We start from the raw sequence: 57,671 nt of genomic DNA on the forward strand, positions 1-57,671 counted from the left end.
GTTTGTCCTGACTGTAGTTATGAATGGAATGGCACTGAACCTGTTGAAGCGGATGATGATCAACTTATCGTGAAAGACAGCAATGGCAATCTACTTGCAGATGGTGATGATGTGCTTTTAATTAAAGATCTAAAATTAAAAGGATCATCAGAGGTCTTGAAAAAAGGCACCAAATTTAAAAATATCCGTTTAACCAAAGGTGATCACAATGTCGATTGTGGCAAAATTATGCTGAAATCTGAATTTTTGAAAAAGGCATAGCAACAAAAAGTGCGATCAAAAAACAATAATTTTGTGACCGCACTTTTAGCACTCATTTTATCTTGTCAAATCAATCACTTCTTTGATGAAACCTCCAGCCTCACCCCAGTTTTTTGACCGGACCCACTGTTTCTCCACAAACTAAGAACCACCGCAAGCCATTGTGTAAAATTACTAAATATCATTTGGAGAGCTAATTCGAGAATTTAATGTATCACCGCCATAACTTTGCCACATTTCACTAAATGACTTACCATTCAGTCCAATCATACATTTGCCGATAAATGCAATTTTTTCATTATTAAATTAGAAATAATATTTCTACTCCATTAAGATAACCAATTCATTGGAACAATTACAACATCAGGAAAAAATACCATTAATAGCATAATAATTGCGTATATTAGCAAGAATGGAGAAATACCTTTAGATAACTTTCCGATTCCTAATTTAGATATTCCAGAACCAACATACAATACAGTTCCAACTGGTGGAGTTATTAGTCCAATAGATAAATTAATTACCATCATGATACCGAAATAAGCAATATCAATATTATATGCTCTTAATAGAGGTAATAATACTGGTACAAAGATTAATACAGCTGGAATTAAATCCATAACACATCCTACTAATAATAAAAATAGCATAATAATTAGCATTAAAATTGTTGGACTATCAGTTAATCCCTTAATTGTTTGAACTAATTCAGTTGGGATTTGAGCAACTGTTATTGCAAAGGCTGAGATCATTGCTGCCGCTGCAACAAACATTACCATTGAGGTTGTTTTAATAGTTACGATAAAAACTTCTCTTAATTTAGCTAATGTTAATTCTTTGTAAGCTACACTGACTAATCCGGCATAAATAGCAGCCACTACTCCCGCTTCCGTTGGTGTAAAAATTCCCCCTCTTAATCCAACAATAATGATTACAGGTAGAAGTAAAGGCCAGAATGCTTTTTTGAATGCATTCCATCTCTCTTTTCTACTTTGTTTTCTCTCTAAACTTGAATCATTATTCCGATAAAGAATTTTCCAGACGAACCATAATCCTGCAACCATTAACAGACCGGGAATTGTTCCTCCCATAAATAGTTTAGTTATAGAAGCACCAGCAGTAATGCCATAAATAATCATAGGAATACTAGGAGGGATAACGACAGAGATAATACCTGCTGCACAAATAAGTCCTGTGGAACGGGCGGCATCATATTTTTTTGAAACCATCATAGGAATAAGTATTGCCCCCAATGCAACGGTATCTGCAACAGCAGATCCGGATAAACCAGCAAAGATTAACCCCGAAATGATTGCAACATAACCTAATCCACCTTTAATATGCCCTACCATACTTGTGGCAAAATTAATGATTCTTTCTGATATTCCACCATGTTTCATAATTTCCCCCGTAAGCATAAAAAACGGAATAGCCATTAGGGGAAAATTATTGGTTCCCATTACAAAATTTTCTGTAATTAATTGTGTATCAAACATATCAAGATGATATAGCATAATACTTGCGCTTAGTAGCATTGATAAAGCAACGGGAACACCAAGGAATAATAAGAAAAATAGACTACCTAAAAATAATAGTAACATTTTTATCTCCTATTTATCCAAAGGCTTTTTATTATCTTTCATTAAACTAAATATGATAATAAAGAAATATGAGACTGATGAAATAACAGCTGCAAGATATAGAAAAGATGAAGATATTCCTGTTGCAGGCATTTTTTGTGTATATGTTAAAGCCATTAATTGTAATGCACCAAAAGCAATAAATATCATTGAAACTAGAACACATAAATTAGAAATGAGTGATACTATTTTTTTATATTTTTCAGGTAAGGATGAAGTAATAATATCAACTGTCAAATGAGCTTTATCTTTAGCAACTAAAATTATTCCTAAGAAGATCATATACACAAAGCAAATTCTGGAAAATTCCTCTGAAAAAGCAATGCCAGAATCAAAAAAGTATCTTAGTAATGAATTGAAAAAAACGAGTGAAATCATAATAATTAAGGCCAACATAGAAATGTATTCTAATATTTTATCCAGATATTTTACTGTTTTCATAAGATCATATCCTTATTCCCCCACTGTAATAGCTTGGATGGGATTACAGTGGAGGATATACTCATATTTTATTATTTAGCATCATTAATTTTCTGGACAATATCTTTAGCCCAATCATACTTTTTATAAAAATCATCATATAGAGATTTTGAAGCACTTATCATGTCAGTCTTGAATGATTCATTAGGGACAATGACTTCATTTCCATGCTTAGTAAGATACTCTTTAACTTCAGATTCTTTTTCTATTGCTAATTCCCATTGTTTCTCTTGGTATAATTTAGCTGCTTTTTGGAAAATGACTTGATCTTCTTTAGGAATTTTATTCCACGTTTTTAAGCTAATTTGTAATAAGCCAGGCGAGAAAATATGGTTACTCTGAATAATATATTTTTGAACTTCGTATAAACCTGAATCTTTAATTAACATATAAGGATTTTCTTGACCATCAATCACTTTTTGTTCTAATGCTGTAAACACCTCACTAAGTGGCATACTTTGTGGATTAATATTCATTGCTTTTGCCCAATCTACAAATAATGAGTTTAATGGAACTCTTAAACGTAGCCCCTTGAAGTCATCAAATTTTTCTAATCTTTTATTTGATGAAATGACTCGAAATCCATTCATACCATAAGCGAGTAATTTAATACCATATGTTTCCATTTTCTGACCAATTTCATTAGCAACAGGAGACTCTAACACTTTTTTTGCTTCTTGATTGTCTTTAAATAGATAGGGCCACTCCCATACACCAAAAATAGGATCAACATTTTGTAATAACAAACCTGTAATACCAGCTTCAATAGTGCCATTACGTAAACCATTTACAATTTGATCCTCTCCACCTAATTGGTTATTAGGATAAATTCTAATTTCATAGCGATGCTTTGTCTCATCCTCAACTGTCTTCTTAAAATATTCTTGTAATGCTATATGTGATGGATGCATATCAGAATTATAGTGACCTAACTTAATAATTGTTTTTGCAAATGCACTGCCAGTAAACAGTATGCTAGATACGAGTAATAATTTACTTAAAAAATTAATTTTTCTCATGATTTTTTCCTCATTATTGATAGTGCATTTAAAAGACAGCATTAATTTTTAAATAATTTTCTGGGTTATTTGATAATTCAGAAAGAAAATTAGGAATTTCCTCAAAATTTATACTTTTGCTAATGATATTGGAGGCATCAATTTTATTTGTAGAAAGCATATTTAATGCTTCTTCAAATTCGCCTTTACTTGTTCTAGAACCATAGATATTTAGTTCTTTGAATGTTATTAAATTGGTTGGTAATGGTGTTTCTGTTTTTGGCCATCCTGTCAGTGCAATTCGCCCAGCAAAAGATGCATAATGCAAAGTGTTTTTTATTGAACTATTTGCACCAGAAGCCTCCATTACAACTTCAGCCATGCGACCATTTGTGATTTCTTTAATTTTGTTCCTGTCATCTTCCTTTTGAGGGTTGATAATATGTTTTATTCCTAAAGATTTAGCATACTCAAGTCGTTTATCTAAAATATCGACTAAAATAGGAATTGCTCCATATTGAATAGAAACTAATGCAGCCATTAATCCGATAGCTCCTGCACCGATAATAACAATATGCTCATTCTCTTTTAAGTTTGCTCTATGTAAAGCATGTAAAGCGATAGTTAAAGGCTCAGCTAGAGGCAGTTGGTTGATTGGTAAATTGTCTGGTACTTTCGTTATAAGATGGGTAGGATGTCTAATTACCTCTTGCATCCCCCCATCAATATGTACACCAATAACTTTCAATGATTCACAACAATTTGTTCTACCTATTGAGCAAGGGTAGCACTTACCACAGTAAACATAGGGATCGACTATAATACGATCGCCAACTTTAACATCTTTAGGCATACCAATTCCACTTTCTATAATTTTACCTACAATCTCATGACCTAATATCCTTGGATAGGTTACTAATGGATTTGTGCCTCTATATGCCCCAATATCCGATCCACAGATTCCCATTGATTCGACTTGGATAAGTACGTCATTGTTACCTTTTTGGGGATACATAACTTCTTTTACTGATACCTTATTAGGCTCTTCCAAGCATATAGCTCTAATTAACTTTGTCATATTTAGACTCTCCATGTTTTCTTGATGGAATAAAAATTACTTGTTGTATTTAACTATGATATGATTATGAGACATTAAAAACCATTTTGGAATACCAAAATATCATTTTTGTGACACAAATCACAGAAATAAAGAAAACTGGAATACCAATTTTAGAAAAAATATGGAAAATATAACTAATAGAACATATACCCGAATTGGGAAATATCTTAAGCAAGATATATCTCAAGGCATTTATACTGTTGGAGACAAGCTACCGACTGAACGAGAAATTTCTGAAAAATTTGGAGTAAGCCGAACTATTGTTCGCGAAGCAATGGTAATGCTAGAAGTTGAAAAGTTAGTAGAAGTTAAAAAGGGATCTGGAGTTTACGTTGTCAGGATACCCAAAGCTCATTCCGATATAGAAAATACTAGTTTACCAGATGTTGGTCCTTTTGAATTATTGCAAGCCCGCCAGTTATTAGAAAGTAGTATTGCTGAATTTGCAGCACTACAGGCAACAAAGAAAGATATTTTACATTTAAAGCAAATTTTACATCGAGAAAAAGAATTACTTGCTCTAAACCAAGACGACTACAGCGCAGATAAAGATTTCCATATTGCATTAGCAGAGATAACACAAAATGATGTACTGGTAAAATTGCAAGAACAATTATGGCAATATCGTTTTAACAGTGCAATGTGGGCTCAGTTACACACTAGAATTTTACAAAAAGATTATCACCATTTATGGATAGAAGATCATCACGCAATTTTACTGGCAATTCAAAAGAAAAACGCTAATGCAGCTAGAAAAGCAATGTGGCAGCACTTAGAAAATGTAAAAGTGAAATTGTTTGAGTTATCCGATGTAGAAGATCCACATTTTGACGGATATCTATTCAATACAAATCCGATTGTTGTAGGTATCTAACTGCTTACAATAACATAGGAGTTTAAACATGGCGTTGGTATTGTCCTAAAGATCCTGTTTCTTTAACCGATATTTGTCAGGCCGGTGCGACCGGTATTGTGGCCGCACTTTTCCTTTAGCCTCTCATTTTATCTCGTTAAATCAACAACTTCTTTAACCAAACGCCCTATCTCTGCCCAGTTTTTTGACCGGATCAATTGTTTATCGACAAACCAAGAACCACCACAAGCCACAACATTGGGAATAGCAAGATAATCGCTAATATTATGCAATCCGATACCGCCGGTTGGCATGATTTGTAACTGCCCATAAGGTCCAAGTAAGGCTTTGATCATTTTTACGCCCCCAGAAGCTTCAGCTGGGAAAAATTTCACCGCCGTAATTCCCATTTCCAATGCGGCCTCAATGGACATCGGATTATTCACCCCCGGTGTAATGGGAAAATTCAAATCTTGGCATAATTTCACAATTTTTGGATTAAATCCCGGTGTTACTACAAAATCAGCGCCACTATTTTTAGCTAAAATCACCTGCTCGGCGGTTAAAACCGTGCCTGCTGCAATTAAAAAATCCGGTTTATTCGTGCGTAGGAGACGAATTGCCTCTTCAGCTGCACCAGAACGGAAGGTAATTTCCGCCAATGGTAAACCATTTTCAGCCAAGGTATCGGCTAACGGTAAAATATCTTCCGCATTGTCTAAAGCAATCACAGGAACAACTTTAAACTGACGGAGTTTTTCGATGATTTGCTCGGTTGTGTATGGCATAATTTCTCCCTATTTAAAATAATATTTAGCATTGTAAAAGCAGATATTTTCAATCATTTTGCTTAACAGAGGCATATCATTTGGTGCTTCGCCGTTCTCGACCCATTTTCCAACCATTTCACATAAAATACGCCGGAAATACTCGTGACGGGTATAGGATAAGAAACTACGAGAATCGGTTAGCATACCAACAAATTGGCTTAATAAACCTAATTGTGAGAGCTGTTGTAGTTGGCGTTCCATACCATCTTTTTGATCATTGAACCACCAACCGGAACCGAATTGGATCTTGCCGGCAACACCACCGGTTTGAAAATTCCCGATCATACTGGCAATCATCTCGTTATCACGCGGATTTAAGCAGTATAAAATAGTTTTAGGTAGTTGATTCTGGCTATCCATTGTATCCAATAAATGGGAAAGTGATTCTGCATACATACGATCACCAATAGAATCAAATCCACTATCTGCACCAAGTAAAGCAAACATTCTGCTGTTATTATTACGGATTGCGCCAATATGCATTTGCATCACCCACTGACGTTTACAATATTCAGCGGCTAACCATACCAAAATAGCAGTACTAAATTGGGCAATTTCTTCTTCAAAGAGCGGTTGATTTTGCAAGCGTTTTTGAAGAATCTCGTTAAGTACCAATTCATCAGGAATGGGCGCAAAACGTACTATTTCCATACCATGATCAGCTGATTTGCAACCATGTGTATCAAAATGATCTAATCGTTTTAGCAGTGCTTTTTGTAGATCCGCAAAGGTTTGAATATCCACATCGGCAACTTCGCTTAATTGAACCAAATACTCATTAAATTGTGGCAATTCAATTTTAAAAATTTTATCCGGTCGCCAGCTTGGTACAACATCAATATCAAAACTGTCATCATCTTTTATGGCTTGATGATATTCTAATGAATCAATGGGATCATCTGTTGTACCTGCCAATTTCACATTCATTTGCTGCATAATGCCACGGGCTGAAAATTCCGGTTGTTGCAATATTTCATTACATTGATGCCAAATTTTATCTGCATTTTGCGGATTAAACAGTATATTTGTGATACCGAAAGGACGACGTAACTCTAAATGTGTCCAGTGGTAAATCGGATTACCAATACAAAACGGAACAGTTTTTGCCCAAGCTAAATATTTTTGGTAATTGTCCGCTTTGCCTGTAATCAATTCTTCTGAAATGCCAGCAGTTCGCAATGTACGCCATTTATAGTGATCCCCTTCTAACCAAATTTCAGCTAAATCTTTAAACTGACGATTCTCAGCAACTTCTTTTGGATTTAAATGGCAGTGATAATCAAAAATAGGCTGATGTTTGGCATAATCATGATAGAGCATTTTTGCCGTATTCGTTGAAAGTAGGAAATCTTCGTCCATAAATTGCTTCATTTTATTCTCCTATACCCCGCTATAAGCCGAGAACCCACCATCAACGGGTACAACGACACCATTCACAAAGCTGGAGTAGTTATCATCAATCAAGAATAATAAGGTTCCGAGCAACTCTTCCGGTTCACCAAAACGTTCCATTGGGGTATTCGTTAGAATTTTATTTGCACGTACGGTCGGTTTTCCTTCCTCATCAAACAATAAAGCTCGATTTTGATTACTGATTAAAAAACCCGGTGCGATAGCATTACAACGGATACCGACTTTTGAGAAATACACGGCAAGCCATTGTGTAAAATTACTAATTGCGGCTTTTGCGCCAGAGTAAGCGGGAATTTTGGTGAGCGGTGTAAAGGCATTCATACTGGAAATATTAATAATGTTTGCGCCTTTTTTACCAAGCATATCTTTTGCAAAAACTTGGGTGGGTAATAATGTTCCCAAGTAATTGAGATTAAAGACAAATTCAATCCCTGTTTTGTCCAGTTCAAAAAAAGTTTTAGTGGTTTCACTTAAATTAAACCGGTGAAATTCATTGTCTGTGGTCGCCTTAGGGTTATTACCACCCGCACCATTAATTAAAATGTCACAAGTGCCGAAATCAGTCGCAATTTGATCTCGTACTTCTTGAATATTTTCAAGCTCCAATACATTCGTTTTATAGGCTTTGGCATTGCCTCCCGTTTGGTTAATTTCTTGTGCTACCTTGTCAGTAGCCTCAAAATTAAGATCAAGTAGAGCAATGTTCGCTTTAGTATGAGCCAGTTGCTTTGCTAGAAAGGCACACAATATGCCACCGGCTCCGGTAATGACAATGACTTTATTTTCTAAATGATGGTTAGCTGCAATATTCATATTAATACTCCGTTAATTAAATTCAGATGGAAGATGGGATGTGGCGTGCTTATCAATAATTGCGCCTTTGTGTTGAATCACAATACCGGCAACACGATTACCTTGACGACAACAAATATTGAGCGGTTTATTGCGTAAGTAGCCGTTTAAAAATCCGGCGTTGAAGGAATCTCCTGCTGATGTAGTATCAACAACATTTTGTATCGGTTCTGGTATAACTTGCCCATATTGGCGTGATTGAGAATCTGAAAAATAAGCGCCATTTTGACCGCTCTTTACAACCACTTTTGGTATGTCAATTTGATGTAGGCGTGACTGTGTGACTTGCTCATTTTCATCACCCCATAGTAATCGCTCATCATCAAAGGTGACTAATGCTAAACCAACATGGGGTAATAACTGCGAATAACAATCCCGGGCCTCTTTGAATGAATCCCATAATTTAGGGCGAAAATTACTATCAAATGCAATTTCTACGCCTAATTCAGTTAGTTGTATTAGCTGCTCAACTAAAAAAGTGCGGTCATTTTTCGGTAAGATTGCCAGCGAAATACCGCTTAAATAAATCATATCCACTTGTCTAAGTTCAGTTAAAATCTGATAGAAATCAGGGTGTTGTAGCATATAGTGCGCAGCTGATTGGTTACGCCAATAAAGAAAGGTACGCTCCCCCTGTTCATCAAGTTGGATAAGATATAGCCCTGGTTGATGTTTTTCATCTTTTAGTACCCAATTCGTGTGGATTTTATCTGCTTGCCAATGGCTACACATTTGTGAACTTAAGTTATCCGTACCTACAGCAGAAACATAATGAACTTGAATATCATTTGGAGAGCTAATTCGGCTCAGGTAAGTGGCAGAATTTAATGTATCACCACCATAACTTTGCCACATTTCACCAAATGGCTTACCATTCAGCTCAATCATACATTCGCCGATAAATGCAATTTTTTTCATAGTTATCCCAAAAGGAAAGGATACGATAGGGCATATCCTTCATCTTAATTATTTGTTGATTAAATTATCAATACGTTCTATGTAATCTTTAAGCAAAGGATTTGCTTTCGCGGCATCGTGCATACTTTTCGTTGCATCAATAAATGGTTGCTTATCCACTTTTACAAATTCTACACCCAATTTATCTTTCGCTTCTTGGGTAGTTTCAGCAATCATTTTTTGCCATAAACCTTTGTGATACATCATAGAATCATCCGCTGCTTTCTTAAGTGCCTTTTGCTGTTCTGGTGTTAATTTATCCCAAGATTTTTGACCGATAACAAGAACATCCGGGATCATTGTGTGTTCATCTTCACTAAAGTATTTTGCCACTTCACCATGACGAGCTAATGTTAAAGCTGTTTGATTGTTTTCAGCCCCATCTACAACTTTTTGTTGCAAGGCAGTATAAAGCTCGCCATAGGCTAAAGGCGTTGGTGATGCACCCATTAATTTCATCATTTCAACTGCGGTAGGGCTTGGTTGAACACGAATTTTCATGCCCTTAAGATCGATAGGAGATTTAATAGGTTTATCGGCATAAAAACTACGTGCACCACCATCATAATAGGTTAAGCCAATAAACCCTTTGCCCTTTGATGAATCAAGGATTTTTTGTCCTACTACAGGATCAAGTAGTGCTCTATAGTAATGCTCCACATCATGGAAAAGATAAGGGATGTTGTATGCCCCGTAAGATGCCTCAAAGGCCTCTAATTCGCTTGAATTCGATTTTGCCATATCCAGTGAACCGGATTGTAATAGCTCCATTGACTCACGCTGTGTACCAAGCTGACTATTCGGATAAATACGGACTACGACCTCACCATTAGTCAATTTCTTCACCTCATCCGCCATATATTGCATTGATATATGTACAGGGTGAGTTTTGTCATTGTTATGACTTAATTTCAATACCGTTTTTGCTGAGGCTGAAAACGATATTCCGGCAGACAATACCAATATTAATGCACAAGAAAGAATATTTTTTTTGATTTGCATAATGCATCTCCCATAGTAGATAAATTGAAAGCACTCCCTAACAACTCGGATGTTGCAAAGATGATAGACCAAAAAAAACAAAGTGGTCAATCCAATCATTTCAAATTGGTGATCCAGATCACAATTTCAAATAAAAAAACTTGCAGAAAAATGATTTTCACCCATAATTGGTTTACCAATTAAACTTAAAGATGAATAGAGGAACTATTAATGAATAAATTCATATCAGCGATAAACCGAGCTTTATCAACGCTTTGTATTGCTTTGAGCTCATTTTTAGTATGTTGTGTTGTCTGGCAAGTTTTATCTCGCTATATCCTTAACACTCCGAGTACTTATACTGATGAAATCGCTCGTTTTCTCTTCATTTGGGTCGGTTTGATGGGAGCAGCTTATGCATTAGGGCAAAAGAAACACCTTGCGATAGATCTTTTAGTAAGTAAATTAGAAAACTCCCCTACTAATCAAAATCGTTTACAACTTCTCATTAATTTTATCAGCATTGTATTTGCTGCAATTATTATGTGTTATGGAGGATCCAAACTTGTTCTGGATACCATAAGCCACGGGCAAATATCACCAGTACTTGGAATTCAAATGGGGTTTGTTTATCTTGCTATCCCTTTAAGCGGATGCTTTATGTTGGTTTATTTAATCAGAGATATTATCGACAATATCCGTAATATGAACGCAATTTCATTATCGACTTTAGATCGCCAAGGAGAATAAAATGGAATGGTCAAATATTATTGTACTTTGCTCAAGTTTCTTTATTTTACTCTTTATTGGTGTACCAATTTCATTTTCCATTGGTATAGCCTCACTCCTTACTATTATGCTCTCGATGCCATTTGATGCTGCGATTGCTGTAATTTCACAAAAAATGGCATCAGGATTAGACAGCTTTTCTTTACTTGCTATCCCTTTCTTTATTTTAGCCGGAAATATTATGAATCGCGGTGGTATTGCAATGCGCTTAATTGAATTTGCAAAAGTCATTGGAGGGCGTTTACCAGGCTCGCTTGCACACGTAAATGTATTGGCAAATATGATGTTTGGTTCAATCTCAGGTTCTGCCGTAGCATCCGGTGCAGCAATGGGAGGTATTATGTCTCCATTACAAAAGAAAGAGGGTTATGATCCATCTTTCTCAGCGGCAGTCAATATCGCCTCGTGCCCAACCGGCTTATTGATTCCACCAAGTAACACATTTATTGTCTATTCCTTAATTTCAGGCGGCACATCTATTGGCGCATTGTTCCTTGCGGGTTATATTCCCGGTATTCTAATGGGGCTATCCATTATGGCTGTTATCGCTGTCATTGCGAAAAAAAGAAAATACCCGGTATCCCCAAAACCAACCCGATCTGAAGCCGTGAAAAAAACGCTTGATGCGTTACCAAGTCTTGGTCTAATCATTGTAATTATGGGAGGAATTATTGGAGGGATTTTCACTGCAACGGAAGCATCTGCATTTGCAGTCGTCTATACTCTTATACTTGCTGTCGTTTTCTACCGTGAAGTAAAAATCAAAGAGCTACCAAGCATTATTTTAGACTCAGTAGTTACCACTGCCATTGTTTTACTTTTAATCGGCACATCTATGGGGATGTCTTGGGCAATGGCCAATGCCGATATTCCTTATACGATCAGCGATGCCTTATTAAATATCTCAGATAACCCGATTATTATTCTTTTAATCATTAATATGATTTTACTAGTCGTAGGAGTCTTCATGGATATGACTCCCGCCTTACTCATTTTTACCCCAATATTTTTCCCTATCGTAACAGAATTAGGTATGGATCCCGTGCATTTTGGTATATTAATGGCATTCAACCTTTCTATCGGTATTTGTACTCCTCCAGTCGGTAGTGCGCTATTTATTGGTTGCTCGGTTGGCGGCGTTAAAATTAATCAAGTCATTAAACCATTACTTCCATTCTATTTTATGCTTATTTTAACGCTGTTATTGGTTACTTATGTACCTTCATTAAGCTTAGCCTTACCACAAATTTTATTAGGTTATTAAATAGTGCGTTAGTAAAATAATATGAAAACGGTTAAAAATTGGCGATTTATAAAAGATCATAATCATCGTATTGATATTGCTTGTGAACATGGTTTCCAACTTCATATTTTTGTATTAGAGAATGATAATGGTGGTGAAATTATCACTGTAGAGGATCCATTAGAAAGAATACCATTATTTTTAAGGGCGGGAAGTATTATTCCTATGGTAAGAAAAGGTCATAAAAATACATTATCAGATGACTCTCGTGAATTATTAACTATGCCTTTTGTAAATCAAGGGGAAAGAAAAATTACTATTTTTGATGATGATGGCGAAAGTTTAGATTATCTAATAAGGTAACTATTTGAAACTCAATATTCATTTAAAATGAACTAACCAAAGGGGTAGAACTCATTTTGGAAAAATCAGGTGATTATTTACCTCAATATACTGAAATTAATTTCTGTTTCCCAAAAAATGAAAAAAGAGAATGCATCATTAATGGTAAATTAACCAGCCGAAATTATAAAATGAATTTATTAAATTGGAACTAGGAAAAACTTATGAACTTCAATGACTTAAGATCCTACAAAAAAATAGGAAATAAATTAAAAGAGCAACTTATTAATCGTCAATATCAAGTAGGTGATAAATTACCTGCTGAGCGTGATTTGGCTGAGCACTTTAATGTGAGCCGTACAGTCATTAGAGAAGCCTTAATTATGCTTGAAATTGAAAACCTCATTGAAGTCCGTAAAGGTTCTGGTATATATGTGATTGCATTACCACAACATACAGCAAGCAATGATGATTTTTTAGATAAAGTGGATGTAGGCCCTTTTGAGTTGTTACAAGCACGTCAATTATTGGAAAGCAGTATTGCTGAATTTGCTGCATTGCAGGTAACACGAGCTGATATCACAAAGCTAAAGGATATTTTAGCGACCGAACGTAAAACCCTTGAACAGGGAGATGAGGATTATGTTGCTGATGAGGATTTTCATCTCACTATTGCTGAAATAACGCAAAATGAAGTGATAATACAAATGCAAAAAGCATTATGGGATCTCCGTGTGAATAGCCAAATGTGGAAAGGCTTACACACTCATATTCCAAACCAGAGTTATCGCTATCTCTGGCTACAAGATCACGAGAATATTATTACCGCTTTGCAGAGAAAGGATCCTGCAATGGCAAAAAAAGCAATGTGGCAACATTTAGAAAACGTTAAGCAAAAACTTTTTGAGTTATCTGATGTAGATGATCCGAATTTTGACGGTTATTTGTTTAATATAAGTCCAATTGTTGTTGATCTTTAAAAATATGAAAGGAGTTTAAAAATGGAACAAACATGGCGCTGGTATGGACCAAAAGATCCGGTTTCTTTATCCGATATTCGACAAGCTGGGGCAACCGGTATTGTAACCGCACTTCATCACATTCCTAATGGTGAGGTTTGGAGTATTGAAGATATTGAAAAACGGAAGTCTGAAATAGAAAATGCAGGATTAACCTGGTCTGTAGTAGAGAGTGTGCCAGTTCATGAAGAAATTAAAACCCAAACCGGAAATTATCAAAAATGGATTGATCACTATAAACAAACCTTACGTAATTTATCACAGTGTGGCATTGATACTGTTTGCTACAATTTTATGCCGGTTTTGGATTGGACAAGAACAGATTTGGCTTATGAATTGCCGGATGGCTCAAAAGCATTACGTTTCGATCATATCACCTTTGCCGCATTTGAACTCTATATTTTAAAACGTCCGAGTGCTGAAAATAGTTACAATCAGGAAGAGATCACCGCGGCAAAAGCCTACTACGATAAAATGACGGAAGCAGAAATTCATCAGCTTACCCGAAATATTATCGCTGGGCTTCCTGGTGCGGAAGAAGGTTACACATTAGATGAGTTTCAAAGTCAATTAGATCGCTATCAGGATATTTCTCCTGAAAAATTCCGTACTCACTTAGCTTATTTTTTAAATGAGATCGTACCGGTTGCACAAGAAGTTGGCATTAAAATGGCGATTCACCCAGATGATCCGCCCCGCCCGATTTTAGGTTTACCGCGAATCGTTTCAACTATTGAGGATATGCAATGGTTTGTGAAAACCCAACCTTTACCTGCCAATGGTTTCACGATGTGTACCGGGTCTTATGGTGTACGTTCTGATAATGATTTAGTGAAAATGACGGAGCAATTTGCCGACAGAATTTATTTTGCTCATTTGCGCTCAACCCAACGCGAGGATAATCCTCTCAGTTTCCACGAAGCCGCTCACCTAGAAGGGGATGTGGATATGTTTAATGTTGTGAAAGTTTTATTAACCGAAGAGCAGTGTCGATTAGATAAGGGAGAAACTCGCTTAATTCCTATGCGTCCGGATCATGGTCATCAGATGTTAGATGATTTACATAAAAAAACCAATCCAGGCTATTCCGCAATTGGTCGATTAAAAGGTTTGGCAGAATTTCGTGGGTTAGAAATGGCGTTAAAGAAAGTTTATTTTAATAAATAAATTCATCAAGGATAGGGACAATTTTTCTCCTTATCGTTACATTTACTATCCCTTTAAAAGGAAAATATATAAAAAGAGCGGTCATAAAAACACGGATTTTTACGACCGCTCTTTTTCTTAAATATTCACAGGTTTTACTATTTCGCTTGGATAACAACCTAGAATTTTTAAGTAATTACTATGATTTTTCAGCTCTTCCAACGCATCTTGAGTATTGGGATGATGGATATTCGCTTCAATTTCCAAATAAAACATTTCTTCCCAAGGTTTACCATAAATAGGACGGGATTCAAGCTTCGTCATATTAATTTGATATTTTTTAAATATAAAAAGTGCATCAGCCAAAGAACCTGCTTGCTGCGGTGTAGTTATCAACAATAAAGTTTTAGTGTGAATTTGTGGGGAAACTTCGCGTGCTTCCCTTGATACGACAATAAAACGGGTAATGTTATTTTCTTGGTTCGCAATATTCGTTTTCAATACACTTAAGCCATATAACTTTCCACCGTCTTCATTACCCAATGCCGCGATATTCGGTTTATTCAGACTTGATACTAACTGCATAGCATGAGAGCTGCTTTCACAATATTCAATATGAACACGATCTAAACTGTGAATAAATTGACTACATTGTTGAATCACTTGCGGGTGGCTATACAACGTATCAATTTGTCTCAAATCTATCGTATCGTTCACTAAAACACAATGTTTAATCGGGTAAGCAAGCTCGCCAACAAGGGACAAATCCGTATGCTGAAGCAAATCATAGACCTCATTAATTGCTCCTGATGTCGTATTTTCTAAAGGAAGAATACCAAAATCCGCTTCACCATTTTTCACCTTTTCAAATACTTGCTCAAAAGATTGACACCCGAGTTCTACAAACTGCTTTTGATAACGTGCAGCATAATTACGCGCAGCTAAATTAGAATAAGATCCCCGTTTCCCTAAAAAAGCAATGTGCAAATTTTGGCTGCGTTGTTCATTTAGCCTATTTTGTAAATATACTTGCTGAGTTAATACGGAATCCTCAATAATCTTTTGGAAAATTGAGATGATATATTGTGCTTCAAGTTGATAATTTTCATTCTCTGAAAATTGTATAAGCTCTTGCAGAAGTTGTTGTTCCCTCTCTTCATCACGCAAAGCTTTCTGCGTTACTTCCTTACTTCTCGCAACATCAAAAGCCAAACGATGGCGTTCGGAAAGCAACTTCAAAAGATTGCGATCTATTTGTGTAATTTGCTGTCGGATTTCAGATAATTGTAAAGCCATAATCATCCTTATTTAAAAGTTACTGCATCTTTAGGCTCGTATTTTAATGCATCAAGCGGCGCTTTCTGTGAATGTTTCCAAATATATTTTGCCAGCACTTCGGCATCAATAAAGCCCGTATTTAAGAAGGTTGGATTTTTAGTGACAACAGGGTAACCATCACCGCCTGCAGCATTATAACTTGGTAAAGAAACACGATAAGTTTTCGTTAAATCCAATGGTTTCCCCTGAATTTCCACGTTTTCCACTTTTTGAGCTACTTTATTTACCACCATAGAAATACCGGAATATTGCGCATAAGCCCCTGAATCAACCTCTTTTAATGCAACAACATTCAAATAATCAAGTAATTCTTTACCTGTTAAATCCACATAACTCACAATGTTACCAAATGGATGCACTTTTAAAATATCGCGATAAGTTACTTTACCCGGTTGAATAGAATCACGAATACCGCCTGAATTCATAATACCAATATCTGCCCCGGCACGTTCACGCTGAGCTTCTGCTATTAAATGGCCAAGGTTGGTTTGTTTAAAACGAATAACATTACGATCACCTTCCAATTTGCCTTTTAACTCTCCGAGTTCACGTCCTAATAATTCATCACCTTTATTTTGATAGGTTTTTAGCAGTTTTTCCATTTCCGGATCTTGAGGAATGATTTCACCATAATTAACATATTCGGCTTTGCCGTCTCCTTTTGTTATTTTCTTCTTCAAATTCACCGGAATTAATTCATAGCTTACAAGCTTCAATTCGCCATTTTTAAACTCAAAATCTGCTCGTCCAACATATTTCCCCCACTCATAAGCCTGCATAATCCAAGTTCCGTTTTGATAATCCGGCTTGCAAGCTTGTGTTGGTTTATAATCCTTAATCCATACACCTTTTTCGTCCACACAAACCGGATCGTGGCTATGCCCGCCAACAATCATATCCAATACGCCCTTATCTAAATTGCGAGCAAGCGATACATCACCCGGTGCATTGGAGCCATACTGTACATCGTAATAATATCCCATGTGGGTTAATGCAATTTTTACATCCGGTTTTTCTTTTTCATTTAACGCTTTTAACGTTTCTTTTGCGGATTCCATCGGATCCCTAAATACCACATTCCCTGTATATTCAGGATTACCAAGTTTTGCCGTATCTTCTGTCGTTAAGCCGACAACAGCTATTTTCAATCCCTGTTTATCTAAAACAATATAAGGTTTTACAAGAGGTTGATCCGTTTTCTTGTTTATCACATTAGCCGATAAAAATGGAAAGTTGGCCCAAGATTCTTGCATAGCAAGCATTTGTAGTGGATTATCAAATTCGTGATTTCCTAATACTGTCGCCTCATAACCCATAGCATTCATCGCTTGAATATCAGGTTCAGCATTTTGCATATCAGATTCAGGCACGCCGGTATTGAAATCACCAGCATTTAATAAAATAACCGAGCCGCCCTTTTTTTCTACTTCTGCTTTCACTCGATTAATAATTGTTTTTTGTGCAGGAAAGCCATATTCACCTTTATTATTAGGCCAGAAATGCCCATGGGTATCATTAGTATGAAGAAGTGTAAAGTGGTAAGTTTTATCCTTCTCATAGGCCATTACAGCAGATGTTGTTAAAATTAAAGGTAAAATTGTGAATAATTTTTTCATGAAAAAACTCATCTTAAATTAACCGCTCTTTACAGAGCAATAGAGCAAATAAAAAGCTATACTTCTAGGGAAGTATAGCTTTTTAACCGAAAACAATTAAATCAGTACTTGAGCCGGTGTTACATATCCAAGCGGTGCTTGTTCTTTATCCTCAAAGGTAACAAATTCCCACGCTTCCTGATTTGCAATTACCGCCCTAAGCAATTTATTATTTAGACCATGACCTGATTTATAGGCCTTAAAATCACCGATAATGTTATAACCCGCCATATAAAGATCCCCAATAGCATCCAACATTTTATGACGAACCAACTCATCTTTAAAACGTAGCCCTTCTTCATTCAAAATACGGTAATCATCCAATACAATTGCATTATCTAAACTACCTCCAAGTGCCAACCCCTGGGATTGAAGATATTCTATATCCTTCATAAAACCAAAGGTTCTTGCTCTACTGATTTGATGAACAAATGCTTGTGCTGAGAAATCCATCACGTAATTACACACGTTTTTACCAATAGCAGGATGCTCAAAATCAATTGTAAAATCTAAACGGAAACCATTGTAAGGCGCAAATTCAGCCCATTTATCGTCATCTTCTACCCGCACTTTTTGTTTGATACGAATAAATTTCTTCGCTGCATTTTGTTCTTCAATACCAGCATCAAGCAATAAATAAATAAATGGGCTTGAGCTACCATCCATAATAGGAATCTCAGGCGCATCAACTTCAATAATAATGTTGTCAATGCCAAGACCTGCCAATGCAGCATTCAAGTGTTCAACTGTCGAAACACGAACTCCCTGCTCATTGACAAGTGCGGTACAAAGCATCGTATCACGCACAGAATCTGCATTTGCAGGAAAAGTTACCGGCGGATTTAAATCAGTACGACAGTAAATCACACCTGTATTTGGCACTGCCGGACGTAATGTTAGAGTCACCTTTTTGCCACTATGCAAACCGATACCAGTTACTTTAACACTTTGTTTTAATGTTCTTTGTTTAATCATCATTTTCTACCTTATTGTTTCACAACAAGATTTTATTTGTTACTTATCATTTTGATCTATTTCGTTTGGATCAAACTTCTTAAAAGAGGATAGACGCTCAGTGATTGGTCTTTCCAATCCACTACGATAATCCGTTTGTTGCAGATTTCTCTCAGGAGAACGTATCGGCTCAGGCTGCCTAAATGTTGTAATAGGTTGTTGTTCTTGTGTTCTCAGTGGAATCGCCTGCGAATTTCCATCTACAGGTTGATGAAGTGGCGATAATTGCTGAGCAGTTTTTTGAACCTGAATGGTTTCATTTGGCGTAATTTCACCTAAACCTGTTGCAACGATAGTTACGCGAATTTCATCACTCATTTCCGGTATTAATGTTGTTCCAACAACAATAGTTGCGTCTTCTGAGGCAAAACTATGAATCGTATCCCCTACTACATTAAATTCATCAAACGCAATGTCAAAACCGCCCGTGATATTGATCAAAATACCCTTAGCATTAGTTAAATCAACTTTTTCCAATAAATCGTTGCGTACCGCAATTCTCGCCGCTTCCTCTGCACGACCTTCACCCGGTGCACCGTGTGCAGAACCAAAGCCAATCATCGCTTGTCCCATCTCTGACATAACGGTTCTCACGTCTGCAAAGTCAACGTTAATCATGCCTGGAGAGGTAATCATATCTGAAATACCCATCACAGAGTTACGTAACACATCATTCGCAGCAGCAAATGCATCAATTAATGTTGCATTTTTAGGGAGAACTTTTTGAATTTGCTGATTAGGAATAATGATCATTGAATCAACATATTGAGCAAGATCCTTAATACCTAACTCTGCAAACTGCATACGCTTTTTGCCTTCAAAAGCAAATGGTTTAGTGACAACCGCAACAGTTAAAATACCTAATTCTTTTGCAACTTTAGCAACAATAGGTGCCGCACCTGTACCGGTACCGCCCCCCATACCAGCAGCAATAAAGACCATATCGGCACCTTCAAGCATTTTACGGATTTCTTCCTGATCATCTTCCGCTGCTTTACGGCCTACATTAGGATTCGCTCCGGCACCAAGACCTTTTGTGGTCGCACCGCCAATTTGCACCGTTTGTTGAACTTGGCTTTTCCGCAATGCTTGTGCATCGGTATTCACAGCATAGAAAATAATTTTTCCATGCTCTTCGCTATCTAGAGTATTTTCACCAAGAAAAGTACCGCCAATGTCTTGTTTAATCATATTGGCAACCATATGGTTTACAGCATTACCACCACCGCCGCCAACACCGACAACCTTAATCAGTGCACCTGACTGCTCTTCAAAATCACCATAATCTGGATATAACATTTGCGTTCTCCGTTCTGCTAATACTCTGCTAGCATATTAATAAAGTTAAATTGTTTCGTATTGTAGATGAAAATTTAAAATAATCAAAATTCTGACCGCACTTTATTGGCGATTTTTTTAATTCCGGACCAAATTGTGCCAAAAATATTTCCTTCTGAATAATTATCACCGCCGATTAGATCATCATCACTATTACTATGACTATACTGTAACAATCCTATTACTGTTGAATATTGTGGACGGTTTACATAATCCGTCAATCCGGTAATATTTAATGGACTGCCTACCCGCACTTGGCAACCAAACACATCCATCGCACACTCTTTTAAATCTTTAATTTGTGCACCACCACCGGTAATGACAACCCCGGCAATTAATTCAAATTTAATATGGTTACTTTCTAAATTCGCTTTTAGCTTATCTAATTCGTCCTTCACAACACCGAGAAGTTCCGTATAACGTGCGGAAGTGATTAAAGATAAATCACTTGTAGTTAAAGAACGGGGAGCGCGACCGCCGATACTGGCAACTTCAATCTTTTTATCACCGTGTAAACGTGCAGGATATACGGCACTTGCATAGTTCACCTTAACACGCTCAGCTTCTGCTCGCGAAATAGTGCAGGCGTGGGCAATATCATTAGTCACAATGTTACCAGCGTAGGGGATCACTTTACTAAAACGTAAAGCACCCTTCGTGAAAACCATCACATTCATTGTACCCGCACCAAAATCAATCAAGCAGACACCAAGATCTTTTTCATCTTCAGTTAAAACCGAATGGGTTGCAGCAAAACCTGAAAATACAACTTTATCTACTTGTAAACCACAGCGTTCTACTGCTTTTTTTAAATTATTTTGCCAATCTTGGTGACAAGCAATTAAATGTACATGGGCATTCAAACGAACGCCTTGTAAACCAAGTGGATTTTTAATATTTAATTGGCGATCTACCGCATATTCTTGTGGGATAACGTGTAATAAAGAAACACCTTCCGGCAATTTAATCGTACTTGCATTATGTAAAGCAGAATCAATTTCATCTTGCGTCACTTCACTCTCGCCAATGGGAACAAACCCACTTTCGTTTAAACTTTGAATATGTTCGCCGGTAATTGCTAAAGTGACACTCATAATCTGGCAATCCGCCATTGACTCTGCCGATTCAATAGCACGTTGAATAGAATTCACAACAGCATCTAAATCCGTAATACTTCCACTGTCAATTCCCTTTGATGGGCAGCTACCCACTCCCAACACATTGACTACACCGTCCGGTAATACCTCTCCAACAACAGCGACTACTTTTGATGTACCAACTTCAAGTCCGACAATTGCCTTTGTTTCAACTACTTTTGCCATATTTTATTACACCCACTGAATCTTATTCATCCGTCATTCCGACTGCTGCACCCGATGTATATCGTAAATCGACATAGTCAATTCGTTTGCCTTCTTCTACTTCAATTTGTGGATAAATTGTCACAAAACGTTCGAGTTTTGATTTCCATTCCCCACGCCCTAATTTCAACACTATATCATTATCAAGTGTAACTTGCCACGCACCGCGCGCATCAATCGTAACACCTTTTACATTTAAATTTTTTGCTTTAAAATCAGCATAAATCTGATTCCACGCCTCAAGCACTTTTGGGCTCTGATAATCAGGACCGCCTAAATGAGGCAACACTTTATTTTTTAAGCGCTCCATCGGTAATTGAAAAACAGCCCCATCCTTTGTAACAAATTCAGTTTTATTCCAAATTGCAACAGGGCTATATTCAGTTAACCAAATGCTTAAACGATTTGGCCAAACTTTACGAACAACAGCGCCTTTTATCCAAGGTAAGGTTTCAATTTGTTCTTGAATAACTTTAACATCCTGTCCCCAGAAACCTTTTAAGGCACCCATTTTAAGCAAAACATCCTGAACATCCGCATAATCAGTAAATTCAGTTTTACCGACAATCGCATAAGCACTAATCGGCTTAGAATCAAGACTCTCTAACCAATTTTGCCAATTTGAATAAACAACATACCCAAATCCGATACATAATATGGCGATCAATAGACGAAGTTGTAGAAAATATTTAAACTTTGATTCACCATACCGAGTATTTGGCGTGCCTTTACGTTTCAGCACATTCATTGCGCACTCAACTCCAGAATTTTCACAACAAGTTGCTCAAAAGAAATGCCTGCCGTTGCAGCCGATTTTGGGAACAAACTATGGCTGGTCATTCCCGGATTAGTATTGACTTCCACCAAACGGAAATCCCCTTTCGCATCACACATCACATCAATACGGCTCCAACCACGGCATCCCACAGCATCATAAGCCTGCTTAACCAATGTTGCCAATGCTTGCTCACGTTCTGCAGTTAGCCCTGCCGGACAAAAATATTTCGTATTATCGGAAATATATTTTGCCTCATAATCATAAAATTCGCCTTCCGGTACGATGCGAACCGCAGGTAATACCCGACCATCTAACACAGGCACAGTTAATTCATCACCGGCAAGCCATTCTTCAATTAAAATGGTGTTATCAAATTTAAGCGCAAATTCAACCGCACTTTTTAAATGTTCTACGCATTTAACTTTTGTTAAACCTACACTAGACCCCTCTAAAGAAGGTTTAACCATTAACGGTAGCCCCAATTTTTCTACGACTGCTTGCGGATCTAATTGAGTAAAATTATCACGAGTGACGACTTCCATTTCCGCAACAGGTAGGCCAAACGCCTTCCACAACATCTTGGTACGCATTTTATCCATCGTCAAAGCCGATGCCATTACGCCACAGCCGGTATAAGGCAAACCGATTTGCTCTAATAAGCCTTGCATGGTTCCGTCCTCACCACCACGACCATGTAAAATATTAAATACACGATCAAAACCGTCTTTTTTAAGGTTGATCACATCATATTCTTTCGGATCAATAGCATGGGCGTTATAACCTTGGCTAACAAGCGCATCTAAAACCGCCTTACCGGAATCTAAAGAAACTTCACGTTCCGCGGATGTCCCACCTAACAATACAGCAATTTTTTCTTGTTTTAAATTCATCTTATATCCTATTCACCACAATTAACTTTCATATTTGTGTCAGTTAAATTTCGCACTCTGCTCTAATTCTTCCAAGAATCAGCCAAATTACGAGAGATCTTACTCACGCTCCCCGCACCTTGCGCCAAAATTAAATCACCGTCTTGAATAATTTGATCTAGCACTTCCCCTAATTGCATCGTATCCGATACCAAAATAGGATCGACTTTCCCCAAATTACGGATTGAACGGCAGAGTGCTTTACTGTCAGCCCCTACAATCGGCGTTTCACCGGCAGCATAAACATCCAACATAACAAGTGCATCCACTTGTGAAAGTACCTGTACAAAATCATCAAATAAATCACGGGTACGGGAATAACGATGCGGTTGGAAAATCATCACAATACGTTTATCTCCCCAACCTTCACGAGCCGCTTGAATAGTTACCCCTACTTCAGTTGGATGATGGCCATAATCATCGACTAAACGCACTTTTCCATTCGGGCGAATAAACTCACCAAGTTGATCAAAACGACGTCCGGCACCTTGGAAATCGGCAAGTGCTTCCAAGATCGCTTCGTTATTAATTCCCTCTTCTTTGGCGACAGCCAATGCCGCAGTGGCGTTTAACGCATTGTGTTTGCCAGGCACATTTAGCAGCACATTAATGCATTCCCCATTTGGACAAATTACTCTGTAATGCCCCTGAAAACCGATTTGCTCATAATCTTCAATACGATAATCAGCCTCTTCACTAAAGCCGTAAGTAATAACCTGACGCCCCACTTTCGGCGCTAATTCCATCAACACAGAATCATCGGCACACATTACCACTAAGCCGTAAAACGGCAGATTATGAAGGAATTTCACATAGGTGGCTTTCATTTTTTCGAAATCACCTTCATAAGTGTCCATGTGATCCGGCTCAATATTCGTCACAACAGAAACCATGGGCTGTAAATGCAAGAAAGAGGCATCGCTTTCATCTGCTTCTGCGATCAAATAACGACTCACCCCAAGATGGGCATTTTTTCCCGCTGATTTTACTAACCCTCCATTTACAAACGTAGGATCTAATTTTGCTTGCGTATAAATCATCGACAGCATTGCCGTTGTTGTTGTTTTACCATGGGTTCCGGCTACCGCAATGCCGTGGCGAAAACGCATAATTTCCGCCAACATTTGTGCACGCTGGATCACTGGAATCCGATTTTGTTGTGCCGCAACTAATTCAGGATTATCTTCACGAATAGCACTTGATACCACAACAACACTCGCGCCATCAATATTTTCAGCTGCATGACCAATAAAAACTGTCGCGCCTGCCTGTACAAGACGTTGGGTAACTACGCCATCTGCAATATCCGAACCTGAAATTCGATAGCCTTCATTCAAAAGAATTTCTGCAATACCGCTCATACCGGCACCGCCGATACCAATAAAATGAATTTGCTGAACCCGACGCATTTCAGGGATAATTTTTCTAATTTCTTCGTGAGAATGTTTCATCTTATTTCCTTCTCTCCTTTGGAAAATATCTGACTATTTAAAAAGTGCGGTCAAATTCCAAAGGATTTTTTACAACATTATTTTATTATTTTGCGTTTTCAATAATCACATCTGCGACACGTTGCGCAGCTAATGGAGCCGACATCGATTTTGCTTTAACAGCCATTTGTAAAAGTTCATCACGCGTAAAACTCTGTAAATAATTAATTAAAATATCCGGCGTTAAATCTATTTGTTCTACAATTTTAGCCGCCCCAACATCGGCTAAATATTTTGCATTAAGGTATTGTTGCCGATCCTTATGTTGGAACGGGATAAAAACTGCCGGCGTACCGACGGCAGCGAGTTCACATACTGTTAATGCACCGGAACGACAAATCACGATATCCGCCCACGCATAGGCTTCCGCCATATCATCAATAAATTCGGTAATTTTTACCTTTGAGGCATTCTCGCCATAAAGTGCAGACACATTTTCTACTGCGCCCTTTCCTACTTGATGACGAACCTCCAGTTTATCCGCTAGTTGTGAGACAACTTTTGGTATCGTTTGATTCAATACTCGAGCCCCTTGACTTCCGCCTACGACCAGTACACGCAATTTTTCACCATGATGAGAAAAACGCTCCTCCGGTGATGGCATTTGAAATAATGTTTGGCGAACAGGATTACCGACGACTTCCGCATTTGGAAAGGCATTAGGAAAAGCCTGCAATACACGGGTCGCAATTTTTGCCAGCCATTTATTGGTTAATCCTGCAACAGCATTTTGCTCATGCAAAATTATCGGCACACCACAGAGTTTTGCTGCCACTCCGCCCGGTCCGGAAACATAACCTCCCATACCTAACACAGCGTTTGGCTTTTCCTCTTGGATAATTTTTTTTGCTTGAAATATGGCACGTAAAATAGCAAAAGGTGCGTTTAACAAGGCTTTAATGCCCTTCCCCCGCAAACCGGAAATTTGAATAAAACGGATCGGAATACCGTGTTCCGGAACAAGTTTGGCTTCCATACGATCTTTTGTACCGAGCCAGCAAATTTCCCAACCTTGTTGCTGTAAAGTTTGAGCAACCGCAATAGCCGGAAAAACATGACCGCCCGTACCACCTGCCATGACTAATAATTTTTTGGATTTATTCATGTTTATTCCTAATCATCACGTAAACGCGCTTGCCCACACCGCTGTAAACGGTTTTCATGGTCAATACGCAATAAAATACCAATTGTTGCCGACATAATAATAATACTTGAGCCGCCGTAGCTTACTAATGGGAAAGTCAAACCTTTTGTCGGTAGCATACCAAGCGCCATCCCTAAATTCACAAACCCTTGAAAGAAAATCCAAAAGCTTATACCGAAAGCAAAAAAACCACGGAAACGTTGTTCTAATTGTAGGGATTCACGCCCTATTTTTAATGCGCGGAAGACCAGCAACCCCAATAAAGTGACGACCACAAAAATACCGATAAATCCGAATTCTTCACCAAGAATCGCCATAATGAAGTCAGTATGAGCTTCCGGCAAATAATCTAATTTTTGAATAGAATTGCCTAATCCTTCCCCTGTAATTTCACCCCGTCCAAATGCCATGAGTGAATTAGTCAGCTGAAATCCTGTACCATAGGGATCTTTAAAAGGCTCTAAGAAACCAGTAAAACGTTTTAAACGATAAGAGGCGGAAAGCACTAACCATACAAACAATAATATGCCGGTCACAACTAAACCGACAAATTGCCAGAAGTTTGCCCCAACAATAAAAAGCATCCCAAAGGTAATGACAAATAATACGACCGTACTACCCAAATCCGGTTGGGCCAATAAAAATCCGCCCATTATTCCCATAACAATGAAGGGTTTAAAAGCACTCAATTTATTTGACCGCACTTCATCGTAACGGCGGGTAAAATAACTCGCTAAGAAACAGGCAAGCGCCAATTTAGCAAATTCTGCCGGTTGGAAATTAAGCACACCAAGGGAAATCCAGCGTTTTGCACCATTTACGGACGAACCGATAACAAGCACAGCAAATAGCAATGCTATCGCCAAGAAAAAGATTTTAACATGCCATTTTTCCCATTGTTGGGTCGAGACTTGCATACTGAAGTAGCAAGTTAAAAGAGAGAGAAAAACATAAAATGCATCACGTTTGGCAAAATAAAAGGCATCATTAAATAATCTTGAGCTGTACGGAATCGATGCAGAAGTGACTGCGATCAAACCGATGATCAATAAAATCACAAAAAGCCAGAATAACGCTCGATCATATAGTAACCCTTGCGGTGTAATTCTGGTCCAATTATCAAAACTCTGTTTAATTTTCTGAAAAAATTCCATTGCTCTATATTTAATTAATTTAATTGTGCTAAACGAGTAAATTCTTCACCGCGCTTTTCAAAAGAAGCAAATTGATCAAGACTTGCGCAAGCCGGTGATAATAATACTATATCGCCTGCTTTTAATGTTGGGCGTAGAAAGTCTATCGCTTGTTCCATGCTTTCAAACAAATAACTTTGTGGGGACAGTTTCGCCAATTCCGCACCATCACGACCAAAACAATAACAAATAATATGAGGTTGATTAATCAGTGTAGCTAATTCAGAAAAATCAGCGCCTTTTCCATCACCACCTAACAACAAATGCAATGTACCTTCAACAAATAAACCAGTCAGTGCCGCCACTGTACTTCCCACATTGGTTGCCTTAGAATCATTAATCCAACGCACACCATTTGCCTGATAGGCTAATTGAAAACGGTGATTCAAGCCTTTAAATTGCCGAAGTGCGGTACGAATTGCGTCTAAATTTATTCCTACCGATTGTGCCAATGCTGTTGCGGCAAGAATATTCATATAATTATGCCGGCCAACAAGCCCCACTTCTTCACAAGGTAAAAGCACGTCATCTTTCACCATTAAATATTGTTTACCTTTTTCGGTTTTAAGCCAATGATTCGCCTGATGCTCTGCAAAGGACAAAATCTGTTTTGCTTGATTTTCACCTTCACCAAAAGTCAATTTATCCTCACTATTTACCACTGCTGTTTCAGCGCGATGATAAATACGCAATTTAGCTTGACGATAATCTGCTAAATCCATGTAACGATCCATATGATCTTCCGTGACATTCAATACCGTTGCAGCAGTGGCTTTTAAACTATACGTCGTCTCCAATTGAAAACTGGATAGCTCCAACACATAAAGATCATAATCCTCATTCAGTAAAGACAGCGCAGGAATACCGATATTCCCGCCCATTCCTACCTTCAGCCCAGCCGCTTTTGCCATTTCATAAACCAGCGTAGTCACGGTGCTTTTTCCATTTGAACCGGTTATCGCGACAATGGGTTTTGTAACCTCACGACAAAATAATTCAATATCGCCAACAACTTCCACACCTGCTGAAAGTGCGGTCTGAATTTCCGGTGTTTTTACCGGAAACCCCGGACTGACAACAATAATATCGCTTTCATTCAACCATTGTTGATTTAAACTGCCGGTATGGAGTGGAATATTTTTAGGAAGTTTCTCTACACCAACAGGATTTGCTCGAGTATCAATCACACGGATATTTGCCTGTTGAGCTTGAAGATAATCAACACACGACAAACCGGTTTTACCCAATCCAATGATAGTAACGGTTTTATTTTGGTAACTGTTCATTTTATTTTACTTCTAACATTTAATTCTACTTTCTATATCGGTTTTCGTTTAGCAAAAAATCTACTTTCTTACTTAGATAAAAATCTGCCAAATTTGACCGCACTTTTTAAATAATATTTAACTAAAATAGTTTTTTAGGCATTATTTTCTTTGGGTACAAAAAATGAACTCGCTCTTTCAAAAGAAAGAGCGAAACCGACTATCTCAATTTAAGTGTTACTAAGCCCATTAACACCAACATTAAAGAAATAATCCAAAACCGAATAATCACTCTCGGCTCCGGCCATCCTTTTAATTCAAAATGGTGATGAATCGGTGCCATTCGGAAAATTCGCTGTTTGCGTAATTTGTAAGAACCGACTTGTAAAATTACCGAGAGCGCTTCGACCACAAATACCCCTCCCATAATGACAAGCAGAAATTCCTGTCTCACCAAAATGGCAACGACACCTAATGCACCGCCTAATGCAAGTGAACCGACATCACCCATAAATACTTGTGCAGGATAAGTATTGAACCATAAAAAACCCAACCCAGCGCCGACAATCGCCGTACAAAATACGACAACCTCAGAACTGTGTTTGATGTAAGGAATATGTAAATATTCAGCAAAATTAATGTTACCCGTTGCCCATGCAATTAAAGCAAAAGCACCGGCAACCAATGCAGTAGGCATAATAGCAAGTCCGTCTAATCCGTCCGTTAAATTAACCGCATTACCTGTTCCCACAATGACAAAATAAGACAACACAATATAAAATAAGCCTAACTGCGGCATAATGTCTTTGAAAAATGGCACAACTAATCGGGTCGCATCCGTATCATGCCCAAGCCAATATAACCAAATAATCGCCACGAGTGCGACTGCCGACATCCAAAAATATTTCCAACGTGCAATTAAACCGTCTGTGTTTTTACGTGTAATTTTGCGGTAATCATCAACAAAACCGATTGCGCCATAGCCAAATAGTACAAATAAACAAATCCATATATAAGGATTAGCTAAATTTGCCCACAACAATGTACTGATCCCAATCGCAAAAAGAATCATCACCCCGCCCATAGTCGGCGTGCCTTTTTTCGCAAAATGGCTTTCCGGTCCGTCATTACGCACTTCTTGACCAAATTTCAATATTTGCAAACGTTTAATCACTTTTGGACCAATCCAAAGGGAAATAAAAAGTGCGGTCAATAACGCAAGAATTGCACGCACAGTAATATATGAAATTGCATTAAATGCGGTTTCATAACGAACAAGGAATTCAGCAAGCCAAACTAACATTTAATTTTATCCTTTAATGAATAAATCACATCTTCCATTTTCATTGAGCGAGAGCCTTTGCCAAGCACAACAATATGTTGATTTTGTTTTAATTTCGCCTTAATAAAAGGAACCAGAAAATCCACCATTTCCGCTTTATCGGTAAAATGTTTTCCTAAAACTGCGTCAGAAATGACCGCACTTTCACAACCAAAAGAGCAAACTAAATCAAGCCGGGCTGTTTTTGCATATTGTCCCACTTGACGATGAATTTCAAGGGAGTCTTCCCCCAACTCTTTCATATCCCCTACGCATAAAATACGGAATGCGTTGTAGGATTTCAAAACATCAATTGCCGCACAAAGAGAATCTTGATTAGCGTTATAGGTATCATCTAATAGTAATAAATTCTCATTGATCTTAATCGGGAATAAACGTCCCTTTACTTGAGAACGTTGCTCCAATCCATTTTTTACATCTGCTAGCGTCGCTCCGACATTCATGGAAAGTGCGGTCGCCGCCAAAGCATTTTTTACATTATGTTCGCCTAAATACGGAAGATGAATTTCAATTTCACCTTGTGGGGAAACTAATGTAAAGATTGAACCCTGTTCATTATGTCGAATATTTTTAGCAATATAATCATTACCATTGAAATACTGAACAGCATGATCGCCAATTTCTTTTTGCCAAAGATCAAAATGATTATGTTCAGCATTGATAATTGCCACACCATTGGAGGTTAAACCGCGATAAATCTCGCCCTTAGCCAGTGCTACGCCCTCTAACGAACCAAACCCCTCTAAATGTGCTGCGGCAACATTATTGACGAGCGCCACATTCGGTTGAGCAAGGTGAGTTGTGTAATCAATTTCACCTTGATGATTTGCGCCCAATTCAATCACCGCAAAACGGTGGTTTTCTTCCAAACGTAACAATGTGAGTGGTACACCAATGTCATTATTGAAATTACCTTGTGTAAAAAGCACAGCGTCCGGATTTCCCGCCGTTTGTTGCAAAATACTTGCTGTCATTTCCTTTACGGTGGTTTTTCCGGAAGATCCCGTCATCGCCACAACTTTAGGATTAATTTTTTCTCTTAGCCACTTAGCTAATCGACCTAAAGCTAAACGCGTATTTTCCACAACAAGTTGCGGAACAGAAATGTGAAGTTCGGCTTGTTGAACGACTAAAGCAACCGCACCTTGTTCGATAGCTTGATGGAGATATTGATGAGCATCAAATGTTTCGCCTTTTAAGGCAAAAAACAAATGGTTGGGAACAGGATGGCGTGTATCCGTGTTGATATTTTCAATTGTAACCTGCTCACTCCCGATTAATTTTGCATTAAGAATTTGGGCAAGTTGTTGCGTCGTTAAATTAATCATGCGTTAATTGAATAAATTTATTGGTTTAGATAAAACTCGGCTGTTTCTTGATCAGAAAAATGTAAGACTTCATTCCCTACAATTTGGTAATCCTCGTGACCTTTTCCTGCAATCAAAATGAGGTCATTTTTCTGCGCACTTTGAATAGCGAACTCAATCGCTTGCGCACGATCGGAAATTAACCCAACTTTATCCATATCACTAAAACCGGCAACAATATCTGCTTCAATTTTATCAGGATCTTCTGTGCGCGGATTATCTGTTGTTACAATGACCATATCGGAAAGTTTCTCGGCAACTTTTGCCATTAATGGACGCTTACCTCTATCACGATCGCCACCGCAACCAAAAACGCACCATAATTTGCCATTGCAATGTTCACGTGCTGCAACAAGTGCTTTTTCCAAAGCATCCGGCGTATGGGCATAATCAACAATAATAGCCGGTTTCCCCTCTACTTTAATCATTTCCATTCTTCCACAAACGCCTTGCAAAGCTGAAACGCTATCGGTTAAATCCTCTAACAAATAACCTAGTGTGAGTAATGTCGCCATAGCTAATAATAAATTACTTACATTAAATGCACCGATTAATGGGCTGTTTAGTGTGCCATTCCCCCAACTGGATGAAAAATCTATGATCGTGCCTTCATGAGTAAAACGTACTAAAGTGGCTTTTAGCCATTGTTTTGAATTTTGTTGAAAATTTGCCTCACAGCTCACCGCAACGCCATTTGGTAGTGCTTTTAGCCACTCTGCACCAATCGGATCATCTGCATTTAAGATTTTAAACTCGGAAGATAATTCAAAGAAAAAACGTTTTTTCGCTTGCGCATAAGCTTCCATCGTACCGTGATAATCTAAATGATCACGGCTTAAATTTGTAAAAATTGCAGCATTAAAATCCAATGCCTCTACACGATGTTGGACTAAACCATGCGAAGAAACTTCAATCGCAGCAAAATCTGCACCTTGATTAACGAAAGAAGCGAGCGAAGATTGAATTTCAATGGCTGACCCCGTAGTATTTTTCGCCTCAACAACTTGCCCTAATAAACCGTTTCCAATTGTTCCCATTACAGCCGGTTTTCTGCCTAAATGCTGAACCCATTGCGCTAATAGTTGAGATACTGTGGTTTTCCCATTTGTGCCGGTAACACCAACAAAAGTGAGTTTTTTAGAAGGTGAATCATAAAACTTATCTGCAATTTCCGATAAATTTGCTGACAAATTATAGTAATAAATTACCGGTTTTTGCTGTCGATATTCTACGCTCAAATGCATATCAACCACATCGGTTTCAGCAACAACCGCACCAGCACCGGCCGAAATTGCCTGCTCAATAAAATTCGTTGCATCGATTTGATGCCCTTTTACCGCAACAAACAGATCGCCGACTTTCACTTTCCGACTATCTAAAACTAATTCATTGATTTCAATATCCGCAAGAAGTGAGGGCAAATTAAAAAGTGCGGTTAATTTTTTCATTATTTTTTCCTTAATTCGCCTGTTTCATATTATTTTGTTCTGTTTTACGTGAAGTCAGGCGAACCGTACGTTTTGCAGTTTTGTCCGTAGGTTCAGCATCCGGTGCAATACCATTGGCGCGTAAAGCATAGCCCATGATGCTGGAAAACACCGGTGCAGACACCGCACCACCGTAATATTGACCCGCTTTCGGATCATTAATCAAAATAATAAGAGCATAACGCGGATCACTAATTGGTGCGACCCCTGCGGTAAACGCCACATATTTATTCACATAGTGGCCATTTTCGATTTTACGCGCAGTACCGGTTTTCACGCCTACTCGGTACCCTTCGACCATCGCACGCTTATTTTTGATCGCCACTTTTTCTAACATATTCACAATTTCTTTTGTGGTTTTCTCAGAAAAAACGCGTTGACCAATTACCGGAGGATCAACTTTCGTGATAGAAAGCGGACGATAAATACCAAAGCTCCCTAAGGTTGCATAAGCTCTCGCCATTTGTAGTGGTGTTGCGGTGATACCATAACCATAAGCTACTGTTGCACGATCAATATCCGCCCAACGTTTACGATTTGCATTTAACACGCCGGTTTGTTCACCAATCAAGCCTAAATCCGTTGCTTTTCCCAATCCTGCCGCTTGATAAGTATCCATCAGCGCACTTGGCGGCATACGTAATGCAAGACGGCTGACCCCACGATTACTGGAGTTAATTAAAATTTCATCTAACGTTTGTTGAGGACGAGGCGCAACATCCATAATTTCTTTACCACTCACCGTGAAAGACCCCGTATTGATCACTTCATTACGTTGTGCTGCACCACGTTGAAGTGCGGTCAAAACAACAAAAGGTTTTACTGTTGAACCGGGTTCAAAAACATCGGTAATTGCGCGATTTCGCATAAGCTCCGCTTTTACGCCGACACGATTATTCGGATTATAAGAAGGGGCATTCGCCATTGCTAACACTTCACCGGTACGCACATCAACAAGTACCGCAGTACCAGATTCAGCCTTGTTCTCCGTTACCGCTTTTTTGATTTCACGATATACCATTGATTGTAATTTTTCATCAATGCTGAGAGTCACATCTTGTGCATCGTATTTTTTCTGGTCAGCAATATGCTCAACCACGTTTCCTCGTTTATCTTTTCGAACTAAACGGGAACCATCTTTTCCTACCAGCAGCGCATTGAAACTTTTCTCAATCCCCTCAATGCCATTTCCATCAATATCAGTATAACCAAGCAAATGGGCGGTTTCTTCTACCCTTGGATAGAAACGGCGTGGTTCGCTTTCCAAGCTAATCCCTTTAATTTTCAGTTCTTTGACATACTGCGCTTTGCCTGCTTCAACTTGGCGCGCTAAATATAAAAAACCTGATTTTGGATTTTTCTCAATTTTCTTCACTAGCTCGTTATAGCTTAAACCTAATACATCTGCGAGGGCTTTAATTCTCTCTTTATCATCAAGCGAGCCTTCTTTAAGAATACGTTTAGGTTCGGCGATTACTGCACTCATTGGCACACTTACAGACAACAACTGACCATTACGATCCAAAATGGAACCACGAACCGAAAGAATTTCATCTTTACGTAAAGAACGTTTATCCGCTTCACCTGAAAGAATATCCGAATTGATTGCTTGGACATAAGCAGCTCGTGCAACTAGAGCACCTAACCCAAGGAAAATAAGGCCTGTAGCAATGAAATAACGCCAGCGTATAAAACATCTTTCAAACACCATTTTAGGTTTGTTGAGTTTAATAGCCGTTGTTGTAGGTACGACGAGTTTTCTAATTGTTTTCTTAGATTTATTTGATTTTTTTGATGAATTAAATCTAACCATTTGCTCAACCCTGACTTACTCTTTATTCCAAAATAACAACTTCTTGGTCGCTATCAATTCTTTTCATTTTTAATGTGCCAATGGCAATAAATTCCACTCTTGTGCTATCGCCCTCAGTAGCCTCTTGCAACTGCAAATTGCGATATTCATCTTGTAATGCTTGATGTTGTAAAACCAATTGACCATTCTCTGAAATTAGCCCACGCGTTTGATGCGTTAACCAAATTGTCGCCATAGCAGAAACCAAAATTAATAACAGCAACAACGAAACCAATTTATTTGCTGAAAATAAATCTTCCACTAAAAGATTTTGTAAAGGATAACGTTCATTATTTTCTAACATTTTCTACCCTAACCAATTTTCTCCGCAATGCGTAATATTGCACTTCTTGAGCGTGGATTTGCCTGAATTTCAGCTTCCGACGGATGAATTGCTTTCCCTATAGCTTTTAGCTTTTGTTTACGTTGAATTTGATCTTCTCGCAATGGCAAACCTTTTGGAATCGGATCTCCTTTGCTTTGTTTTTTTATAAAATGCTTAACCATTCGATCTTCTAAAGAATGGAAACTAATAATCGACAAACGCCCTTCAGGTGCTAACACTTCTAATGCTGAATGTAATATACTTTCTAACTCGTCCAACTCTGAATTAATGAAAATTCGAATTGCTTGAAAACTACGGGTTGCCGGATGTTTATGTTTATCTTTAAAAGGTACCGCCTGTGAAATAAGTTCCGCAAGTTGTACTGTTCGTGATAAACCTTCTTCGCCATTTTTGACCGCACTTTTGTTGTATTCCACAATTGCTGTCGCAATACGTTTAGCGAAACGTTCTTCACCGAAGGTTTTCAGAACCCAAGTTAAATCTTCTACAGAAACCTTTTTTAACCATTCTGCCGCAGACAAACCTTGCTTTGTATTCATACGCATATCAAGAGGGCCATCTTTCATAAAACTGAAACCGCGCTCAGCCTCATCCAATTGTGGAGATGACACGCCAAGATCAAGCAAAATACCATCAACTCTACCGACCAAACCTAATTTTTCACAAATTTCAGGAATTTGGGAGAAACTATTGTGTTCAATTTGAAATCGCCGATCTTGAATTTTTTTTGCTTCTTCCACGGCATAAGGATCACGATCAACCCCAATCAAACGACTATTTTGAGAGAGTTTTGAAAGAATTAAGCGAGAATGGCCGCCCCGCCCAAAAGTGCCATCAATATAAATTCCATTTTCTTTCAATGCCAAACCATCCACTGCTTCATGGAGTAAAACCGTAATGTGTTCAGTAGAAGAAAAGGAATTCTGCATATTCATAAACGTTAATAAAATAAGTTTGAAAAAAGATAATGCGGTGCAAGCACCGCTTATCTTGCTAGTGCTGCTGTTCTTTTTCTAAGTTAGTTAGAGTGACAGCATATTTAAATTCGTATCCATTGCAAATTCGGCGGTTCCCGCTACAACAATGTCTTCATCAATTTGCGCGATCCACTCAGTATCGCTCCAAATTTCAAATTTGTTTAATTGGCCAACCAACATTAAGCCTTTTTCTAATTTTGCATGTTGACGTAACGGTCCACTAAGTAGAATACGCCCTTGCGCATCCATTTCACATTCAGTGGCATAACCCAGCATCACTCGTTGTAAACGGCGTTGGTTAGGATCAAAGTTAGATAATGAGAGTAATTTTTGCTCAATTTTTTCCCATTCATCTAAAGGATAAAGTAATAGACAAGGTTGACGAATATCCACAGTGCAAACCATTTGCCCTTGATTTTTTTCAATGATTTCTGCGCGATAACGAGTCGGGATAGCAATTCTTCCCTTAGAATCTAAATTTACCGCTGCCGCACCACGAAACATTTATACTTAACCTTTAAAATTTGGAAAAATCCACCACAAAAAACCACTTTTCACCACTAAAACGTAAGTCTATCGGTTATAAAGAGAAGTTGCAAGCAATTCCAATAGCTAAAATACGATAAATTTCAGATAAGAAAAAACCGCTCAAGCATTCACTTGAACGGTTTGACTTTATAAGACTTTGAAAAATTACGCGTTTGTCGTATTTACATAAGCTTCTTCATCACGCTCACCCAATGGTTTTAACAAGGTGAAAAATAATACAATAAACACAACCGTTGTTGCGAAACCTAAGTATACTGATAATTGATAGTCTAAGTTAAAACCAATTTTATTGTAGTACAAGTAAGTAGCACATACGGTTGTAATGAACCATGCAGGGATAGAAGCAACCCAGTGGAATTTATGATAGCGATATAAATACGCTGCCGCAGTCCATAGCATTACCATTGCAGTCATTTGGTTTGCCCAAGTGAAGTAACGCCATAAGATACTGAAGTCAATCGTTGAAACAAAATATCCTAATATGAATAATGGAATCGCAATTAACAAACGTTTGGAAAGAGAACGTTGATCAATATTGAAAATTTCCGCCAATTGTAAACGTGCTGCACGGAATGCCGTATCACCGGATGTAATCGGAAGCACCACAACACCTAACACAGCAAAGATACCACCAATAAATCCTAGGAAGTGCAATGAACTGTCATATACAACTTTAGAAGGAGAACCTGCTGAAATCGCATCCTGTAATGCTTGTGGGTTTTCATAGAACGAAAGTCCCACCATACACCATACTAATGCGATAATTCCTTCCGTAATCATTGCCCCATAGAAAATGAAACGACCTTCACTTTCATTTTCCGCACAACGTGCCATTAATGGTGTTTGTGTTGCATGGAAACCGGATAATGCGCCACAGGAGATCGTTAAGAATAGCAATGGCCAAATCGGTACATCACCCTTAACTTGGAAGTTTTGTGTAAATTTCTCCCATGTTAATCCTTGTCCATCGCTGTTAACTGTACGGAAAAATTCAATTGGGTCCACTGCACTGAAGTGTGCTGATACCAAACCATATACCATGCCTACAGACATAAATAGCAATAATGCACCAAAGAGCGGGTAAATTCGACCAATAATTTTATCGACCGGTAATAAAGTAGCAAGAATATAATAAGCAAAAATAATTACTGTCCACACAGCAACCACCGTCGCTTTATCCATTCCCCATACTTTTACACCACCAGCCTCTACCGCCTGATGAACTGCTTCAGCATCACCCAATTGCAACGCGCCTTGAGAAGCCCCTAGCACATCCATGGTAATCGTCCCCATTAATTGCGCAGGGCTTGCAACGAATACCACACCAACCAATAATAAAAGTACCAATGCGAGCATATTGATAAAGACTTTTACAGGACGCCCTAAAAATTTACCTGCCAAGTAAGGCATTGTTGCACCACCGTGGCGAATACTTAACATACCACAAAAATAGTCATGTACCGCGCCGGCAAAAATACACCCGATAACAATCCAAAGCATAGCAACAGGGCCGTATAATGCACCAAGAATCGGTCCGAAAATTGGCCCTGTACCGGCAATATTTAATAATTGAATCAACCAAATTTTGGTTTTAGACATTGGCATATAATCCACGCCATCATTGAGTTGATAGGCAGGCGTTTGACGCTTAGGATTAATGACAAAAATTTTTTCGATAACTTTGCCATAAATAAGATAGCCAAGAATCAAAATGGCTACGCAGAAGAAAAACCACAACATAAAAGCACCTCGAGAAATAGTCATACAGTTGTTTAAAACGCTCTAAACAAGCCGGGGTATTTTATGCTAAATTCTATTAAACAAAAAATTTAATTTACGAAATTCCCATAAAATTGTGACAAATATCACATTAACCATTACTTAATTTTTAACTATATCTTATAAATAATACCTAATAAGGATTAAAAAATGGCTCTCACACGCTGTCCAGAATGTCGCAAAAAAGCTAGTGAATACGCTGAAACTTGCCCAAATTGCGGTTTTTCTTTTAAGCAAGAAGATTTGGAAATCTATAAACAAAAGTTAGAAGAAAGACGCCTACAAAATGCAGAAATTAACCAAAAAAGCACAAAATTACACTTAATTTGGTTTTGCATCTTTGCCTTGTTTATTGTCATTGCCAGCCTCATAACTCAAGTATAAAAAAGGGGCTGCAATTGCCCCTCCATTCTCTGAAAATATTGACCGCACTTTATGCTTTCTTCACATTCAAACGTTCAAAAGCAAGAACTTTGTTTTCGAGTTTACGCAACAACAACGTTGCTATCCCTGTAATCACCAAGTAAATACCGCCTGCAATACCATAAATCGTGAGGGCATCATATTCCGTACCGTAAAGCTGACGCGCATAACCCATAATATCCATGATCGTAATGGTTGAAGCCAATGCCGTTCCCTTAAACACTAAAATAATTTCATTACTATAAGAAGGCAATGCCCGCTTTAATGCGTAAGGAATCAAAATTTTCAAAGTTTGCACTCGGCTTAATCCTAATGCTGCACAACCTTCCCATTGTCCCTTTGGAATGGCTTTGACTGCACCATGAAACAACTGCGTCGAATAAGCCGCACTGTTTAATGCCAACGCCAAGGCAGCACAAAACCAAGCGTTTGATAATATATGCCAAAAAGGACTCTTCACAATCCATTCAAACTGACCCGGACCGGCATAAATCAAAAAGAATTGCACAAGCAATGGTGTACCGGTAAACAAAGTCAGGTATAAATTGACCGCACTTTTTACCCATCTATTTTCCATAGAAAGCAAAAATGTGAAGAGTAATGCTAAGAAAAAAGCAATAAATAATGAAACTACTGTCAACAATAAGCTCGTTGGTATTCCCTGTGCAATGACAGATAAATATTCTTGAAACATTATTTTACTCCTCTTTCAAAGCGGGTAAAACGTCGTTCTAGACGATGAATACCGACCTGACTTATTAATGTCACAACCAAATAAATTAACGCAGCAATGCCATACCAGGTGAACGGTTGGTGGGTATTAGTATTAATTAACTGTGCCTGACGCATTAAATCATCGACACCGATAAGGGAAATCAATGCGGTATCTTTCAATAATACCAACCATTGGTTACTTAACCCAGGCAAAGCGTGACGCCAAACTTGCGGCATAACAATATGAATAAAGGTATAACCTTTGTTCAACCCCAATGCTGCGCCTGATTCCCATTGACCTTTAGGGATAGCCTGAATCGCACCACGTATAGTCTGTGAAGCATACGCTGCAAAAATAAGGGATAAGGCAAATACACCACAGCCAAATGCACCAAACTCAATGTATTCGCCGGTCAACATTTCCACAATTTCAGTTGAACCGAAATACACAAGCAAAACGACCAGAATTTCCGGCAATCCACGCAACAATGCGACAAATACCGCCACCGGTTTACCTACAAACCGATTTGCTTCCAATACCGCAAATACAACACTTAATACCAAACCAAGCACCAAGGAACAAACCGCAAGCCCTAGTGTCATAAGGGATGCGGTAAACATTAAAGAAAGAAAATCGACAAACATAGATTACTTCGTCATCCATTTATTATAGATTTTTTGGTATTCGCCATTTGCTTTAATGGCAGCCAAACCTTTATTTAAACTTTCAGCGAGTGTTTTGTTTGATTTATTCATTGCAATGCCTAAACCATTACCAAAATATTTTTTATTGGTCACCTTCTCACCGACAAACTGAATTTCGTGTTCTTTATTAATCATATCTGCAAGCACAGCAGTGTCACCGAAAATAATATCAATACGCCCGTTTTTTAAATCCAAAATCGCATCTTGTAAGCTGGTATAAGCTTTTGGTGAATATTGTTTCGTTTCGGCTACTGTATATTGTTGGAAAGTGGTGCCGTTTTGCACACCAATATTTTTTGCCGAATCTAAGGTTGCCTTACCTTTTAATGCCACATAACTTGCCGTGCTGTCATAATAAGCATCGGAAAATAGCACTTGTTTTGACCGTGCTTCGGTAATATCCATAGCAGAAATTGCCGCATCAAAACGTTTTGCTTTTAAATTTGAGATTAACGCATCAAACGCTTCGCCTTTAAATTTACAGGTAGCTTGAATTTCTTTACAGATTGCATTTGCTACATCAACATCAAAGCCAATAATCTCACCTTTTTCATTGGTAAATTCAAATGGCGGATAACTTGGTTCCATAGCAAAAGTAATGTCTTGTGCATTTGCCATTGCCGCAGAGCTCAATAATACAGCGCTTAAAAGTAATTTTTTCATAATATCTCCTTATTTTTTAGTGTGAAAGGTATTGTCTAAATTGTTCGGTTTGCGGATGTTCAAAACAATCTGCCGATCCCATTTCCACAATCTTGCCCTGTTCCATATACACCACTTTTGTTGCCACTTTTTGTGCGACATTCACTTCGTGAGTGACCACCACCTGCGTAATGCCTGTTTGTTGTAATTCCTTAATAATATCCACCACTTGAGCAGTAATTTCCGGATCCAATGCTGCCGTCGGTTCATCAAATAATAGCACTTGCGGTCTCATCATCAACGCCCGAGCGATCGCCACCCGTTGTTGCTGTCCTCCCGATAAATGCAGCGGGAAACGATCAGCATATTCTTCCAAACGTAAACGCTTTAACAACTCCATCGCTTCTGTTTTTGCCGTTGATTCATTGATGCCTAATACATTCATCGGCGCTTCAATTAAATTTTCAATCACAGTTAAATGCGGCCAAAGATTATACTGTTGAAACACCATTCCCACATCCTGGCGCAGCTGGCGAATGGCTTTCGGATTAGTCGTTGCTTTCGATAAATCAAATTCGTTACTAGCAATACTTAATTGCCCCGAGGTCGGCACTTCTAATAAATTCAAGGTTCGAATTAACGTACTTTTTCCCGCACCACTCGGACCAAGTAATACCACGGTATCTCCCTCTTCCGCTTCCAAGTTAATATCAAATAATGCTTGGGAAGCGCCATAGAAAAAGTTTAAATTTTTAACACGAATAGCCATTTCAATTCTCTTTACTTTATAAAATGAACAAATATTACGTTTTTATGCATATTTATGCAATACTTTAAAATAAAAAATCCCAAAAATATTTTGGGATTTCACAAAACAATGCTAGAAATAACCGCACTTTAGGCATCTTTTGCCATTTCAAACTCAATTAACATCATCAAAATATGAATTACTTTAATATGAATCTCTTGAATACGATCCGCATAACGAAAATGCGGTACACGAATTTCCACATCAGCAAGCCCTGCCATTTTTCCACCGTCTTTACCCGTCATGGCTATCACTTTCATTCCTTTAGTTTTTGCAGCCTCAATCGCATTCAATACATTTTTAGAATTGCCGGATGTAGATAAACCAAATAGCACATCGCCTTTTTGCCCCACTGCCTCGACATAGCGTGAAAACACATAATCATAGCCAAAATCGTTACTTACGCAACTTAAATGGCTCACATCGGAAATCGCAATTGCCGGATACCCGGGGCGATTTTCACGATAGCGCCCCGTGAGTTCTTCCGCAAAATGCATCGCATCACAATGTGAACCGCCATTACCACAAGATAAAACCTTACCGCCCTGCTTGAAACTGTCAGAAATTAATAGTGCCGCTTGCTGAATTAATTTAATGTTATTTTCATCAGAGATAAATTTATTTAATACATCTTGTGCTTCTACAAGTTCTGCTTTGATTTGCTCCAAGTACATTTTTGCTCCTTTTAGAAAATGAGAAATTTTCGCAACATTCTATAGTAGATAACATTTTTTATCTAGATTGAAGTATAAATTCAACATTTTTTACTCATCAATCATTATTTTTTCGAATACTCTCGCAAAATACCTTCAAAACACTTTGAAAAACAACCGCACTTTTTTAGCCTTTAACCAATTTTGACCTAGAAATAAAAAAGGAATCTTATGAACTTACTTCGCGCCATTTTCATATTATTTTTTAGTATAAAAGTTTATGCCAATATTGATGTGATGCTTTTGAAAAACTATGAAGACCAAAATGTGGAAGGCTGGGTGATGTCCGAAAAACTCGATGGAGTTCGCGGTTATTGGGATGGCACACAACTATTGACACGGCAAGGACAACGGCTTTCTCCACCAGCCTACTTTATCAAAGATTTTCCTCCTTTTGCCATTGACGGTGAGTTGTTTAGCAAACGCAACAGCTTTGAAGAAATATCCTCCATCACTCAATCCTTTAAAGGTGAACATTGGGAAAAACTCAAGCTATATGTATTTGATGTGCCGAATGCAGAAGGAAATTTATTTGAACGACTGAATGTACTAAAAACTTATCTTTCATCACACCCTACGCCCTATATTCAAATCATTGAACAAGTCCCTGTGCGAAATAAAGTCCATTTGTATGAGTTTCTACAAGAAGTCGAAAGCCAACAAGGAGAAGGCGTGGTAGTCAGAAATCCCAATACGCCCTATGAAAGAAAACGTAGTACACAAATACTCAAATTGAAAACAGCTCACGATGAAGAATGTACGGTAACAGCTCATCACAAAGGTAAAGGGCAATTTGAAGATGTGATGGGCTCATTAACCTGCAAAAATCATCGGGGAAAATTCAAAATCGGCTCGGGATTTAATTTAGGTGAACGTGAAAATCCCCCACCAATAGGTTCAGTCATCACCTATAAATACCGAGGATTAACAAATTCCGGTAAACCTCGATTTGCCACTTACTGGCGGATAAGGGAAAGCCATCAACCAAAATAAAGGCTGGTAAACCCAGCCTACTAAAACTATCCGTGATAACGCCCTACACCTAATTCATCTTCTTTTCGTGTTCGGTTCATCACTTCTTGTGGTGATTGCGCAATACGTAATCCCATTTCTTCTTCAGTACGAACCACTTCACCACGCAAAGAATTAGTATAGACATCAGTGATTTTCACATCAACAAATTTTCCGATCATCTCAGGCGAACCTTGGAAATTCACAATACGGTTTGTTTCCGTTCTTCCGGTAAGTTCCATAATGTCTTTTTTTGATGGACCTTCAACTAACACCCGTTGCTCTGTCCCCAACATACGACGGCTAAATTGTGCCGCCTGCTGATTAATGCGTTCTTGCAAGACATATAAGCGTTGCTTTTTCTCATCTTCCGTCACATCATCGGGCATATCAGCTGCCGGTGTGCCCGGACGGGCGGAATAAACAAAACTAAAGCTCATATCAAAATTCACTTGAGCGATAAGATTCATGGTTTGCTCAAAATCTTCTGTGGTTTCGCCCGGGAAACCCACAATAAAATCAGAGCTGATTTGAATATCAGGACGGACTGCACGTAACTTACGAATAATGGATTTATATTCCAATGCAGTATGGCTACGTTTCATCATCGTCAGCACACGATCAGAACCGGACTGAACTGGTAAATGTAAGAAACTCACTAATTCCGGCGTATCACGATAGACATCAATAATATCATCGGTAAATTCAATCGGATGACTTGTGGTGAAACGTAAACGGTCAATTCCGTCAATTGATGCCACTAAACGAAGCAATTCGGCAAAACTACAAATCTGACCATCATGAGTCGGTCCACGATAAGCATTCACATTTTGCCCCAGTAAATTGACTTCACGTACGCCTTGTTCCGCCAGTTGAGCAATTTCAAATAATACATCATCCACCGGACGGCTGACTTCTTCTCCCCGAGTATAGGGTACGACACAGAAAGTACAATACTTGTTACATCCTTCCATAATGGAAACAAATGCCGTCGGTCCTTCTGCACGAGGTTCAGGTAAACGATCAAATTTTTCAATTTCAGGGAAACTGACATCTACCACCGAACTTTTACCGCCACGAATTTGGTTAATCATTTCCGGTAGGCGGTGCAATGTTTGCGGTCCAAAAATAATATCCACATAAGGTGCACGATGGCGAATATGTTCACCTTCTTGTGAAGCAACACAACCGCCCACCCCTATCACTAAATTGGGATTATTCTTCTTTAATTCTTTCCAACGTCCTAACTGATGAAATACTTTTTCTTGCGCTTTTTCACGGATAGAGCAGGTATTTAATAACAATACATCCGCCTCTTCAGGAATCTCTGTCAATTCAAGTCCATGGGTGCTTAATAGCAAATCCGCCATTTTTGACGAATCATACTCATTCATTTGGCAGCCCCAAGTTTTAATATGTAATTTTTGCGTCATCTTTCTACAATTGTGAGTCAATCCAATAAAAACAGTCGGCTATTGTACAAATTTGTACTCATTCTTACCAGTCAAAATTTATTTCTGCTACGATTGAAAACTAAAAAAGTGCGGTCGTTTTTGACCGCACTTTTATTATATTTAATACCCTTCTTCCTGCATATTCGGCAAGAATACTGCCTGTCGGATTCGTTTAACAGCTGTCACAATCGTACCGTCCGAATGCAATTCAATTTCCCGCCAACCGGGCTGAGCTTTATCTAAGGCAAAATGCTGACTATCCGCTTTAAATTGAATACAAGTTGAAGGTGTCGCCATCACTTGATAACCTTGCCAAAGACTATCCACTTGTTGATGGATATGCCCATATAAAATCCCTTTCACATTTCTAAACAGTGAAAGCACATCAAATAAATCATGGGAATTACGTAAATTATGCTGGTCAAGCCAAGCTGAATTTGTCGGCAATACATGGTGATGGAACACAATTAAAGTATGATATTCGGGATATTTTTCCAATGTTGTTTTTAACAAATCCAATTGGTATTGACTCAATTCACCATGAGGCATACCGTAAACTTGACTATCCAGCAATAAAACTTGCCAATATTCTCCCAACAAAATATGTTTTGCCTTTTCCATAGGAGATTGATTTAGATTTTCGACCATTTTAGGTTGAAAATCATGATTACCGGGTATCCAAAAGACGGGCAATCCAAAAGGTTTTACCATGTTCACAAAGCGCTGATATCCCTCATCACTACTATCTTGCACTAAATCACCGGTAGCCAGTATGGCATCAAATTCTCTCTTTTCTTGTTGAATTTCTTTCAAAACCTGTGCAAAACTCGCCTGTGTATTCACACCCAATAATTCATTTTTTTCATCTTTAAATAAGTGTGGATCGGTAATTTGTAATAATTTCACCATCGGTTTTTCAGCCCGATAGACAAACGTATTTTTCATAGATGACTCCTAACTTCATTGCCAACGTTGTTGCAACTGAGCATAATTTAATTGAAGCCATTGCAAGCCCATCACTGCAATGCCATTATCAATTTTCCCCTCGCACATCCACTGATACGCTTGTTCACGTTTCACAACCTGTACTCGAATGTCTTCATTTTCGCAAGCCAAACCATGAATCCCTTTTGCTTGTGTGCTATCCACTTCCCCTGCAAATAAATGAATCCTTTCAACGACACCACCGGGACTGTCCCATACACTTAAGCAATGAATAAGATTCTTAACACTCACACCGGCTTCTTCTTCACTTTCACGCAAGGCCACATCTTCCGGTCGTTCACCTTTTTCCACCATACCGGCAATTAACTCCAGCAACCAAGGGGAATGATTAGGCTCAGGATGATAAGCCGCCCCAATACGAACCTGCTCGACCAGCACCACCGCATCTTTTTTAGGATCATAAGCAACGACAGCTGCCGAAGCCCCTTTGATAAGCAATTCACGTGTGACAACCCCACTTTCACCACCGGCAAAAAGCTTGTGTTTAAATTGAATTTTCTTGAGCGTGAAAAATCCGTCATACAGAACATCTTCATTAAGAATTTCAATATCACGCTGATTAAACTGTTGAATTTCAGACATCTTTTTCTCCAAATACTTCGGTAAAAAATCATACGCTCAAAAGACGATAAAACAAATAAAAGGTTTATACTTTTTGTTGAAACTTTGACATGGCTCACAAAAAATAAAATGCCATGATCGTTTCTTCACCAATCATGGCATTTTTCTCAAATGAACAACACTAATGCTCTTCAGACCAAGGTTTCCGATTCTCGTGATTCTGAATATTTACTTCACATAATCTTTTAATCAAGGCCTCTCTCACGCCTGGCAGATCTAATAAAGACGCTAATTCCTCATCACCTTGTATCCTTATCATTTTCGCTAAATCAGCACTGTAGTTCACTGTATATTTTGCAGATCCTACTCCAACTTTACCCAACTCTTGTAATTTTTTATAAACGTGTCGGTCATTGTATATACCCGAATACCAACTTCGTGAAAGCTCTATCGCTAAAGTTCGGGGAAATGCATAAGTATTCGTATCAATATGACACTCTTGGTTACTAAAATTAAAAACTAGAGGGTATGTTTTGTCAGCGTAAATAATATTTATCTCAACAGGCTTATTAAGCTTCCAATAACCAAGGGATTCCCAGTCATCTGAACAAATAAATTGCCCATTTAAAGAATAAAAATCCCTTAATGAATATGCAAAATCAGCCCCTCTATCTAATACTTTAACAAGTTCTTCAACATGATTTGGTTTATACCAATTATCATCATCTAAATAACAAATAATATCTTCTTCAACCAAAAATGAAGCTATCGCATTAATACCACTATTTACCATACCATTTTTCCCAGTGTTCATTGGAAGGTAGGTAATAACAAGATCTTGATAAGGCTCAACAAGTCCTTTTACTTTCTCCGAAAATTGCTCACCATCAACAAAAATATAATGGCGACACGGATAAGTCTGCACTTTCACACTTTCAATCGCACGAACCAATTCATCACGCCCAATGGTTGAAGTAATAACAGCTACTGTCTTGTTTGTTTGTTTGTTTGTTTGTTTGTTTGTTTGTTTGTTTGTTTGTTTGTTTGTTTGTTTGTTTGTTTGTTTGTTTGTTTGTTTGTTTGTTTGNTTGTTTGTTTGTTTGTTTGTTTGTTTGTTTGTTTGTTTGTTTGTTTGTTTGTTTGTTTGTTTGTTTGTTTGTTTGTTTGTTTGTTTGTTTGTTTGTCACGATTTTATATCCTCTATCGCATAAATAAATATTTTTTAATCAAAACTGTTGAATCAAATTCAAAATCCGCTTATCCGACACTTGATACTTCGTGCCCAACTGCTGGGCAAATAAGCTCACACGCAATTCTTCGATCATATATCGAATTTCTACCACCTCATCGGAAATCGGCTTGGATTTTGGCAATTTTACCAATAGTTGCTGATAAGCTTGTTGCACTTGTTCCACACGCAACATTGCCGCACGATCACGGTTTACATCTTGAGTAAGTTTATCAATACGCTTATCAACAGCTTGTAAGTAACGCAATAAGTCCGGCAAACGAAAATAACCGCTCTTTTGCACAAAACCTTGATATACCAACCTACTTAGTTGGGATTTAATATCAGAGAGGGCAAATGCCATTGTAAAATCCATTTTACCTTTTAAACGTTGGTTTAAAGCATGATTAAAAGTGAGAATTTGTTCCACTTTTTGTGCGATATCAACGGTCACTTCGTTCAGGTTTTCACGCACAAAATCCCGTAGTTTTTCAAAACCTTCTTCAGTCCAGACAAAACCGCCAAAATCTGCAATAAGTTTATCTACCGCACAAGCAATACAATCATCAATTAAATCCAATACCCGTCCAAAAGGCGTGAAATAAAGACCGAGTTTAGACTTATTTGGTAATTTTTCGTGCAAATATTTAATTGGTGACGGCACATTAAGTAGTAATAATCGGCGTAACCCTTGCTGCATTGCCACCTTTTGTTCAAACTCAGTCTCAAAAAGTTTGATACCTACTGATTCTTTTTCATCCACCAGAGCCGGAAAAGCCTTCACACTGAAACCTTGCTTTTTTTGTTCATAAAATTGTGGTAAATCGGCAAAATTCCAAATATGCACACCAGTCTGTTCAATGGCATCATCCGCTACGGCAGAAATGCTTTCCTGTACACGCTCTTTGAGATCAAATTTGAGCGTATCCAAATCCATAGATTCGGCAATTTTCTTTCCTTTTTCATCTACAACACGGAAAGTCATTTTTAAATGACTTGGAATTTGCGCCCAACTCCAATGTTCAGCTTCCACCGTTACCCCTGTCATACGCCGCAATTCATAAATAAGCGTATCCAATAACGGTTTTTCTAAAGGAACCGCACGACCTAAAAAAGCTTGAGCATAATTCGGAGCCGGAACAAAATTACGTCGGTACGATTTCGGCAGAGACTTAATCCACGCGATCACCAGTTCTTCGCGTAACCCCGGAATTTGCCAGTCAAAGCCGGTCATTTCCACTTGATTAAGTAATGGCAGCGGGATATGCACCGTCACACCATCCGCCTCTGTCCCCGGCTCAAATTGATAAGTGAGTTTGAGCTTCAGATCACCCTGATACCAGAAATTTGGAAAATCCAATTTACTCACTTTTTCCGCCCCTTCATTAATTAGAAAAGTGCGTTCAAAATTAAGCAATTCCGAATCTTGTTTTGAGGCTTTTTTCCACCAAGTATCAAAATGTTTTTGTGATACCACCTCTGTGCCAATACGTTGATCGTAAAATTCAAATAAAGTACGCTCATCAACTAAGATATTTCGACGACGACTTTTATGTTCCAGTTCTTCTATTTCATTGATCAACCGTTGATTTTGTTTGAAGAAATGATGTTTTGTATGCCAATTCCCTTCCACCAAAGCAGATTGAATAAAAATCTCTCGGCTCACAACAGGATCGATCGCACCATAATTTACCGGTCTTGCTACAACAATCGGCACACCATATAAACTCACTTTTTCATCCGCAATCACCGCGCCACGTGACTTTGACCAGCGAGGCTCGGCATAAGATTTTTTCACTAAATGCCCAGCAAGCGGCTCAATCCATTCCGGTTCAATTTCTGCCACCATTCGCCCCCAAAGTTTTGAGGTTTCCACTAATTCCGCCGCCATCACCCATTTCGGCTGTTTTTTGAAAAGTGCAGAGTTAGGAAAAATCGCAAAATGGGCGTTACGTGCACCTAGATACTGTTGTTTTTCCACTTCTTTTAGCCCAATGTGGGACAATAAACCACTTAAAAGTGCGGTATGAATTTGCTGATATTCTGCTTTTTCAGAATTAATCGGTAAGCCCATTTCACGCACCGAGAGACGAATTTGATGATAAATATCCTGCCATTCTCGGATACGTAAGTAATTTAAGAAATCTTTTTGACACTGGCGGCGAAATTGATTTTTGCTCAATGTTTTTTGTTGCTCTTGAACATAATGCCAAAGATTTAAAAAGGCTAAAAAATCGGATTTTTTATCGGCAAAGCGACGATGCTTTTCATCTGCCGCTTGCTGTTTTTCTATTGGACGTTCACGAGGATCTTGAATGGATAATGCAGAAACAATCACCATCATTTCATAAACACTCGCAAAATTGACCGCACTTAGCAACATTCTTGCCAATCGGGGATCAACCGGAAGTTGGGCAAGTTGGCGACCGCTTTGGGTTAATCTGCGTTTTTCACCAAATTTTGTTTTAATTGTTTCAAATGCGCCCAATTCTTCCAACAATTTCACACCGTCTTGGATATGCCGTCTGTCCGGCGCATCAACAAAGGGAAATGCTTCAATATCGTCTAAGCCTAATGCCGTCATTTGTAAAATAACGGAAGCCAGATTTGTACGTAGAATTTCAGGATCGGTAAATTCAGGACGAGAATTAAAGTCTTCTTCGGAATAAAGACGAATACATATGCCTTCACTCACACGGCCACAACGCCCTTTACGCTGATTAGCGGAAGCCTGTGAAATCGGTTCAATCGGCAAACGTTGAACTTTTGTTCGATAACTATAACGGGAAATCCGAGCTGTACCCGGGTCAATGACATATTTAATGCCCGGTACGGTAAGAGAGGTTTCTGCCACATTTGTTGCAAGGACAATGCGATTCAATCCGCTAGGATGGAAAATTCTGTTTTGTTCCTGTGCGGAAAGACGAGCAAAGAGCGGTAGAATTTCCGTATGTTTTAAATTTTGTTTTTGTAACGCTTCTGCCGTATCACGAATTTCGCGTTCGCCATTCATAAAAATTAAAATATCGCCTCGACCTTCCGCCTGAAGTTCATCTACCGCATTTAAAATACCTTGTAGCTGATCTTGATCTTCTTCATCAATAATTGGACGATAACGTACTTCGACAGGATAGGTTCTACCGGATACTTCAATAATCGGCGCATGGTTGAAATGCTTGGAAAAGCGTTCCACATCAATGGTTGCGGAGGTAATAATGATTTTTAAATCGGGACGGCGCGGTAGAAGCTGTTTCAGATAACCAAGGATAAAATCGTTATTTAGGCTGCGTTCGTGGGCTTCATCAATAATTAGACAGGAGTATTGATTAAGAAAACGATCCGTTTGAATTTCCGCCAGCAAAATCCCATCGGTCATCAGTTTAATTTGGGTATTCTCACTAATTTGATCATTAAAACGGACTTTATATCCTACTAAATCGCCTAACTCCGTTTGTAATTCTTCCGCAATTCGTGTCGCAACAGAACGGGCGGCAATGCGGCGGGGCTGGGTATGTCCGATCATACCTAAACGACCTAGTCCCAGCTCCAAGCACATCTTCGGCAATTGAGTGGTTTTGCCCGATCCCGTCTCCCCAGCCACAACAACCACTTGATGCTCCGACAGCAGTTTTTCAATTTCCGTTCTGCGTTGGCTAACCGGTAAATCCTCAGGAAAAACAATGGGATTTTTAACCGCACTTTTACGCTGCTCTACACGTAATTTTGCCTGTTGAATTTGTTGTTCAATTTCCGATGCCACAGCTTGCTGTGCATCCTGATTTTTAATTTTACCAATACCCTGAATGCGCGAAAATAGCCGACGCTTTTCCACGATCATCAGGTTATCAAGTTGGGAAATAAGTGCTTGTTGTAAAGGATTAAATTCGGATTTTATCGTTCTTTTCTTCATTCTGATTTACTTTTGAAACTGCCGTAGGCTAGGCTAAACCAGCCAATTAAAAATAAAATACCGCCAATTGGCGTAATCCAGACGATACTGCTTACACCAAACGCAAGGGCATATAAACTACCACTGAAAAACACCATTCCCACAGTCCATGCCATTATAGCCAAGTTTGCAAATTTGTCATTTCGCCACACCGACAGCCCTACAGCTAAAATTGCTAAAGTATGAAATAGTTGATATTTCAGACCGGTATCAATCCATGCCAATGCACTGTTATCTAAGATATGACTTAAACCATGTGCCGCAAATGCCCCCAAAGCCACGCAGCAAAAACCGCTCAGTGCGGCGATAAATAACCATTTGTTTTTCATCTACAATTTCCCTAATAATAATGCCAATATTCCTGCGGCGATAAGCGGGCCGACAGGAATCCCGCCAAGGAAGGCAACACCGGCAACGGTGCCAATTAATAGTCCGGTAACCAACACGGGCTGTTCTCCCATCAACGAGACGCCTTTTCCTGCCAGCCAAGCAACGAATACGCCAACAACAATAGAAAGAGCCATTTTCCAGCTTAGAAAATCAGCCATATTCGGGAGGTTGATTTTCCCTGAAACGAGCGGACTTAATACACCGACAGTGAGAATAATAATACCGATTTTTAAACCGTATTTTTCCAAGAATGGGATATATTCAGATAGAAAAGTTTGCTGCATAATCAACAGCACAGCGGCGGAAATGGTGATGGCACTGTTATGACTTACAATACCTAGAATAATTAGGATCACCAATAATAAGGCGATCATATTGAATTGTAATGACATACCTCTCCTAAATGATTATAAAAAACCGGTAAATTATAACAATTTCTTAATTTACTGTGTCTTTTATTCTCCACGATTTTACTACGCTACTGAATCCAACATTTCTTTCGCATTTGCCAAGGCAAGCTCTGTCACTTGGCTTCCCCCTAATAAACGGGCTAACGCAGGGATGCGTTCATCTTGGGAAAGTGCGGTCATTTTGGTTTCTGTTTTTCCCTCTACCGTGAATTTTTCGACATTAAATTGATGATGTCCACAACAAGCGACTTGTGGTAAATGAGTCACACAAAGCACTTGGCATTTATTTCCCAACTGACGCAATAATTTCCCCACAACACTCGCGGTTGAACCACTAATTCCCACATCCACTTCATCAAAAATGAGCGTTGGAATCGCAGATTGATCTGAGGTTAATACTTGAATCGCTAATGAAATGCGAGAAAGCTCACCACCCGATGCGACTTTTGCCAATGGCTGAGGCTGTTGCCCTAAGTTACTGCGTAAAGTAAAAATAATCTGATTCGCCCCATTAGCGGTGATTTTTTCATCATCGGTTTTGACTTCTACATAAAATTCCGCATTTTCCATTGCAAGCAGTTTAATCGAATCCGTCACCTGTTTTGCCAAGGCATTGGCTGATTTTTGACGACTTGCCGTTAATGCCGCTGCTGTTGCTTGCATTTGTGTGAAGGCTGCTTTTTCTTGTGCAATTAATAATTCCTCACTTTCAGAGAAATCTAAAAGTGCGGTCAATTCTGCTTTTAATTTTTGATGCCACTCGACTAATTCTTCAGGTTTCACATTATGCTTTCTTGCCAGCTGTAACGCTTGCCCCATACGCTGTTCAATTTCTTGCAATAACATGGGATCTTGTTCAATATTTGATGACAAATGTTGCACTTCGTTTGTAGCTTCCTGTACTTGAATCAGGGCTTCATTTAATAAATTTTGAACATCGGTATAACGGGGATCAAGCTCGACAAGTTCATCAATATATTGAGTAGTACGATATAACATCGTATCAATACTCACCGTTTCATTTTCACTTAAAAGTTGTAGTGCGGATTGAGAAAGCTGAGTAAGCTGCTCGCTATTCGATAAACGGCGTTGTTCTTCTTCTAATTCAAGGTACTCATTCGGAAGAAGATTAAATTCATCCAGCTCTTCAACTTGGTATTGCAACAACTGTTTTCTTGATTCATTTTCCGCTATTTTTTGCTGAAATGTCTTAACTTGAGTTTGCAAATTTTTCCATGCCCGATAGTCATCACGCATTTGATCGAGCAAATCAGGATGTTGTGCAAAACTATCCACTAATTGAAGTTGATAGTCGTTTTTGAGTAAAAGTTGAGAGGCATGCTGACCATTAATATGAATCAAACATTGCCCAATTTCTTTAAGTTGAGCCGCAGAAACCGGCGTGCTATTGATAAATGCTTTGGAACGACCATCAGTGTTTATCACTCTTCGTAAAATGCATTCTGAGGGATTTTCAGCATCTTGTAATTCCTGTTCCTGTAACCAATGGTAAGCGGGATTATGCGGTTCCAGATGAAAGCTCGCACAAATCTCTGCACGTTCCTGCCCCTCTCTTACCATGGCACTTTCGACACGCTGTCCTAAGCATAACCCTAAGGCATCAATGGCAATGGATTTACCTGCACCGGTTTCACCGGTAATCACAGACATACCTCCGGCTAATTCAATCTCTAACTGACGAACAATCGCAAAATTATTAATGGTAAGTTGGGTAAGCATAACAAAATCCTTTATCACTGTATGTTTATCATATTAATACTGATTTAATATACAGTAAAGCATTTTTTAAGATTTTATTTAGAAATTTTTTAACCAGCCTAATTTAGTACTTAATACATTGTAATAATTATAATTTTTTAGGTGTAGCAAACGTAATTTATGTTCGCTTTTTTCAATATGAACGACATCATCCGGTGAAAAATCCAATGCAATTTGGCTATCGCACCCTACTTCCAACTGAGAAGTATTATGCTCCGCAAAGCGGATAGAAATTTTACTGTCGCCATCAATTACAAGCGGGCGTGATGAGAGAGTATGAGGAAACATTGGCACCAAAGCAATCGCATTTAAATTGGGTGTCAAGATCGGTCCGCCCGCAGAGAGAGAATAGGCTGTCGAACCTGTCGGGGTTGAAACAATTAATCCGTCGGAACGCTGAGAAAAAGCGAATTTATCATTAATATATACGTGGAAATCAATCATATGTGCAATTTTTGCCGGATGAATCACTGCTTCGTTAATCGCATTTCCTTTTGCAACAATTTCACCATTGCGCTCAATTTGAGCTTCTAAAAGAAAACGTTCTTCCACAAAAAACTCGCCTCGTTCCAAACAGGCTTCTAATTGAGCATAGGCATTTTTAGGATCAATGTCCGTCAAAAATCCAAGATTTCCACGGTTAATCCCAATAAGAGGAATATTATATTTCGCAAGAATACGCGCACGCCCAAGCATATTACCGTCCCCACCAATAACGATCACAAGCTGTGCCGATTCTCCAATTTTCTCTAATGTCGCCAGTGCGTGTGCAGGCAACTCAAGTTTTTCTGCCACCTCTTTTTCTACCAACACCCGATATCCACGCTCAGTCAACCAATGGTACACATTTTTGTGCATTTGCAGGTTCACATCATTACGCGGTTTTCCAGCTAAGCCAATAATTTTAAAGGAATTATGTAGTTCGTTCATCTTTAATCAATTTAAGCGGAATATCAACCGCACTTGAATTCAAAATTTTCGCCATTATATTACATAGCACTTTAATTTTGCTAAAATACTGCCAATTTTTGAATTAATGGAGAACAAAATGTCTGAACAAGAACAAAAAACTAATACTACTGAAGAACCTATTGAAGAGATTCAAAAGGAAGAAGTTGAACAAGTCCAAGCAGAGGATCCTTTAGAAGAAGCTATTGCCCGTGTTCAAGAATTAGAAGAACAACTCAAGGCACAGGTTGAAGAAACCGCCAAAAAAGAACAGGATCTTTTACTTCGTACCCGTGCAGAAATTGACAATATTCGCCGTCGTACCGAACAAGATATAGAAAAAGCGCATAAATTTGCTCTAGAAAAATTTTCAAAAGACATTTTAAATACGATTGATAATTTAGAACGCGCACTTGCCACTCCAGCCAATACCGAAGACGAAAGTATAAAAGCCTTGTTTGATGGTGTGGAACTCACCTTAAAAGAACTCATTTCAACTGTCGCTCGTTTTGGCGTAGAGGCGGTAGGTGTGGTCGGTGAAACTTTCAACCCGGATTTACACCAAGCCATTTCAATGCAACCGGCTGAAGGATTTGAATCTAACCAAATTACGGCAGTATTACAAAAGGGCTATACGCTAAATAGTCGCGTCATTCGCCCGGCAATGGTAATGGTTGCCGCATAACTTTAAAAATTTAGGATAAAAGTGCGGTCGATTTTTCGGCCGTTTTTTGTTTCCCCCTTTCCTAGATAAAATATTGATCAAGATCACAAAAATGACATTTATTTGAGATTAATTCTCATACATAAGCACTTCACTCTCCCCTTTGAAATCAATACGCTACTCCGTTCCCTATCTATAAAACCGAATAAAAACACCACATATTGTGTGTTGATTATATTATTTCACCCATATATAGTGGATGCCATATTTTAGAAATACTATATTTTGGAGCATACAATGAACATTTTTAGTGTTATTAAACGTGATGGTTCACGTGCTGATTTTGAAATTCAACGCATTATCCACGCCATCAAAAAAGCATCAAGTGCGGTCAATATTCACGATGAATTTTATTGTCATCAGATTGGTCATGAAGTAGGAAATGAAATTTTTACTCATCATCAGCAAGAAATCGACATTAATCAAATCCAAAAAATCGTCGAAGACAAATTAATGGCAAGCCACTATCCCCAAATCGCACGTGCTTATATTGAATATCGCCACGAGCGTGATTTAGCCCGTGAAAAACGCAGCAAACTCACCAAGGAGATTGAGGGATTAATTGAGCAAAGTAATGTGGAATTGTTGAATGAGAACGCCAATAAGGATGCGAAAGTCATTCCTACCCAACGGGATTTACTTGCTGGCATTGTGGCAAAACATTACGCCAAACATCATATCCTGCCACGTGATGTGGTTGAGGCGCACGAAAAGGGGGAAATTCATTATCATGATTTAGACTACGCACCGTTTTTCCCAATGTTCAATTGTATGTTAGTGGATTTAAAAGGTATGCTTTCTCAAGGGTTCAAAATGGGTAATGCCGAAATTGAACCGCCAAAATCCATTGGTACAGCAACAGCCGTAACCGCACAAATCATTGCACAAGTTGCCAGCCATATTTACGGCGGCACTACGATTAACCGTATTGATGAAGTGCTGGCACCCTATGTACAAATCAGCTATGAAAAACATTTAAAAAATGCCCAAGAATGGCAAATACCAAATGCGGAAGACTATGCAAAAGCCTTGATTGAAAAAGAATGTTTTGATGCCTTTCAGTCCCTAGAATATGAAGTGAACACCTTGCATACCTCAAATGGGCAAACCCCTTTTGTGACTTTTGGATTCGGTTTAGGCACAAGTTGGCAAGCCCGTTTAATTCAACAATCTATTTTAAAAAACCGTATTCGTGGTTTGGGCAAAAACCATAAAACGCCTGTTTTCCCAAAACTCGTCTTTACCATTAAAAAAGGGCTTAACCAAGCAGAAGGCGATCCGAATTATGATATTAAACAACTAGCGCTTGAATGTGCCTCTAAACGGATGTATCCGGATATTCTCAATTACGATCAAGTCGTGAAAGTAACGGGTTCTTTTAAAGCGCCGATGGGCTGCCGTAGTTTCTTAGGGGCTTATGAAAAGCAAGGCACAGAAATTCACGACGGACGTAACAATTTGGGCGTAGTGAGCTTAAACTTACCTCGTATCGCTTTAGAATCAAAAAACGAAGAGGAATTTTACCGCACTTTGGATGAGCGTCTCGCCATCGCCAAAAAAGCCTTAATGACAAGGATTGCCCGCCTTGAAAATACCAAAGCACGCGTAGCACCGATTCTTTATATGGAAGGCGCCTGTGGTGTACGCTTAAAAGCAGATGATAATGTCGCACAAATTTTTAAAAATGGGCGGGCATCTATTTCACTCGGCTACATTGGTATTCACGAAACCGTCAATGCCCTTTATAAAAAAGGTCATATTTTTGATGATGAACAATTACGTGGCAAAGGCATTGAGATTGTCCGCCATTTACATCATGCCGTGAAACAATGGCAACAAGAAACGGGCTACGCCTTCAGCCTCTATTCTACGCCGAGTGAAAACTTATGCGACCGTTTCTGCCGTTTGGATACCAAACAGTTTGGCATTATTGAGGGGGTCACAGACAAGGGCTACTACACCAATAGCTATCATTTAGATGTAGAAAAGAAAGTCAATCCTTACGACAAATTGGATTTTGAAATGCCTTACCCGCCTTTAGCCAGTGGTGGATTTATTTGCTATGGTGAATATCCGAAC

General features: G+C 38.6%; 52 protein-coding genes and 2 pseudogenes (2 of these 54 cut by a window edge). 12 read left to right on the plus strand and 42 right to left on the minus strand.

Features of this window, described 5'->3' with window-relative positions; translation table 11 throughout:
* Positions 1–261: the 3' portion of a zinc ribbon domain-containing protein YjdM gene (locus A3GE_RS0109680; protein ID WP_018357059.1), read on the plus strand. 66 nt of this gene lie to the left of the window's left edge; the window shows 261 of its 327 coding nt (coding positions 67–327); its start codon lies off the left edge, out of view; it ends in the stop codon at positions 259–261.
* A 329-nt stretch (positions 262–590) separates the two neighbouring features.
* Here the strand turns inward: A3GE_RS0109680 and A3GE_RS0109685 are convergent, their stop codons facing one another.
* The 4 genes from A3GE_RS0109685 to A3GE_RS0109700 form a co-directional block, all read right to left on the minus strand.
* The gene (locus A3GE_RS0109685) at positions 591–1,862 is read right to left on the minus strand and encodes a TRAP transporter large permease (RefSeq protein WP_018357060.1); all 1,272 of its coding nucleotides are present in this window, start codon (positions 1,860–1,862) and stop codon (positions 591–593) included.
* A gap of 9 nt (positions 1,863–1,871) precedes the next feature.
* On the minus strand, positions 1,872–2,342 hold the full coding sequence (locus A3GE_RS0109690; protein WP_018357061.1) for a TRAP transporter small permease: 471 nt from the start codon (positions 2,340–2,342) through the stop codon (positions 1,872–1,874).
* Positions 2,343–2,413: 71 nt separating this feature from the next.
* Positions 2,414–3,400 carry a TRAP transporter substrate-binding protein gene (locus A3GE_RS0109695; RefSeq protein WP_018357062.1) on the minus strand — a complete coding sequence of 329 codons (987 nt, stop codon included), beginning with the start codon at positions 3,398–3,400 and terminating at the stop codon, positions 2,414–2,416.
* 28 nt (positions 3,401–3,428) lie between these two features.
* Positions 3,429–4,457, minus strand: coding sequence for a zinc-binding alcohol dehydrogenase family protein (locus A3GE_RS0109700; RefSeq protein ID WP_018357063.1), 1,029 nt, complete (start codon positions 4,455–4,457; stop codon positions 3,429–3,431).
* 163 nt (positions 4,458–4,620) lie between these two features.
* Here A3GE_RS0109700 and A3GE_RS0109705 point away from each other — a divergent pair, with 163 nt between their 5' ends.
* Positions 4,621–5,373 carry a GntR family transcriptional regulator gene (locus tag A3GE_RS0109705; protein WP_018357064.1) on the plus strand — a complete coding sequence of 251 codons (753 nt, stop codon included), beginning with the start codon at positions 4,621–4,623 and terminating at the stop codon, positions 5,371–5,373.
* 29 nt (positions 5,374–5,402) lie between these two features.
* Positions 5,403–5,483 (plus strand): annotated as a pseudogene (locus A3GE_RS12555) (mannonate dehydratase); the annotation flags it as partial.
* A gap of 18 nt (positions 5,484–5,501) precedes the next feature.
* Here A3GE_RS12555 and A3GE_RS0109710 read toward each other — a convergent pair.
* The 5 genes from A3GE_RS0109710 to A3GE_RS0109730 are packed head-to-tail and all read right to left on the minus strand — an operon-like array spanning position 5,502 to position 10,406.
* On the minus strand, positions 5,502–6,140 hold the full coding sequence (locus A3GE_RS0109710) for a bifunctional 4-hydroxy-2-oxoglutarate aldolase/2-dehydro-3-deoxy-phosphogluconate aldolase (protein WP_018357065.1): 639 nt from the start codon (positions 6,138–6,140) through the stop codon (positions 5,502–5,504).
* Between the two features lie 9 nt (positions 6,141–6,149).
* Positions 6,150–7,553, minus strand: a complete 1,404-nt coding sequence (gene uxaC / locus A3GE_RS0109715) for a glucuronate isomerase (protein WP_018357066.1) — start codon at positions 7,551–7,553, stop codon at positions 6,150–6,152.
* A 9-nt stretch (positions 7,554–7,562) separates the two neighbouring features.
* Complete coding sequence (locus tag A3GE_RS0109720) at positions 7,563–8,408, minus strand: SDR family oxidoreductase (protein WP_018357067.1); 846 nt, start codon at positions 8,406–8,408, stop codon at positions 7,563–7,565.
* A 12-nt stretch (positions 8,409–8,420) separates the two neighbouring features.
* Positions 8,421–9,365 (minus strand): sugar kinase, encoded by a 945-nt coding sequence (locus A3GE_RS0109725; RefSeq protein WP_018357068.1) that lies wholly within the window; start codon positions 9,363–9,365, stop codon positions 8,421–8,423.
* Between the two features lie 48 nt (positions 9,366–9,413).
* Complete coding sequence (locus tag A3GE_RS0109730; protein WP_018357069.1) at positions 9,414–10,406, minus strand: TRAP transporter substrate-binding protein; 993 nt, start codon at positions 10,404–10,406, stop codon at positions 9,414–9,416.
* Between the two features lie 210 nt (positions 10,407–10,616).
* On the opposite strand from A3GE_RS0109730, the gene A3GE_RS0109735 reads away from it, so the two are divergent.
* The 5 genes and pseudogenes from A3GE_RS0109735 (at position 10,617) to uxuA (ending at position 14,945) form a co-directional block, all read left to right on the plus strand.
* Positions 10,617–11,135, plus strand: a complete 519-nt coding sequence (locus A3GE_RS0109735) for a TRAP transporter small permease (RefSeq protein WP_018357070.1) — start codon at positions 10,617–10,619, stop codon at positions 11,133–11,135.
* 1 nt (position 11,136) lies between these two features.
* Positions 11,137–12,438, plus strand: coding sequence for a TRAP transporter large permease (locus A3GE_RS0109740; protein ID WP_018357071.1), 1,302 nt, complete (start codon positions 11,137–11,139; stop codon positions 12,436–12,438).
* Between the two features lie 126 nt (positions 12,439–12,564).
* Positions 12,565–12,974: pseudogene (locus A3GE_RS12490) on the plus strand (DUF5110 domain-containing protein); the annotation flags it as partial.
* A gap of 9 nt (positions 12,975–12,983) precedes the next feature.
* A complete protein-coding gene (locus tag A3GE_RS0109750; protein ID WP_018357072.1) occupies positions 12,984–13,739 on the plus strand; it encodes an FCD domain-containing protein in 756 nt (251 codons plus the stop codon).
* Positions 13,740–13,760: 21 nt separating this feature from the next.
* Positions 13,761–14,945, plus strand: coding sequence for a mannonate dehydratase (uxuA, locus tag A3GE_RS0109755; RefSeq protein ID WP_018357073.1), 1,185 nt, complete (start codon positions 13,761–13,763; stop codon positions 14,943–14,945).
* A 117-nt stretch (positions 14,946–15,062) separates the two neighbouring features.
* Here the strand turns inward: uxuA and A3GE_RS0109760 are convergent, their stop codons facing one another.
* The 19 genes from A3GE_RS0109760 to A3GE_RS0109850 all read right to left on the minus strand — a co-directional run bounded on the left by A3GE_RS0109760 (position 15,063) and on the right by A3GE_RS0109850 (position 38,089).
* Positions 15,063–16,220 carry a chorismate mutase gene (locus A3GE_RS0109760; protein ID WP_018357074.1) on the minus strand — a complete coding sequence of 386 codons (1,158 nt, stop codon included), beginning with the start codon at positions 16,218–16,220 and terminating at the stop codon, positions 15,063–15,065.
* A gap of 8 nt (positions 16,221–16,228) precedes the next feature.
* Positions 16,229–17,878 (minus strand): bifunctional UDP-sugar hydrolase/5'-nucleotidase UshA, encoded by a 1,650-nt coding sequence (gene ushA, locus A3GE_RS0109765; RefSeq protein WP_018357075.1) that lies wholly within the window; start codon positions 17,876–17,878, stop codon positions 16,229–16,231.
* Positions 17,879–17,974: 96 nt separating this feature from the next.
* Positions 17,975–18,892, minus strand: coding sequence for a UDP-3-O-acyl-N-acetylglucosamine deacetylase (lpxC, locus tag A3GE_RS0109770; RefSeq protein ID WP_018357076.1), 918 nt, complete (start codon positions 18,890–18,892; stop codon positions 17,975–17,977).
* A 39-nt stretch (positions 18,893–18,931) separates the two neighbouring features.
* Positions 18,932–20,230 carry a cell division protein FtsZ gene (gene ftsZ, locus A3GE_RS0109775; protein WP_018357077.1) on the minus strand — a complete coding sequence of 433 codons (1,299 nt, stop codon included), beginning with the start codon at positions 20,228–20,230 and terminating at the stop codon, positions 18,932–18,934.
* Between the two features lie 83 nt (positions 20,231–20,313).
* Positions 20,314–21,591 (minus strand): cell division protein FtsA, encoded by a 1,278-nt coding sequence (gene ftsA, locus A3GE_RS0109780; RefSeq protein ID WP_018357078.1) that lies wholly within the window; start codon positions 21,589–21,591, stop codon positions 20,314–20,316.
* Between the two features lie 22 nt (positions 21,592–21,613).
* Positions 21,614–22,378, minus strand: coding sequence for a cell division protein FtsQ/DivIB (locus tag A3GE_RS0109785; RefSeq protein ID WP_018357079.1), 765 nt, complete (start codon positions 22,376–22,378; stop codon positions 21,614–21,616).
* The gene (locus tag A3GE_RS0109790) at positions 22,375–23,298 is read right to left on the minus strand and encodes a D-alanine--D-alanine ligase (RefSeq protein WP_018357080.1); all 924 of its coding nucleotides are present in this window, start codon (positions 23,296–23,298) and stop codon (positions 22,375–22,377) included. Before A3GE_RS0109790 ends, A3GE_RS0109785 begins: the two co-directional genes overlap by 4 nt.
* 62 nt (positions 23,299–23,360) lie before the next feature.
* The gene (gene murC, locus A3GE_RS0109795; RefSeq protein WP_018357081.1) at positions 23,361–24,788 is read right to left on the minus strand and encodes a UDP-N-acetylmuramate--L-alanine ligase; all 1,428 of its coding nucleotides are present in this window, start codon (positions 24,786–24,788) and stop codon (positions 23,361–23,363) included.
* Positions 24,789–24,873: 85 nt separating this feature from the next.
* Positions 24,874–25,932: an undecaprenyldiphospho-muramoylpentapeptide beta-N-acetylglucosaminyltransferase gene (gene murG / locus A3GE_RS0109800; protein ID WP_018357082.1), complete on the minus strand. Its 1,059-nt coding sequence runs from the start codon at positions 25,930–25,932 to the stop codon at positions 24,874–24,876.
* 8 nt (positions 25,933–25,940) lie between these two features.
* A complete protein-coding gene (gene ftsW, locus A3GE_RS0109805; protein ID WP_018357083.1) occupies positions 25,941–27,125 on the minus strand; it encodes a putative lipid II flippase FtsW in 1,185 nt (394 codons plus the stop codon).
* 14 nt (positions 27,126–27,139) lie between these two features.
* Entirely contained in the window at positions 27,140–28,450 is a 1,311-nt protein-coding gene (gene murD / locus A3GE_RS0109810; RefSeq protein WP_018357084.1) for a UDP-N-acetylmuramoyl-L-alanine--D-glutamate ligase, read from the minus strand.
* Positions 28,451–28,649: 199 nt separating this feature from the next.
* Positions 28,650–29,732 (minus strand): phospho-N-acetylmuramoyl-pentapeptide-transferase, encoded by a 1,083-nt coding sequence (gene mraY / locus A3GE_RS0109815; protein ID WP_018357085.1) that lies wholly within the window; start codon positions 29,730–29,732, stop codon positions 28,650–28,652.
* Positions 29,726–31,099 carry a UDP-N-acetylmuramoyl-tripeptide--D-alanyl-D-alanine ligase gene (gene murF / locus A3GE_RS0109820; RefSeq protein WP_018357086.1) on the minus strand — a complete coding sequence of 458 codons (1,374 nt, stop codon included), beginning with the start codon at positions 31,097–31,099 and terminating at the stop codon, positions 29,726–29,728. The genes mraY and murF overlap by 7 nt, the downstream gene beginning before the upstream one ends.
* A gap of 17 nt (positions 31,100–31,116) precedes the next feature.
* The gene (gene murE / locus A3GE_RS0109825) at positions 31,117–32,586 is read right to left on the minus strand and encodes a UDP-N-acetylmuramoyl-L-alanyl-D-glutamate--2,6-diaminopimelate ligase (RefSeq protein ID WP_018357087.1); all 1,470 of its coding nucleotides are present in this window, start codon (positions 32,584–32,586) and stop codon (positions 31,117–31,119) included.
* Positions 32,587–32,596: 10 nt separating this feature from the next.
* Positions 32,597–34,438 (minus strand): peptidoglycan glycosyltransferase FtsI, encoded by a 1,842-nt coding sequence (gene ftsI / locus A3GE_RS0109830; RefSeq protein ID WP_018357088.1) that lies wholly within the window; start codon positions 34,436–34,438, stop codon positions 32,597–32,599.
* 22 nt (positions 34,439–34,460) lie between these two features.
* Entirely contained in the window at positions 34,461–34,781 is a 321-nt protein-coding gene (ftsL, locus tag A3GE_RS0109835) for a cell division protein FtsL (protein ID WP_018357089.1), read from the minus strand.
* 8 nt (positions 34,782–34,789) lie between these two features.
* Entirely contained in the window at positions 34,790–35,758 is a 969-nt protein-coding gene (gene rsmH / locus A3GE_RS0109840; RefSeq protein ID WP_026215468.1) for a 16S rRNA (cytosine(1402)-N(4))-methyltransferase RsmH, read from the minus strand.
* 87 nt (positions 35,759–35,845) lie between these two features.
* Complete coding sequence (mraZ, locus tag A3GE_RS0109845) at positions 35,846–36,304, minus strand: division/cell wall cluster transcriptional repressor MraZ (protein WP_018357091.1); 459 nt, start codon at positions 36,302–36,304, stop codon at positions 35,846–35,848.
* A 189-nt stretch (positions 36,305–36,493) separates the two neighbouring features.
* Positions 36,494–38,089 carry a carbon starvation CstA family protein gene (locus A3GE_RS0109850; RefSeq protein WP_018357092.1) on the minus strand — a complete coding sequence of 532 codons (1,596 nt, stop codon included), beginning with the start codon at positions 38,087–38,089 and terminating at the stop codon, positions 36,494–36,496.
* A gap of 189 nt (positions 38,090–38,278) precedes the next feature.
* On the opposite strand from A3GE_RS0109850, the gene A3GE_RS0109855 reads away from it, so the two are divergent.
* Positions 38,279–38,512 (plus strand): membrane protein, encoded by a 234-nt coding sequence (locus A3GE_RS0109855; RefSeq protein ID WP_018357093.1) that lies wholly within the window; start codon positions 38,279–38,281, stop codon positions 38,510–38,512.
* Positions 38,513–38,561: 49 nt separating this feature from the next.
* Here the strand turns inward: A3GE_RS0109855 and artM are convergent, their stop codons facing one another.
* The 5 genes from artM to lpcA all read right to left on the minus strand — a co-directional run bounded on the left by artM (position 38,562) and on the right by lpcA (position 42,094).
* The gene (gene artM / locus A3GE_RS0109860; protein WP_018357094.1) at positions 38,562–39,245 is read right to left on the minus strand and encodes an arginine ABC transporter permease ArtM; all 684 of its coding nucleotides are present in this window, start codon (positions 39,243–39,245) and stop codon (positions 38,562–38,564) included.
* Complete coding sequence (artQ, locus tag A3GE_RS0109865; protein WP_018357095.1) at positions 39,245–39,910, minus strand: arginine ABC transporter permease ArtQ; 666 nt, start codon at positions 39,908–39,910, stop codon at positions 39,245–39,247. Before artQ ends, artM begins: the two co-directional genes overlap by 1 nt.
* Positions 39,911–39,913: 3 nt before the next feature.
* Positions 39,914–40,633: a lysine/arginine/ornithine ABC transporter substrate-binding protein gene (locus A3GE_RS0109870; protein WP_018357096.1), complete on the minus strand. Its 720-nt coding sequence runs from the start codon at positions 40,631–40,633 to the stop codon at positions 39,914–39,916.
* A gap of 16 nt (positions 40,634–40,649) precedes the next feature.
* Positions 40,650–41,381: an arginine ABC transporter ATP-binding protein ArtP gene (gene artP, locus A3GE_RS0109875; RefSeq protein ID WP_018357097.1), complete on the minus strand. Its 732-nt coding sequence runs from the start codon at positions 41,379–41,381 to the stop codon at positions 40,650–40,652.
* Positions 41,382–41,509: 128 nt separating this feature from the next.
* The gene (gene lpcA / locus A3GE_RS0109880) at positions 41,510–42,094 is read right to left on the minus strand and encodes a D-sedoheptulose 7-phosphate isomerase (RefSeq protein ID WP_018357098.1); all 585 of its coding nucleotides are present in this window, start codon (positions 42,092–42,094) and stop codon (positions 41,510–41,512) included.
* Positions 42,095–42,304: 210 nt separating this feature from the next.
* On the opposite strand from lpcA, the gene A3GE_RS0109885 reads away from it, so the two are divergent.
* Entirely contained in the window at positions 42,305–43,126 is an 822-nt protein-coding gene (locus A3GE_RS0109885) for a DNA ligase (protein ID WP_018357099.1), read from the plus strand.
* Positions 43,127–43,152: 26 nt separating this feature from the next.
* Here A3GE_RS0109885 and miaB read toward each other — a convergent pair whose 3' ends face one another.
* From miaB to A3GE_RS0109935, 9 genes are all read right to left on the minus strand, one after another.
* Complete coding sequence (miaB, locus tag A3GE_RS0109890) at positions 43,153–44,577, minus strand: tRNA (N6-isopentenyl adenosine(37)-C2)-methylthiotransferase MiaB (RefSeq protein ID WP_018357100.1); 1,425 nt, start codon at positions 44,575–44,577, stop codon at positions 43,153–43,155.
* Positions 44,578–44,718: 141 nt separating this feature from the next.
* Positions 44,719–45,543, minus strand: a complete 825-nt coding sequence (cpdA, locus tag A3GE_RS0109895; RefSeq protein WP_018357101.1) for a 3',5'-cyclic-AMP phosphodiesterase — start codon at positions 45,541–45,543, stop codon at positions 44,719–44,721.
* Between the two features lie 15 nt (positions 45,544–45,558).
* Positions 45,559–46,185, minus strand: coding sequence for an ADP-ribose diphosphatase (nudF, locus tag A3GE_RS0109900; RefSeq protein ID WP_018357102.1), 627 nt, complete (start codon positions 46,183–46,185; stop codon positions 45,559–45,561).
* 160 nt (positions 46,186–46,345) lie between these two features.
* The gene (locus A3GE_RS0109905; protein WP_018357103.1) at positions 46,346–47,116 is read right to left on the minus strand and encodes a glycosyltransferase family 2 protein; all 771 of its coding nucleotides are present in this window, start codon (positions 47,114–47,116) and stop codon (positions 46,346–46,348) included.
* 274 nt (positions 47,117–47,390) lie between these two features.
* Positions 47,391–51,302, minus strand: coding sequence for an ATP-dependent RNA helicase HrpA (gene hrpA, locus A3GE_RS0109915; RefSeq protein ID WP_018357105.1), 3,912 nt, complete (start codon positions 51,300–51,302; stop codon positions 47,391–47,393).
* Positions 51,299–51,670: a DUF423 domain-containing protein gene (locus A3GE_RS0109920; protein WP_018357106.1), complete on the minus strand. Its 372-nt coding sequence runs from the start codon at positions 51,668–51,670 to the stop codon at positions 51,299–51,301. Before A3GE_RS0109920 ends, hrpA begins: the two co-directional genes overlap by 4 nt.
* Positions 51,671–52,123 (minus strand): DUF441 domain-containing protein, encoded by a 453-nt coding sequence (locus A3GE_RS0109925; protein ID WP_018357107.1) that lies wholly within the window; start codon positions 52,121–52,123, stop codon positions 51,671–51,673.
* 81 nt (positions 52,124–52,204) lie between these two features.
* Positions 52,205–53,881 carry a DNA repair protein RecN gene (recN, locus tag A3GE_RS0109930; protein ID WP_018357108.1) on the minus strand — a complete coding sequence of 559 codons (1,677 nt, stop codon included), beginning with the start codon at positions 53,879–53,881 and terminating at the stop codon, positions 52,205–52,207.
* Between the two features lie 78 nt (positions 53,882–53,959).
* Positions 53,960–54,850: an NAD(+) kinase gene (locus A3GE_RS0109935; RefSeq protein WP_018357109.1), complete on the minus strand. Its 891-nt coding sequence runs from the start codon at positions 54,848–54,850 to the stop codon at positions 53,960–53,962.
* 118 nt (positions 54,851–54,968) lie between these two features.
* On the opposite strand from A3GE_RS0109935, the gene grpE reads away from it, so the two are divergent.
* Positions 54,969–55,553 carry a nucleotide exchange factor GrpE gene (gene grpE / locus A3GE_RS0109940; protein ID WP_018357110.1) on the plus strand — a complete coding sequence of 195 codons (585 nt, stop codon included), beginning with the start codon at positions 54,969–54,971 and terminating at the stop codon, positions 55,551–55,553.
* A 276-nt stretch (positions 55,554–55,829) separates the two neighbouring features.
* On the plus strand, positions 55,830–57,671 hold the 5' portion of the coding sequence (nrdD, locus tag A3GE_RS0109945) for an anaerobic ribonucleoside-triphosphate reductase (protein WP_018357111.1). It continues 282 nt past the right edge of the window; 1,842 of the gene's 2,124 nt are visible here — the first part of the coding sequence; it begins with the start codon at positions 55,830–55,832; the stop codon falls past the right edge of the window.

It is taken from the genome of Rodentibacter pneumotropicus DSM 21403, assembly GCF_000379905.1.
GTDB lineage: Bacteria > Pseudomonadota > Gammaproteobacteria > Enterobacterales > Pasteurellaceae > Rodentibacter > Rodentibacter pneumotropicus.

Excerpts from the sequence above, each read along its gene's own strand:
- A3GE_RS0109920 (WP_018357106.1), bottom strand. The coding sequence starts at position 51,670 with ATGAAAAACAAATGGTTATTTATCGCCGCACTGAGCGGTTTTTGCTGC.
- A3GE_RS0109870 (WP_018357096.1), bottom strand. The coding sequence starts at position 40,633 with ATGAAAAAATTACTTTTAAGCGCTGTATTATTGAGCTCTGCGGCAATG.
- ftsL (WP_018357089.1), bottom strand. The coding sequence starts at position 34,781 with ATGTTAGAAAATAATGAACGTTATCCTTTACAAAATCTTTTAGTGGAA.
- A3GE_RS0109760 (WP_018357074.1), bottom strand. The coding sequence starts at position 16,220 with ATGGCTTTACAATTATCTGAAATCCGACAGCAAATTACACAAATAGAT.
- murC (WP_018357081.1), bottom strand. The coding sequence starts at position 24,788 with ATGAAACATTCTCACGAAGAAATTAGAAAAATTATCCCTGAAATGCGT.
- A3GE_RS0109855 (WP_018357093.1), top strand. The coding sequence starts at position 38,279 with ATGGCTCTCACACGCTGTCCAGAATGTCGCAAAAAAGCTAGTGAATAC.
- miaB (WP_018357100.1), bottom strand. The coding sequence starts at position 44,577 with ATGACGCAAAAATTACATATTAAAACTTGGGGCTGCCAAATGAATGAG.
- A3GE_RS0109700 (WP_018357063.1), bottom strand. The coding sequence starts at position 4,457 with ATGACAAAGTTAATTAGAGCTATATGCTTGGAAGAGCCTAATAAGGTA.
- A3GE_RS0109935 (WP_018357109.1), bottom strand. The coding sequence starts at position 54,850 with ATGAACGAACTACATAATTCCTTTAAAATTATTGGCTTAGCTGGAAAA.
- A3GE_RS0109720 (WP_018357067.1), bottom strand. The coding sequence starts at position 8,408 with ATGAATATTGCAGCTAACCATCATTTAGAAAATAAAGTCATTGTCATT.
- ftsZ (WP_018357077.1), bottom strand. The coding sequence starts at position 20,230 with ATGTTATATCCAGATTATGGTGATTTTGAAGAGCAGTCAGGTGCACTG.
- nudF (WP_018357102.1), bottom strand. The coding sequence starts at position 46,185 with ATGTCTGAAATTCAACAGTTTAATCAGCGTGATATTGAAATTCTTAAT.
- A3GE_RS0109730 (WP_018357069.1), bottom strand. The coding sequence starts at position 10,406 with ATGCAAATCAAAAAAAATATTCTTTCTTGTGCATTAATATTGGTATTG.
- lpxC (WP_018357076.1), bottom strand. The coding sequence starts at position 18,892 with ATGATTAAACAAAGAACATTAAAACAAAGTGTTAAAGTAACTGGTATC.
- ushA (WP_018357075.1), bottom strand. The coding sequence starts at position 17,878 with ATGAAAAAATTATTCACAATTTTACCTTTAATTTTAACAACATCTGCT.
- murG (WP_018357082.1), bottom strand. The coding sequence starts at position 25,932 with ATGAATAAATCCAAAAAATTATTAGTCATGGCAGGTGGTACGGGCGGT.
- ftsA (WP_018357078.1), bottom strand. The coding sequence starts at position 21,591 with ATGGCAAAAGTAGTTGAAACAAAGGCAATTGTCGGACTTGAAGTTGGT.
- lpcA (WP_018357098.1), bottom strand. The coding sequence starts at position 42,094 with ATGTACTTGGAGCAAATCAAAGCAGAACTTGTAGAAGCACAAGATGTA.
- A3GE_RS0109740 (WP_018357071.1), top strand. The coding sequence starts at position 11,137 with ATGGAATGGTCAAATATTATTGTACTTTGCTCAAGTTTCTTTATTTTA.
- A3GE_RS0109885 (WP_018357099.1), top strand. The coding sequence starts at position 42,305 with ATGAACTTACTTCGCGCCATTTTCATATTATTTTTTAGTATAAAAGTT.
- mraZ (WP_018357091.1), bottom strand. The coding sequence starts at position 36,304 with ATGTTTCGTGGTGCGGCAGCGGTAAATTTAGATTCTAAGGGAAGAATT.
- artM (WP_018357094.1), bottom strand. The coding sequence starts at position 39,245 with ATGTTTCAAGAATATTTATCTGTCATTGCACAGGGAATACCAACGAGC.
- murD (WP_018357084.1), bottom strand. The coding sequence starts at position 28,450 with ATGAACAGTTACCAAAATAAAACCGTTACTATCATTGGATTGGGTAAA.
- A3GE_RS0109925 (WP_018357107.1), bottom strand. The coding sequence starts at position 52,123 with ATGTCATTACAATTCAATATGATCGCCTTATTATTGGTGATCCTAATT.
- mraY (WP_018357085.1), bottom strand. The coding sequence starts at position 29,732 with ATGTTAGTTTGGCTTGCTGAATTCCTTGTTCGTTATGAAACCGCATTT.
- ftsI (WP_018357088.1), bottom strand. The coding sequence starts at position 34,438 with ATGGTTAGATTTAATTCATCAAAAAAATCAAATAAATCTAAGAAAACA.
- A3GE_RS0109850 (WP_018357092.1), bottom strand. The coding sequence starts at position 38,089 with ATGTTGTGGTTTTTCTTCTGCGTAGCCATTTTGATTCTTGGCTATCTT.
- uxaC (WP_018357066.1), bottom strand. The coding sequence starts at position 7,553 with ATGAAGCAATTTATGGACGAAGATTTCCTACTTTCAACGAATACGGCA.
- A3GE_RS0109725 (WP_018357068.1), bottom strand. The coding sequence starts at position 9,365 with ATGAAAAAAATTGCATTTATCGGCGAATGTATGATTGAGCTGAATGGT.
- A3GE_RS0109705 (WP_018357064.1), top strand. The coding sequence starts at position 4,621 with ATGGAAAATATAACTAATAGAACATATACCCGAATTGGGAAATATCTT.
- A3GE_RS0109785 (WP_018357079.1), bottom strand. The coding sequence starts at position 22,378 with ATGAATGTGCTGAAACGTAAAGGCACGCCAAATACTCGGTATGGTGAA.
- grpE (WP_018357110.1), top strand. The coding sequence starts at position 54,969 with ATGTCTGAACAAGAACAAAAAACTAATACTACTGAAGAACCTATTGAA.
- artP (WP_018357097.1), bottom strand. The coding sequence starts at position 41,381 with ATGGCTATTCGTGTTAAAAATTTAAACTTTTTCTATGGCGCTTCCCAA.
- rsmH (WP_026215468.1), bottom strand. The coding sequence starts at position 35,758 with ATGAATATGCAGAATTCCTTTTCTTCTACTGAACACATTACGGTTTTA.
- artQ (WP_018357095.1), bottom strand. The coding sequence starts at position 39,910 with ATGTTTGTCGATTTTCTTTCTTTAATGTTTACCGCATCCCTTATGACA.
- A3GE_RS0109690 (WP_018357061.1), bottom strand. The coding sequence starts at position 2,342 with ATGAAAACAGTAAAATATCTGGATAAAATATTAGAATACATTTCTATG.
- ftsW (WP_018357083.1), bottom strand. The coding sequence starts at position 27,125 with ATGGAATTTTTTCAGAAAATTAAACAGAGTTTTGATAATTGGACCAGA.
- A3GE_RS0109735 (WP_018357070.1), top strand. The coding sequence starts at position 10,617 with ATGAATAAATTCATATCAGCGATAAACCGAGCTTTATCAACGCTTTGT.
- A3GE_RS0109790 (WP_018357080.1), bottom strand. The coding sequence starts at position 23,298 with ATGAATTTAAAACAAGAAAAAATTGCTGTATTGTTAGGTGGGACATCC.
- murE (WP_018357087.1), bottom strand. The coding sequence starts at position 32,586 with ATGAAAAAATTAACCGCACTTTTTAATTTGCCCTCACTTCTTGCGGAT.
- uxuA (WP_018357073.1), top strand. The coding sequence starts at position 13,761 with ATGGAACAAACATGGCGCTGGTATGGACCAAAAGATCCGGTTTCTTTA.
- A3GE_RS0109685 (WP_018357060.1), bottom strand. The coding sequence starts at position 1,862 with ATGTTACTATTATTTTTAGGTAGTCTATTTTTCTTATTATTCCTTGGT.
- cpdA (WP_018357101.1), bottom strand. The coding sequence starts at position 45,543 with ATGAAAAATACGTTTGTCTATCGGGCTGAAAAACCGATGGTGAAATTA.
- recN (WP_018357108.1), bottom strand. The coding sequence starts at position 53,881 with ATGCTTACCCAACTTACCATTAATAATTTTGCGATTGTTCGTCAGTTA.
- A3GE_RS0109750 (WP_018357072.1), top strand. The coding sequence starts at position 12,984 with ATGAACTTCAATGACTTAAGATCCTACAAAAAAATAGGAAATAAATTA.
- hrpA (WP_018357105.1), bottom strand. The coding sequence starts at position 51,302 with ATGAAGAAAAGAACGATAAAATCCGAATTTAATCCTTTACAACAAGCA.
- murF (WP_018357086.1), bottom strand. The coding sequence starts at position 31,099 with ATGATTAATTTAACGACGCAACAACTTGCCCAAATTCTTAATGCAAAA.
- A3GE_RS0109710 (WP_018357065.1), bottom strand. The coding sequence starts at position 6,140 with ATGCCATACACAACCGAGCAAATCATCGAAAAACTCCGTCAGTTTAAA.
- A3GE_RS0109695 (WP_018357062.1), bottom strand. The coding sequence starts at position 3,400 with ATGAGAAAAATTAATTTTTTAAGTAAATTATTACTCGTATCTAGCATA.